At 67.8% G+C, this 43,500-nt stretch carries 38 protein-coding genes and 1 pseudogene; 18 read left to right on the top strand and 21 right to left on the bottom strand.

Going from position 1 to position 43,500, the window contains the following annotated elements:
* The coding region (locus tag G3N92_RS05620) for a LysR family transcriptional regulator (RefSeq protein WP_206126467.1) at positions 1-705 on the bottom strand (705 nt) is incomplete at its 3' end.
* 93 nt (positions 706-798) lie between these two features.
* On the opposite strand from G3N92_RS05620, the gene G3N92_RS05615 reads away from it, so the two are divergent.
* Positions 799-1,209 carry a tautomerase family protein gene (locus G3N92_RS05615; RefSeq protein WP_206126466.1) on the top strand — a complete coding sequence of 137 codons (411 nt, stop codon included), beginning with the start codon at positions 799-801 and terminating at the stop codon, positions 1,207-1,209.
* A 168-nt stretch (positions 1,210-1,377) separates the two neighbouring features.
* Here G3N92_RS05615 and G3N92_RS05610 read toward each other — a convergent pair whose 3' ends face one another.
* Complete coding sequence (locus G3N92_RS05610; protein WP_206126465.1) at positions 1,378-2,061, bottom strand: hypothetical protein; 684 nt, start codon at positions 2,059-2,061, stop codon at positions 1,378-1,380.
* A 342-nt stretch (positions 2,062-2,403) separates the two neighbouring features.
* Between G3N92_RS05610 and G3N92_RS05605 the strand changes: the two genes are divergently transcribed.
* The 8 genes from G3N92_RS05605 (at position 2,404) to G3N92_RS05570 (ending at position 13,713) form a co-directional block, all read left to right on the top strand.
* The gene (locus G3N92_RS05605) at positions 2,404-3,612 is read left to right on the top strand and encodes an efflux RND transporter periplasmic adaptor subunit (protein ID WP_206126464.1); all 1,209 of its coding nucleotides are present in this window, start codon (positions 2,404-2,406) and stop codon (positions 3,610-3,612) included.
* A gap of 10 nt (positions 3,613-3,622) precedes the next feature.
* Positions 3,623-6,766 (top strand): efflux RND transporter permease subunit, encoded by a 3,144-nt coding sequence (locus G3N92_RS05600; RefSeq protein ID WP_241014606.1) that lies wholly within the window; start codon positions 3,623-3,625, stop codon positions 6,764-6,766.
* A complete protein-coding gene (locus G3N92_RS05595; protein ID WP_241014605.1) occupies positions 6,763-8,274 on the top strand; it encodes an efflux transporter outer membrane subunit in 1,512 nt (503 codons plus the stop codon). The genes G3N92_RS05600 and G3N92_RS05595 overlap by 4 nt, the downstream gene beginning before the upstream one ends.
* A 130-nt stretch (positions 8,275-8,404) precedes the next feature.
* The gene (locus G3N92_RS05590; RefSeq protein WP_206126463.1) at positions 8,405-9,865 is read left to right on the top strand and encodes an ATP-binding protein; all 1,461 of its coding nucleotides are present in this window, start codon (positions 8,405-8,407) and stop codon (positions 9,863-9,865) included.
* Positions 9,858-10,538 carry a response regulator gene (locus G3N92_RS05585; RefSeq protein ID WP_206126462.1) on the top strand — a complete coding sequence of 227 codons (681 nt, stop codon included), beginning with the start codon at positions 9,858-9,860 and terminating at the stop codon, positions 10,536-10,538. The genes G3N92_RS05590 and G3N92_RS05585 overlap by 8 nt, the downstream gene beginning before the upstream one ends.
* 69 nt (positions 10,539-10,607) lie before the next feature.
* Positions 10,608-11,147 (top strand): YbaK/EbsC family protein, encoded by a 540-nt coding sequence (locus G3N92_RS05580; RefSeq protein ID WP_206126461.1) that lies wholly within the window; start codon positions 10,608-10,610, stop codon positions 11,145-11,147.
* Between the two features lie 75 nt (positions 11,148-11,222).
* Complete coding sequence (locus tag G3N92_RS05575) at positions 11,223-11,762, top strand: hypothetical protein (protein ID WP_206126460.1); 540 nt, start codon at positions 11,223-11,225, stop codon at positions 11,760-11,762.
* 160 nt (positions 11,763-11,922) lie between these two features.
* On the top strand, positions 11,923-13,713 hold the full coding sequence (locus G3N92_RS05570) for a hypothetical protein (RefSeq protein WP_206126459.1): 1,791 nt from the start codon (positions 11,923-11,925) through the stop codon (positions 13,711-13,713).
* Between the two features lie 43 nt (positions 13,714-13,756).
* Here G3N92_RS05570 and G3N92_RS05565 read toward each other — a convergent pair whose 3' ends face one another.
* Entirely contained in the window at positions 13,757-14,980 is a 1,224-nt protein-coding gene (locus G3N92_RS05565; RefSeq protein WP_206126458.1) for an MFS transporter, read from the bottom strand.
* A gap of 95 nt (positions 14,981-15,075) precedes the next feature.
* On the opposite strand from G3N92_RS05565, the gene G3N92_RS05560 reads away from it, so the two are divergent.
* Positions 15,076-15,414: a metalloregulator ArsR/SmtB family transcription factor gene (locus tag G3N92_RS05560; protein ID WP_206126457.1), complete on the top strand. Its 339-nt coding sequence runs from the start codon at positions 15,076-15,078 to the stop codon at positions 15,412-15,414.
* On the opposite strand, the gene G3N92_RS05555 is transcribed toward G3N92_RS05560, so the two are convergent.
* Positions 15,411-15,890 (bottom strand): GNAT family N-acetyltransferase, encoded by a 480-nt coding sequence (locus G3N92_RS05555; RefSeq protein WP_206126456.1) that lies wholly within the window; start codon positions 15,888-15,890, stop codon positions 15,411-15,413. The genes G3N92_RS05560 and G3N92_RS05555 overlap by 4 nt on opposite strands.
* A 100-nt stretch (positions 15,891-15,990) precedes the next feature.
* On the opposite strand from G3N92_RS05555, the gene G3N92_RS05550 reads away from it, so the two are divergent.
* Positions 15,991-16,914: a LysR family transcriptional regulator gene (locus G3N92_RS05550; RefSeq protein WP_241014604.1), complete on the top strand. Its 924-nt coding sequence runs from the start codon at positions 15,991-15,993 to the stop codon at positions 16,912-16,914.
* 250 nt (positions 16,915-17,164) lie between these two features.
* Positions 17,165-17,533 (top strand): hypothetical protein, encoded by a 369-nt coding sequence (locus G3N92_RS05545; protein ID WP_206126454.1) that lies wholly within the window; start codon positions 17,165-17,167, stop codon positions 17,531-17,533.
* An 87-nt stretch (positions 17,534-17,620) separates the two neighbouring features.
* Here G3N92_RS05545 and G3N92_RS05540 read toward each other — a convergent pair whose 3' ends face one another.
* The 6 genes from G3N92_RS05540 to G3N92_RS05515 form a co-directional block, all read right to left on the bottom strand.
* Positions 17,621-19,039 (bottom strand): cytosine permease, encoded by a 1,419-nt coding sequence (locus G3N92_RS05540; RefSeq protein WP_206126453.1) that lies wholly within the window; start codon positions 19,037-19,039, stop codon positions 17,621-17,623.
* Positions 19,040-19,162: 123 nt separating this feature from the next.
* A complete protein-coding gene (locus tag G3N92_RS05535) occupies positions 19,163-20,632 on the bottom strand; it encodes an aldehyde dehydrogenase (RefSeq protein ID WP_206126452.1) in 1,470 nt (489 codons plus the stop codon).
* A gap of 12 nt (positions 20,633-20,644) precedes the next feature.
* A complete protein-coding gene (locus tag G3N92_RS05530) occupies positions 20,645-21,682 on the bottom strand; it encodes an LLM class flavin-dependent oxidoreductase (protein ID WP_206126451.1) in 1,038 nt (345 codons plus the stop codon).
* Between the two features lie 11 nt (positions 21,683-21,693).
* The gene (locus G3N92_RS05525; protein WP_206126450.1) at positions 21,694-22,620 is read right to left on the bottom strand and encodes a flavin reductase; all 927 of its coding nucleotides are present in this window, start codon (positions 22,618-22,620) and stop codon (positions 21,694-21,696) included.
* Positions 22,621-22,644: 24 nt separating this feature from the next.
* On the bottom strand, positions 22,645-23,466 hold the full coding sequence (locus G3N92_RS05520) for an alpha/beta hydrolase (RefSeq protein WP_206126449.1): 822 nt from the start codon (positions 23,464-23,466) through the stop codon (positions 22,645-22,647).
* Complete coding sequence (locus G3N92_RS05515) at positions 23,435-24,037, bottom strand: amino acid synthesis family protein (protein ID WP_206126448.1); 603 nt, start codon at positions 24,035-24,037, stop codon at positions 23,435-23,437. The genes G3N92_RS05520 and G3N92_RS05515 overlap by 32 nt, the downstream gene beginning before the upstream one ends.
* Positions 24,038-24,379: 342 nt before the next feature.
* On the opposite strand from G3N92_RS05515, the gene G3N92_RS05510 reads away from it, so the two are divergent.
* Together G3N92_RS05510 and G3N92_RS05505 are read left to right on the top strand one after the other, a co-directional pair.
* Entirely contained in the window at positions 24,380-25,057 is a 678-nt protein-coding gene (locus tag G3N92_RS05510; RefSeq protein ID WP_206126447.1) for a GntR family transcriptional regulator, read from the top strand.
* The gene (locus tag G3N92_RS05505) at positions 25,054-25,350 is read left to right on the top strand and encodes a DUF1330 domain-containing protein (protein ID WP_206126446.1); all 297 of its coding nucleotides are present in this window, start codon (positions 25,054-25,056) and stop codon (positions 25,348-25,350) included. The genes G3N92_RS05510 and G3N92_RS05505 overlap by 4 nt, the downstream gene beginning before the upstream one ends.
* A gap of 138 nt (positions 25,351-25,488) precedes the next feature.
* Here the strand turns inward: G3N92_RS05505 and G3N92_RS05500 are convergent, their stop codons facing one another.
* On the bottom strand, positions 25,489-27,459 hold the full coding sequence (locus G3N92_RS05500; RefSeq protein ID WP_206126445.1) for a phosphatase PAP2 family protein: 1,971 nt from the start codon (positions 27,457-27,459) through the stop codon (positions 25,489-25,491).
* Between the two features lie 410 nt (positions 27,460-27,869).
* Here G3N92_RS05500 and aqpZ point away from each other — a divergent pair, with 410 nt between their 5' ends.
* A complete protein-coding gene (gene aqpZ, locus G3N92_RS05495; protein ID WP_206126444.1) occupies positions 27,870-28,574 on the top strand; it encodes an aquaporin Z in 705 nt (234 codons plus the stop codon).
* A 21-nt stretch (positions 28,575-28,595) separates the two neighbouring features.
* On the opposite strand, the gene G3N92_RS05490 is transcribed toward aqpZ, so the two are convergent.
* The 6 genes from G3N92_RS05490 to G3N92_RS05465 form a co-directional block, all read right to left on the bottom strand.
* Positions 28,596-29,426 carry an amidohydrolase family protein gene (locus G3N92_RS05490; protein WP_206126443.1) on the bottom strand — a complete coding sequence of 277 codons (831 nt, stop codon included), beginning with the start codon at positions 29,424-29,426 and terminating at the stop codon, positions 28,596-28,598.
* Entirely contained in the window at positions 29,423-30,457 is a 1,035-nt protein-coding gene (locus G3N92_RS05485; protein WP_206126442.1) for a hydroxyacid dehydrogenase, read from the bottom strand. The genes G3N92_RS05490 and G3N92_RS05485 overlap by 4 nt, the downstream gene beginning before the upstream one ends.
* Positions 30,458-30,472: 15 nt before the next feature.
* On the bottom strand, positions 30,473-31,516 hold the full coding sequence (locus tag G3N92_RS05480; RefSeq protein ID WP_206126441.1) for a LacI family DNA-binding transcriptional regulator: 1,044 nt from the start codon (positions 31,514-31,516) through the stop codon (positions 30,473-30,475).
* 19 nt (positions 31,517-31,535) lie between these two features.
* A complete protein-coding gene (locus G3N92_RS05475) occupies positions 31,536-33,455 on the bottom strand; it encodes a TRAP transporter large permease subunit (RefSeq protein WP_206126440.1) in 1,920 nt (639 codons plus the stop codon).
* Positions 33,456-33,459: 4 nt separating this feature from the next.
* Positions 33,460-34,491 (bottom strand): TRAP transporter substrate-binding protein, encoded by a 1,032-nt coding sequence (locus G3N92_RS05470; protein WP_206126439.1) that lies wholly within the window; start codon positions 34,489-34,491, stop codon positions 33,460-33,462.
* Between the two features lie 175 nt (positions 34,492-34,666).
* The gene (locus G3N92_RS05465) at positions 34,667-35,572 is read right to left on the bottom strand and encodes a LysR family transcriptional regulator (RefSeq protein WP_206126438.1); all 906 of its coding nucleotides are present in this window, start codon (positions 35,570-35,572) and stop codon (positions 34,667-34,669) included.
* Positions 35,573-35,699: 127 nt separating this feature from the next.
* On the opposite strand from G3N92_RS05465, the gene G3N92_RS05460 reads away from it, so the two are divergent.
* From G3N92_RS05460 to G3N92_RS05450, 3 genes are all read left to right on the top strand, one after another.
* Positions 35,700-36,563: an amidohydrolase family protein gene (locus tag G3N92_RS05460; protein ID WP_206126437.1), complete on the top strand. Its 864-nt coding sequence runs from the start codon at positions 35,700-35,702 to the stop codon at positions 36,561-36,563.
* Positions 36,564-36,720: 157 nt separating this feature from the next.
* Entirely contained in the window at positions 36,721-38,022 is a 1,302-nt protein-coding gene (locus G3N92_RS05455) for a dicarboxylate/amino acid:cation symporter (RefSeq protein ID WP_206126436.1), read from the top strand.
* 144 nt (positions 38,023-38,166) lie between these two features.
* Entirely contained in the window at positions 38,167-39,264 is a 1,098-nt protein-coding gene (locus tag G3N92_RS05450) for a porin (RefSeq protein WP_206126435.1), read from the top strand.
* 24 nt (positions 39,265-39,288) lie between these two features.
* On the opposite strand, the gene G3N92_RS05445 is transcribed toward G3N92_RS05450, so the two are convergent.
* The 4 genes and pseudogenes from G3N92_RS05445 to G3N92_RS05430 form a co-directional block, all read right to left on the bottom strand.
* Complete coding sequence (locus tag G3N92_RS05445; protein WP_241014603.1) at positions 39,289-40,212, bottom strand: LysR substrate-binding domain-containing protein; 924 nt, start codon at positions 40,210-40,212, stop codon at positions 39,289-39,291.
* A gap of 52 nt (positions 40,213-40,264) precedes the next feature.
* Positions 40,265-41,335, bottom strand: coding sequence for a LysR substrate-binding domain-containing protein (locus G3N92_RS05440; protein ID WP_206126434.1), 1,071 nt, complete (start codon positions 41,333-41,335; stop codon positions 40,265-40,267).
* Between the two features lie 233 nt (positions 41,336-41,568).
* A complete protein-coding gene (locus G3N92_RS05435) occupies positions 41,569-43,062 on the bottom strand; it encodes an aldehyde dehydrogenase (RefSeq protein WP_206126433.1) in 1,494 nt (497 codons plus the stop codon).
* A 31-nt stretch (positions 43,063-43,093) separates the two neighbouring features.
* Positions 43,094-43,339, bottom strand: a pseudogene (locus G3N92_RS05430) (FAD-dependent oxidoreductase); the annotation flags it as partial.
* Positions 43,340-43,500: the final 161 nt, after the last annotated feature.

The following is a 43,500-nucleotide window of genomic DNA, read 5'->3' as shown; positions in this document are numbered from 1 at the left end:
CGGCAGCCCGAAGCCGGGCGCGGTGCGGCAAGCAATGCCGATGCCGACTTCGCAGGCGGCGCGCAGGCCGTCGAGGCTCGGCGTGGTCAGCGCCACGCGCCAGGGCCGGCCCACCGCGTCGAGCACGCGCTGCGCCGCCAGCAGGAACGGGCACGGCGGCGCGATGCTGATCAGCGGCACCACTTCGTTATCCAACAGGTTCGCCTCGCCGAACCACCGCATCGGCAGGCGCGCCACCACGTCGCCGCCGAACGGCTCGCCCGCGCACAGCGCCGCGTCGATGCGGTCCTCGCTCATCGCCTGCAGCAATTCCGCGGTGCTGCCGATCACGATCGTGAACGCCGCCTCGGGCGTGAGCGCGCGCACCTCGGCCAGCGTCGGCCGCAGCACGCTCGCCACGAAATCCTGCACCACGCCGATCCGCACCGGCGCCACCGCGTCGGGCGCCAGCTCGGTGCGCGCCGCGTCGATGCGCCCGAGGATCGCGCGCGAATGCGACAACAGCAGCCCGCCGAAGGCGTTGAGCCGCAGCGCGCGGCCGTCGCGGTCGAACAGCGCCTGCCCGACGATGTCTTCCAGGCGCGAGATCTGCAGGCTGACCGCCGATTCGCTGCGGGCGATGCGCTTGGCCGCCGCCGCCAGCGAGCCGCAATCGACCACGGCCACGAAGGTGCGCAGCAAGGGGGAGGGAATATCGGGAATCATGAGAAAAACTCAAATCTGAGCCGGAACCAGACGCAAACAAGCTTGCGAATTCCTCAAATAATATGTCAACACCCACTTTCGAGGAGTAAGGACATGCCCTTTGCCCGACTGACGCTGTCGCACACCCCGTCCACCGACGACGCCCAATACCTGTCCACCGAGCTGACCCGGCTGATCGCCGACGAACTGGCGAAGCAGCACGACCTGACCTCGGTGCTGATCGAAACGCCGATCTCGAACCGCTGGACCATCGGCGCGAGCCTGCGGCACACGGCGGCGCACCTTGAAGTGTGCGTGACGGCCGGCACCAACACCGAGGCGCAGAAGCGCGCGTTCATCGCCGCCGCGATGGCCTTGCTGCGCGAAACCGTCGAACTGCTCGACCCCGCCACCTACGTGGTGATCAAGGAAGTGGCGGGCAGCGATTGGGGCTACGACGGCCGCACGCAGGCGGATCGCGCGCGGCAACGCGCGGAGGAAGCGGCGGCGGCTTCCGCAGGCTGAGGCCGGCTTGCTGGGTGAACCGAAGCGGACTTGCGCACGATTTCGATGTTCACGCATGGGATCGATGCCCGCGAGTCCGCCGCCTCGGGGCCGAACGGCATCCAATACAAGGATTCCGAACGGATCGATCCGGAATCCTAACGACCCTGCGGACGCGGGCCGATTGCTTCAGCGATTCAAATAATAGTAAAGATCGCTGGATCGGGCCCATCGCACCAGCTCGCGATGCTTTCCGATGTAGTCGATCTGCGTCCACTCGCCCTGGGTGATCTGGATGGCCACCGGATCCGATTCGATCAGATAGGCGCGGGTTTGCTTATCCGCCGACGGTTCGGAATACAGCGGGGCCTTGGCTGTGCCGATCTTGCCCACGATCTGCCAGGGGCGCGGATCGGCCAGCTTCACGACATCTCCGCTGACCATCGACGGAACGGCGCAATTGGGCAAATCCGCTGCGTGACCGCGCGGCCCGTCGACGGCGACCCGCCATGTTCCGTCGTGCTGTTTCGTCAGCGCGATCTGGGACGTGGGCGTACTGCTGTCGAACTCGGTGGCGACAAGATCCATGCGGTTCCCGGAGGTCATTTTTCCGGACAGAAAGAATCGGCATGTGTTGTCGACGTCCGCGTCGTCGGGCTGCGGATAGGGGTTGTCGAAAAATCCCGTGACATCGTCGCCGGTGAAGGCGAGGTAAAGCTTGCGATGCGCCAACATCTCGCCATACACCGAGCGTGGCTGAATGTCGTAGATGCCGGCCAATGCGCTGTAGGCCGACTCAGGCGTCGCCCCGTTCGACATGCCGGGCGTTGCGGCGGCAACGAGCATCAGAGAGAAAAGCGCCTTGCGTAGCATGGGTTCGAATCACGATTGTGGTTGTGCGAGCCGCATCGTAAACGACTCGCCCGTTTTATCAAAACCCGGTACGGATACTCGCCGTGCCGCTCGCAAGCTTCGCGATCCGAAGCTTGAATGGCGCTTGCAACTGGAAAACCGGCATGCCGATTCGTTGCGCCGCACGATGGCGTCTCACGCATCCGGAACGAGCCGGCTGCATCGCACCTGACGAATCCGCCAGTAACGCCGCGTAACGCGCGGCGCTCGCCCGCGCGCGCCATTCCTAATTTCTTGCGAATTTGCTGCCGATACTCGCCCTCATCGGGCGTGGACCGCGCCCTCGGCATTGGGGCTCTCATCATGCAAATTCGGCTTTCCGCACCGCGCCGCTCGGGCGTCCTGCTACTGGCCTGCGCGTTGGCGGCGTGCTCGCACGAGCAGAAGAGCACGCAAAAGAAGGTGCAAACGGTGAACGTGGAAACGGTCAAGACCGTTCCGTTCGCGCAATCCGTGTCCTTGCCGGGCCGCGCCACGTCGTACCTGACGTCGCCCGTCACGCCGCAAGTCACCGGCGTGATCCAGAAGCGCCTGTTCGCCGAAGGCGGCGTGGTGCGCGCAGGGCAGGTGCTGTACCAGATCGACCCGGCGCCGTACCAGGCAACCTACGACGCCGATCGGGCCGAACTCGAAAAGGCCCAGGCCGCGCTGCTGTCGGCCAAGCCGATCGCCGAGCGCGACCGCTCGCTGGCGGCCATCGACGCGATCAGCAAGGAGACGCTCGAAACGGCCGAAGCCACGCTCAAGCAGGACGAAGCCACCATCGACGCCGACAAGGCCGCGCTCGAAAGCGCGCGCATCAACCTCGGCTACACGCAGGTTCGCGCGCCGGTGACGGGCACGATCAGCGCGTCGGCCTACACGCCGGGCGCGCTCGTCACGGCCGATCAGACCACCGCGCTCGCCACCATCTACGCCTACGATCCGATGTACCTCGACGTCACGGAATCGAGCATGGACGTGCTCGCGCTGCGCAAGAAGCTGGCGAGCGGCGCGTTCAAAACCGATGCCGACGGCAACGCGAAGGTCAAGATCACGCTCGAGGACGGCACCACCTACGCGCACGACGGCACGCTGCAATTCGCGGGCGTGGGCGTGGATCAAACCACCGGCACCATCACGCTGCGCGTCATCGTGCCGAACCCGGAAAAGCTGCTGCTGCCCGGCGAATATCTGCATGCGGTCATCGATCAGGGCATCAACGAGACGGCGATCCTCGTGCCGCAGCAGGCGGTGGCGCACGATCAGCGCGGCGACGCCACGGCGCTGGTGGTCGATGCGCAGAACAAGATCGCGCAGCGCACGCTGACGCTCGGCGGCACGGCGAACGACAACCAGTGGGTCGTGACGGGCGGGTTGAGCGCGGGCGAGCGCATCGTGGTGGCCGGCTCGCAGTTCGTGAGCGTGGGTGACACGGTCAAGCCGGTCGAGGATCCGGCCGCGAGCCAGCAAGCCGCGGCAGATACGCAGGCCGCGTCATCGCAGGCGGCCACGTCGCCCTCGTCGAACTGAGGGCGGCTGCATGCGTATCGCACACTTCTTCATCGATCGTCCCGTCTTCGCGTGGGTGCTGGCGCTGCTGGTGTCGCTGTCCGGCGCGTTCGCCATCACGCAACTGCCGCTCGACCAATATCCCGACATCGCGCCGCCCACCATCCAGATCACGGCCACCTACAACGGCGCGTCGGCGCAAACCAATCAGGACGCCGTGGTACAGGTGATCGAGCAGCAGATGGTGGGCCTCGACAACCTGATGTACATGTCCTCGTCGGCGAATTCCGAGGGCAACATCTCGATCAAGCTGACGTTCGCGGCGGGCACGAACCCGAACACCGCGCAGGTGCAGGTGCAGGATCAGTTGCAGGCGGCCAACGCGCTGCTGCCGACCGAGGTGCAGCAAAGCGGCGTCACGGTGCGCAAGGCCTCGCCCGATACGTTCCTCGTGTTCAACCTGGTGTCGGAAGACGGCAAGATGAGCAAGGCGGCGATCGCCGACTATCTCTACAGCAATCTCGAGGAGCAGATCGAGCGCCTGCCCGGCGTGGGCCAGGCCCAGCAGTTCGGCTACGAATACGCGATGCGGATCTGGCTCGATCCGAACAAGCTGCAGAAATACGCGTTGATGCCGTCCGATGTCGTGACGGCGATCGATGCGCAGAACAACGACGTGGCCGCCGGCGAAGTGGGCGCCGCGCCCGCCGTGAAAGGCCAGGAACTCGACGCCACCATCACGGCGCGCAGCCGCCTGACCACCGCGCAGCAGTTCCGCGACATCGTGCTGAAGACGCAGACCAACGGCTCGCAGGTGCTGCTGGGCGACGTGGCGCGCGTCGATCTCGGCCCGCAGGCCTACACGGTCGAAACCAACTTCAACAACAAGCCGGCGTCGGGCCTCGGCCTGCAGCTCGCGCCGGGCGCGAACGAAGTGCAGGTCGACAAGGCCGTGCACGATTTCCTGAACAAGCGCGCGGCGAGCTTTCCGGCGGGCCTGAAGGTCGAGTATCCGTACGAGATGGTGCCGTTCATCAAGACCTCGATTTCGGAGGTGGTGAAGACGCTGATCGAGGCGATCGTGCTGGTGGTGGCGATCATGTTTCTGTTCCTGCAGAACCTGCGCACCACGCTGATTCCGGCGATCGCGGTGCCGGTGGTGCTGCTCGGCACGTTCGGCATCCTCGACGTGTTCGGCTACTCGATCAACATGCTGACGATGTTCGGCGTGGTGCTGGCGATCGGGCTGCTGGTGGACGACGCGATCGTGGTGGTGGAGAACGTCGAACGTTTGATGTCCGAAGAACATCTGTCGCCGCGCGAGGCCACCCGCAAATCGATGACCGAAATCAGCAGCGCGCTGGTGGCCATCGCGATGGTGCTGTCGGCGGTGCTGCTGCCGATGGCGTTCTTCGGCGGCTCGACCGGCATCATCTACCGGCAGTTCTCGGTATCGGTGGTGTCGGCGATGGCGCTGTCGGTGGTGGTGGCGCTGACGTTCACGCCGGCCTTGTGCGCGACGATCCTGCGCGACGACCACGAGAAGCCGAAGGGCCGCTTCTTCGGCGCGTTCAATCGCGGCTTCGACGCGTCCACCGGCAAATACCGGCGCGCCGTCGACAAGCTCCTCCATCACCGCAAGCCGGCGATTCTCCTCTACGTGGTGCTGGTGATCGGCGCGGGCTTCCTGTTCATGCGCCTGCCCACCTCGTTCCTGCCCATCGAGGATCAGGGCGTGCTGATGGTGACGGTCACCGCACCCGTCGGCGCCACGCGCGAGCGCACCGAGGCCACGATGGCGAAGGTCGAGAACTATCTGCTCAAGCAGCCGGCCGTGGCCGAGGTGTTCAACGTGGCGGGCTATGCGGTGGGCAGCAATGGCCAGAACGTCGGCATGATGTGGGTGAAGCTGAAGGACTGGAGCCAGCGCACCGCCGCCGCCGACACGGCGCAGGGCTTCGTCGTCAAGGCGTCGCGCGCGCTCGCGCAACAGGTTCGGGATGCGAAGGTGTTCGTGTTGCAGCCGCCCACCGTGCGCGGCCTCGGCATCAGCTCCGGCTTCGACATGCAGCTCGTGGACGAAGGCAACCTGGGCCACACGGCGCTGGCCGCCGCGCGCGACAAGCTGATCGCGATGGCGAACCGCAGCGGCGTCGTGCGCCAGGTGCGCTTCAACGGCTTGAGCGACACGCCGCAACTGTCGCTCGACATCGACGATCGCAAGGCGAGCGCGATGGGGCTGTCGCCCGGCGACGTCAACACCACCATCGAGGATGCGCTCGGCGGCGAATACGTCGACGAATTCCTCGACAACCAGCGCATCAAGAAGGTCTACGTGCAGGGCGACGCGCAGTTCCGCATGACGCCGGAATCGCTGGAGCAGTGGTACGTGCGCAATGCGTCGGGCACGATGGTGCCGTTCTCGGCGTTCGCCACCTCGCATTGGACGTACGGGCCGCCCGAGCTGGATCGCTACAACGCGCAATCGTCGTTCGAGATCGTTGGCGACCCCGCGCCGGGCGTCAGTTCGGGGCAGGCGATGGACACCATGGTGAAGCTGGTCGGCCAGTTGCCGAAGGGCATCAGCTACGCGTGGACGGGCCTGTCGTATCAGGAGCAATTGTCGGGCGGGCAGGCGCCGTACCTGTATGCGGTGTCGGTGCTGTTCGTGTTCATGTGCCTCGCGGCGCTCTATGAAAGCTGGTCGGTGCCGCTCGCGGTGCTGCTGATCGTGCCGCTCGGCGTGTTCGGCGCGGCGCTCGGAACGGGCCTGCGCGGCCTGTCGAACGACGTCTACTTTCAGGTGGGCCTGCTGGTCACGGTGGGCCTGTCGTCGAAGAACGCGATCCTGATCGTCGAGTTCGCCACCATGCTCGAAAAGCAGGGTGCCAGCACGCTGAAGGCGATCGAGCAGGCGGTGGCGTTGCGCATCCGGCCGATCGTCATGACGTCGTTGGCGTTCCTGCTCGGCGTCGCGCCGCTCGTGATCGCCAGCGGGGCCGGGGCGGCGGCGCGGCAATCGATCGGCACCGGCGTGTTCGGCGGCACGCTGGTGGGCACCGTGCTCGCGATCTTCTTCACGCCGCTGTCGTATTTCATGGTGCGCACGCTGAGCGGCAAGGGCCGCAAGCCTGACGATCCGAACGGTTCGCCGGAACAAGGAGATGCCGCATGAAGCGCGCGATTCACTGGATGCTGGCCGGTGCGGCGGCCACGGCGCTGAGCGCCTGCATCGATCTCTCGCCCACCTACCAGCGGCCCGCCGCGCCGGTGGCGGCCGCGTGGCCCGATGCGGCGTCGGGCACGACCGCCATGGCGCCGGATGCGCTGGCCGCCGACATCGGCTGGCGCACGTTCTTCGTCGATGCGCGATTGCAGAACACGATCGCGCTGGCGCTGTCGAGCAACCGCGATCTTCGTATCGCCATCCTGAACATCGAGAAGGCGCGCGCGGAATACCGCATTCAGCGCGCCTCGCTGCTGCCGGAAATCGACCTGGGCGGCAGCGAGGATGCCGAGCGCACGCCGGCCTCGGTGCGCAGCGCACAATCGGGATCGGCGTCGGCCGCCAATGGCCAGAGCGGCGAGATCTCGCACGTCTACAGCGCCAATCTGGGCTTCACGTCCTACGAGCTCGACCTGTTCGGGCGCGTGCGCAACCTGAGCAAGGCGGCGCTGGAAACCTATCTGTCGACGGTCGAGACGCGCCGCAGCACGCAAATCACCCTGGTGTCGGAGGTGGCGAGCGACTGGCTGACGCTGGCTTCGGACCGGCGTCTGCTGGCGATCGCGCAGGCGACCCAGGCCAGCGAGCAGCGCACGTTCGATATGGTGGACCGCGAACACGCGCTCGGCGCGGCCAGCGCGCTCGATGTCGCGCAGGCGCAAGCCAGCCTGCAGGCCGCGCGCAACAGCGCCGCGCAGGCGCAAACCACGGCGGAACAGGCCCGCAACGCGCTCGACCTGGTGGCCGGCGCGCGCGTGCCCGATGCCGATCTGCCCGACGCGCAGGTCGATCCCGTCTCCAGCATCGCGGCGATTCCGGCCGGGATTCCGTCGGCCGTGCTGCAACGCCGCCCCGACGTGCTCGCGGCCGAGCACACGCTGAAGGCCGACAACGCGAACATCGGCGCGGCGCGCGCGAACTTCTTTCCGACCATCAGCCTGACCGCCGCGCTCGGTTTCGAAAGCCCGGCGCTCGCGCATCTGTTCACCGGCGGCAACCGGAGCTGGTCGGTCGAACCGTCGGCTGTCCTGCCGATTTTCGACGCCGGCGCGAACCGCGCCACGCTCGACGCCTCGAAGGCGACGTTCAAGATCGACGTGGCGACCTACGAGAAAACCATTCAAACCGCGTTCGAGGAAGTGGCGAATGCGTTGGCGACGCGCGCCACGATCGGCGAGCAGCTCGACTCGCAAACGCGCACCGTGCAAGCCGATCAGCACGCCTACGATCTGACGATGGCGCTCTACAAGCAGGGCAGCGAGAGCCTACTCGACGCGCTGACCGAGCAACGCCTGCTGTACTCGGCGCAGCAATCGCTGGTGGCGACGCAGCTTTCGGCGCAGACGAGCCTGATCACGCTGTATGCGGCGCTCGGCGGCGGGATCGACGAGCACGATGCGACGGCCTCGGGATCGGTAGCGGTGGCGGCAGCGTCGGCCGCGGCGGCGAAACCCTGAGCATCGGTGCCGCGCGCGGGCCTGCGGGTATCATGATCCGCCGCCTGGGGGCCGGCACGGCGTCGGCCCCGCGCGGAAGTATTTTGAAAGGAATTGCGGTGAGCAAGGCCATGTGCCCGGAGTCGACCTCATGCCGGATCTGCTGACGCGCGCGATGCGCAGGCTGCGCCACGCGAGCCTGACCGTCAAGCTGTTCGCCGCGATGGTGGCGGTCAACGTGCTGGTGATCGGCGCGATGGGGATCGGCGCGCAGCTCAGTTTCGAGCGCGGCTTCCTCGGCTATCTCGAGCAGCAGGAAATCAAGCGGCTCGAATCGAGCATCACGCCGCTCGCGATGGCCTATCGTGATCACGGCAGCTGGGAATTCCTGCTGCAGAACCGCGGCCTCTGGCATCAGATCATGCGGCCCTACGCGCCGGCTTCGTACCCGGTGTCGGGCCACGCGCCGCTGCCGCGCCTGCCGGTGTCGTCGCTGATCGGCACCAATACGCGCTTCACGCTGCTCGATGCGAAGGGCGAATACGTGTTCGGCAATCCGACGTTCGCGCCCACCTCGCCGCGCCGGCCGATCGTGGTGGACGGCAAGACGGTCGGCTGGCTGCTGATGGTGCCGTTCGAGCGTGCCACCGAGGCCGGCGACCTGCGCTTCCAGCGCACGCAGCGCGCCTCGAGCTGGATCATCGCGGTGGCCGCCGCGCTGCTCGGCATCCTGACCACGCTGTGGATGGCCCGCACGCTCGCCTCGCCGCTGCGCCGGCTCGCCAGCGCCACCCACACGCTTGCGCGTGGCGATCTCGGCACGCGCGTGCCCGCCGTGTCGAGCGGCGACATCGGCCAGCTCGAGCACGATTTCAACCACCTCGCGCAAACGCTCGAAAGCACCGAAAAGATGCGCTCCGCGCTGGTGGCCGACATCTCGCACGAGCTGCGCACGCCGCTGGCCGTGATGAGCGGCGAGATCGAGGCGATCGAGGTAGGCGTGCGGCCCGTCAGTGTCGAGGCGGTCAGTTCGCTGGGCGGCGAGGTCAAGCGCCTGCGCCGGCTGGTCGACGACCTCTACGACCTGTCGCTGGCCGACGTCGGCGCGCTGCGCTATCACCACGAGCAGCTCGACATCGGCGAAACGCTGCGGGCCGCGTTGCGCGGCGCGAAGCGGCGGCTCGGCGACGCCGGCCTCGCGCTGCACGTCGACCTGCCCGCGCAGCCGCTGTGGGTGCTCGGCGACGAGCGGCGCCTGCATCAGGTGTTCGCCAACATCCTCGAGAACGTGCTGCGTTACGTCGATACCGGCGCGGCTGTGTTCGTGAGCGCCGGCGAGACCGACGACACCGTGCGCATCCATTTCGACGACAGCGGCACCGGCGTGCCCGATGCCGTGCTGTCGTCGCTGTTCCAGCGTTTCTATCGCGTCGAGGCCTCGCGCAGCCGCGCGACCGGCGGTGCGGGGCTCGGCCTGCCGATCTGCCGCAGCATCGTCGCGGCGCATCGCGGACGCATCGAGGCCGCGCGCGCGCCGCAAGGCGGACTGCGCATCGTCATCGACCTGCCGCGGTTCCGCGGCGGTACCGACTCTCTCAACGAGCATGAATAAAGATCACCCGTTCGACATCCTGATCGTCGAGGACGAACCGAAGCTGGCAAGCGTGATGGCCGACTTTCTGCAGGCGGCCGGCTACACCACGCGCTGCCTCGCCGACGGCAGCGCCGTGGCGGGCGAGGTGGCGCGGCAGATGCCGTCGCTGATCGTGCTCGACCTGATGCTGCCCGGCCGCGACGGGCGCGACGTGTGCCGAGACCTGCGCAGTTACAGCGACGTGCCGATCATCATGGTGACGGCGCAGGTGGAGGAGGTGGATCGCCTGATCGGCCTCGAGCTCGGCGCCGACGATTACATCTGCAAGCCGTTCAGCCTGCTGGAGCTGGTGGCGCGCGTGAAGGCGATCCTGCGCCGCGCGCGCGTGGAGCGCTTCGCGGAGAGCGAGCCGCTGACGTTCGACGACGACCGCCTGCAGGCCACGTTTCGCGGCGTACCGATCGATTTCACGGCGATCGAATTCCGCTTGCTGAAGACGCTGGCGCAGCGGCCGGGGCGGGTGTTTTCGCGCGATGCGCTGATGGAGCGCCTGTATCCCGATGGCCGCATCGTCGAGGATCGCACCATCGACAGCCACGTGAAGAAGATCCGCCGCAAGTTCGAGGCGGTGGAGCCGGACGAGGACGTGATCCAGTCGGTGTATGGCGCGGGGTTTCGGTTCGCCCTGTGAGCCGGGCTGAAGCAGCGGGCCGGCTGCGTTACCATGGCGCGGCCAACGATCGACAGGAACCCTGACCATATGAGCGAAGCCCTGCGCAATGTGAACGCCGTGCCGGAAGCCGACGTTGCCCGGCATCTGCCGGAGGCCGTCGCGGCGGCGCTGCACGGCAGCGGCGCGACCGTCTTTCTGGTCGACGACGATGCGTCCGACACGGCGCAATTCAGCGAGCGTTACGGCTTCGGCCTGGAAGATTGCGCCAATACGATCGTGCTGCGTTACCGCAAGGACGGCGCCGATCATCATGCGGCCGTCGTCACGCTCGGTTCGCGCCGGCTCGACGTGAACGGCGCCGTCAAGGCGGCATTGGGCGCGCAGCGCCTGTCGTTCGCCAAGCGTGAGGTGGCGGTCGAGCTGACGGGCATGGAATTCGGCGGCATCACCGCGTTCGGGCTGCCCGCGGATTGGCGCGTGCTGGTGGATGCGGCCGTCATGCGGCGCGAGCAGGTGGTGATGGGCGCGGGCGTGCGGGTAGCGAAGCTGTTGCTGGCGCCCGCCGGCCTGGCGCGGCTGGCGAACGTGACGGTGGCCGAGATCGCCGGCGATCTCGAGGCGAGCTGACGTCGACGACGAGCGCCCGATCGGGGAACCCGCACCATGCCAAACCTTCGCGACTTCTTTCACGACATCCGCCTCATGCTCGACGAGGCCGCGCCTCCGTCGTCGGGCGCCGCTGCATCGTCTGCGGCGGCGCCCGGGCCGAACGCCGAAATCGGCGCGTGGCGGGCCGCGCTGGGCGCGACGGATCTCGCGATCCCATGGACTGCCGAAGATCTGTACCTCTATGGAACCGGCAGCGGGTTCGACGACGTGCAGACCGGCTACCGCGTCGACCGTTCCGGCGCACGTTTCCCAGGCTGGCCGGAAGACTGGTTCGTGATCGGCACGCTGTTCGGCGATGCCGTCATAGGCCAGGCGATCGACGGGCGGTGCGCGGTGTCGTTCGCCCGTCATGGCGCGGGCTACTGGAAGGCGGATCGCGTGGCGAACGAACCGGCCGCGTTTGCCGAGGCGCTGCGCATCTGGTGCGAACTCTATGTCGCGAAGTACGGCCGGGACGTCTACGACGAAACCGATGCGCTTCGGCCGGATTTCCTGCTCGAACTGCGGCAGCGGGTGAGCGCGGTGCTGCCGGCGGACGGGCTCGAGACCTGGATGGACATGGTGAACGGCTGACCCGCGTGGCATGACGGAATGCGCATGTAATGCCGTGGAAAGCGCGTGGAATGCTGGCCGTCAGCCCGGTAAATTTGCGTAATCTGTAAGGCTCGGCCATGTAACGTTTGTGACATGCCCGGGGAAAAGAATGCCGGTTTTCAATCAAAAAAATACCGACATGTCTTCTCATCCCACCACCCGTGCCGTGCTCGGCCTGACGATCATCGCCGCGGCGTGCGCACTGGCCGCGTGCGGCGGTTCGGATTCGTCGTCGCCGGCTGCCTCGACGACGACCTCCACGCCCACGCCCGTCACCTCGACGTCCAGTGCAGCCTTCGCGGCCGGCAATCTGGTGGTGGCCCGCACCGTCTATGATCCCGCGTTCGTCGTGAGCGGCGCGCTGCCGTTCGACGCGACGCCGGAAGCGACGAACCCGCCGGTGTCGACCGTGAACGCCGTCACGCCCGGCACGTTCCCGAACGTGTTCACGAACGATACGAACGACGGCGCGTTCAGCGTCATGACCAACATGTATCTCGATCAGTGGCCGGCCGCTGCCGCCAGCGCCACGTCGAGCACTAACATCACGGCTGCCGCGGCCGCGCTGGCGACGCCCGAGATTTTCTCGGTGAGCTTCGCCTCGCAATCGGGGATGGGGCTGAACGTGTCGCCGGACGGCAAGACGCTGACGTTCATGGGCTACAACGCCGCGCCGAACAAGCTCGACATCACCAACACGAACACGCCGGGCGTGGTGGACGCCAGCAACACCGACATCCAGACCAGCACCTACCGCACCGTCGGCCAGATCAGCGTGGCCACCGGCCAGGTGGCGTTCACGCACACCAACGCCTACAGCGGCGACGACGCGCGCGCGGCCGTGCTCGTCAATGGTCAGTACTACATGGTAGGCGGCTCGGGCAACTCGGGCTCCAGCCCGAACCCGACGTACGGCGCGCTCGATTCGCTGTCGATGGATACGGGCCTGCAGAGCATCGCGCCGGGCAGCGCCTGCGCGTTCACGCAGGTGATCGGCGCGTTCCAGTCGGGCAACGGCAGCACCTACGCGCCGGCGGCAGCAGGCACCTGCGCGCTCGGCACGGTGACCGACGCGCTGTCGAGCCAGACCTACGCGAAGAAAACCAGCGTGGGCGGCAATCAGTTCGGCTTCTCGCTCGCCTCGCTGAGCGGCCAGACGTTCGACAAGACGAGCAAGGACGACAACTTCCGCAGCGTGTTCGTCGACGCGAACGGCACGATGTACGTGACCAAGGACAGCGGCAGCAACGGCGTGGATACGGTGTACCAGGTCGGCGCCGTGGGCGCGCTGGCCAGCGGCGCGACGTTGCCGCAGAACACGGCGATCACGATCGCGCCCGGCTTCCCGACCTCGACGTCGACGGCCGCGCAATCGGAATCGTCGTTCCCGAACCCGTGGACGCTCGCCAAGGGCGTCGGCTTCCCGTCCGACGTGTGGGTGCCGAAGAACAACACGAACCTGATGTTCGTGGCGGACGAGGGCGACTACGACGACAGCGGCACCGTGGCCTACGCGCCGAACGGCAGCGGCGGCCTGTGGGTCTATCAGAACCAGGGCGGCACCTGGGCCCCGATCGCGCACCTGACGGCCGGCCTGAACCTCGGCACGGCCTACACGGTGACCGACGCCGCCGGCACCTACGGCACGGCCGGCGCGAGCTACACCACCGCGCCGGACGGCCTGCGCCACGTCACGGGCCAGCTCAACGGCGACGGTTCGTACACGCTCTACGCGACCACCTCGACGGTCGGCAACAGCCTCGGTTCGGCGTTCGATCCGGGCGCCGATTCGAACCAACTGGTGAAGATCACGGTGACGGTCAACGGCTCGACCGTGACGGCGGCCGGCAGCGGCTTCTCCGTGATGCAGACGGCGCCGTTCGGCCAGTTGCTGCGCGGCGTGGTGGTGGTGCCGAGCGCCGCGTCCTGAGCGTTCGACAAGGGCCGGGCCGAATGACGGGGCGATCGGCCTGTCATTCGGCTTCCCGGCGTTCGCGGCCGAGCGCGAACGTCAGCGCCATGCCGGCGCATGCCAGCATGGCGGCACCGACGAACACGCTCTGCAGCGATCCCGATACGCGCGGCAAGTAGCCGCCGCCCAGATTGCCCGCCGTCGCCCCCACGCCCAGAAACACGTTCGCGATGGCGAACACCGTGGTGGCCGTGGCGGGATCGGCGGTCTTGCTGATATACGCGGGAATCAGGCCGTACACGGCATAGAACGACAAACCGAAACAGACGGCCGCCGCCTGCAATTGCCATGTGCCGGCGTGGAACGCGATCAGCAGCGCCGAGCCGGCAAGCAGGGCGTACGACAGCGCGAGGCTGATGCGCACGCCGGCCTTGTCGGCCGCCATGCCGGCCGCGAATCCGCTGACCAGCCCCAACATGCCGACGATCGACCACAGCTGCCCGATCGTCGCGAGCGACCGCCCCCGTTCGTCGGCCAGAAAGCTCGATAGATAGTTCTGCCAAGGGCCGCAGACCATGCCGCTCAATGCAAGCAGGGTCCAGACCGTCAGATTGCGGGCGGTGACGATGTCTCGCCATCCGTTGGCGGGGCGGGCGGCTTCGCTTGCCGGCTCAGGCGCGGCGGCGCGGCCGAACGCTTCGGGTGCAACGCGGCGCAGCATCAGGCAGCCGGCCAGCGCGATGACGAGCGACGCGGCGCCGGCCGCGATCCAGACCATCCGCCAGCCGTGGCCCGGCAACAGCCATGGCACGAGCATCCCGTTGGCGAACTGCCCGTAAGCCGTGCCGCTCGACACGAGCCCGTTGACGCGCGAGCGGTAGCGAAACGGGACGCTTCGCGAAATGACGCCGACGGTGGGGATCATCATGAACGCCGCGGTTGCGCCGAGGCCGGCCAGTATTGCGCCGACTTGCGCAACGGTTCGGACGCCTGCCATGAGGGCCAGCAGCAGGGCGGCAGCCGCTACGGCAGCCACGGCCACTTGCCCGCCGCCGAACCGGCCGACGAGCACCGGGCACGCGAACGCGGCGGCCAGATAGGCGATTTGCGCCGCGCCCGTCACGATGCCGATCGTGCCGTACGCAAACCCGAGGTTGTCGCGCATCACGGTGACGACCAGCGAGAACAGATAGATCCCGAAACCGAACACCACGGCCGTGTATAGCGTGAACACGGCCGCGATGCCGATCGTGCGTGCGAGGTCCTGCCTGCCGGACGCAGACATGATGCGAGTCGCCATGATGGTATCCTGTATCGAGAAAAATCTATATAGACGTATTTCTATATAGATGTGCCGAATCTGTCAAGGACACCTGAACCATGCCGAAACCGAACCCGGCCCGCGAGAGCCTGTTGCAGGACGCGCTGAACGCGCTGTCGAACCCGCATCGCCTGAGGGTATTGATCTGGCTGGCCGATCCGGAGCAGCACTTCCCGAAGCAGCAGGATGCCGATCTGGTGGCGGATGGCGTGTGCGTCAGCTTCATCACCGAGAAGCTCGGCTTGAGCCAGCCCACCGTCACCACGCACATGCAGGCGTTGGCGAAAGCGGGGCTGGTGACGTCGAAGAAAATCAAGAACTGGGTGTACTACCGGCCCGATGGCGCGGCGATCGACCGGTTGCTCGGCGATCTGAGGGACGTGTTGAAGCGGGCTTAGCCTTCCGCCAGCGCGCGGATTCCGTCGCCCTCGAGCCGATAGCGAACCCATTCGTCCTGCGGCTGCGCGCCGAGCGATTGGTAGAACGCGATGGCCGGCGCGTTCCAGTCGAGCACGCTCCATTCGAAGCGCCCGCAACCGTTTTCCAGGGCGACGCCCGCGAGATATTGCAGCAGGCGCTTGCCCGCGCCCACGCCGCGCGCGTCCGGCGAGACGTACAGATCCTCCAGGTACAAGCCGGATTTTGCCTGCCACGTCGAGTACGAGAAGAAGTACACCGCATAGCCGACGGGCCGGCCGTCGAGTTCGCAAATCAGCGCCTTGGCCGGCGATTGCGGGCCGAACAGCGACGCCCGGATGGTGTCGGCCGTGGCGGCGACCTGATCCTCGGCCTTCTCGTAGATGGCCAGTTCGATGATGAAACGCAGGATGAGCGGGGCGTCGTCGGCGGTGGCGGGCCGGATGGTCAGTGCCATGAGTGAGCGATTCCAGAGCGGTGAAGCGGTAACGGGATCACGATGGTAGCCGACCGGCGATATGCATATACTGCATTCTGTTCATCATGAATTGCATACCATGCATTACGATCTGCGCCGGCTCGACCTGAACCTGTTGCTGGTGTTCGATGCGCTGGTGCGCCACCGCTCGGTCACGCTGGCGGCGGACGAGCTGGCCATGAGCGCATCGGCGGTCAGCCACGCGCTCGCGCGGCTGCGCGATGCGCTGGCCGACGAGCTGTTCGTGCGCATCGGCAACGAGATGCGGCCGACCGCGGCGGCCGAACGCATCATGCGCCCGGTGGGCGACGCGCTCGACCTGCTGCACGCGGGGCTGGCGCCGGCCCGCCGCTTCGATCCGGCCAGCAGCGAACGCACCTTCACGTTTGCCGCGACCGATTACACGGCGTTCGCGATGCTGCCGGCGTTCATCGCGCGAATGCAGGACGTGGCGCCGTCGCTTCGGTTCAGGATCGTCGCGTCGCGCGGCCGCGAATCGGCGGACGAACTCGCGTCGGGCCGTATCGATTTCGCGCTCGGCTATGAAGAGGAGCCCTTGGCATTGCCGCCCGGCGTCGAAAGCGTCGATTGGTTCTCCGACGATTACGTGGTCATCGCGAGCCGCCGGCATCCGACGATCCGCCGCAAGCTCAGCATGGCGAACTATCTCGCCGCGCAGCACGTGGTGGTGACGCCGTGGGACGACGCGCGCGGCGCGATCGACCGCGTGCTCGACCGGATGGGCGTGGCGCGGGACGTGGCCGTGCAATTGCCGGCCGTGCTCGTCGCACCGTTCATCGTGGCGCGGTCGAACCTGCTGATGACGGTGCCGCGCCATGCGGCGCTGATCCTGCGCGATGCCGCGCCGGTGGCGATCTACCCCGCGCCGTTCGACGCGCCGCGCTACACGCTGAAGATCTATCAGCACACCCGGCATGCGGGCACGCCCGCGCATGTCTGGGTGCGCGATCAGTTGCTGCGCTCGGTGCCCGAGATCGGCTAGCCGCGCGCGGTCGTTGACAGGTTTCGCCGGCAGATGGCAGACTCCTTCCCCATGAACGCCGTCACGTCCCTCGCCATCGCGATCCACCACCATTGGCATCTCCATTCGGAACTGCCCATGGGGACGTGCCTACGCTAGACATTCGAGCGACACCCGCTTCGAAGCCCCGCCGGTAGCGACGGGGCTTTTTGTTTTGTGGTTCCCCATCGGCTGCCGGCTCAACGAACGATCAACGAGAGAGCCAGAACCGATGACTTCCGCATCGAAAACCTTTGCGACGCCCCTCGACCTGTACCGGGCGATTTCACGCGTGTGGGCGGCGGACACGTCCAGCCCCGCTCACGCCTGGTCGGCGTCGACGCCCGCGCTGAACCACTGCAGCGTCACGGCGCTGGTCGTGCAGGATTGTTTCGGCGGCGAGATTCTCTCGACGCGCACCTCGGGCGGCACGCACTTCTACAACACGATCGACGGCAGGCGCTGGGATTTGACCGTCAGTCAGTTTGCCGAACCGATTCCGTACGACGACACGCTGTCCACGCGAGAGACGGCGATGGCCGATACCTCGCGAGAAAAATACGCACTGCTGAAGGCGCGCTTGAACGCGCTCGGCGAATAGCGCACACGCAAAAAAGCCGGCTCGAAAGCCGGCTTTTCGGAATCCGCAGGGAAGGGCGCAACCCCATGCGCCGTTCCCGCGCATGTCTTACTTCGAAGCGTGCGCGCCCACCGCCGCGTTCTGCGCTGCATGCGCACCCTTGCGCTTCGAGGCGAGCACGTAGTACACCACGGCCGTCGCCACCAGCCCGACCATCCACGAGATGTCCGCGCCGCCCGCGATGCCGGCCCACGGGCCGTGGAAGAAGCTTTCCTCGAAGAACGGCACCTGCACCGCGATGCCCAGCAGGTAGATGCCCACGGCCTTGCCGTTGAACGCGCCGTACGTGCCGCCGTTGCTGCTGATGATTTCGTTGACCTGATAATGCTTGCCGCTGATCAGGTAGAAATCCACCAGGTTGATCGCCACCCACGGCGCCAGCACGATCCGCATCGCGAAGATCGCGGTCAGGAAGATGCCGATGAAGTTGGTCGACGCCCACAGGGCCGTGACGGTCGAGGCGATCAGCAGCACCGCCGACACCACCACGCGCACTTGCCGGCCCGGCACCCAGTTCGGGCGGAACGTCTGCGCGGCGGTGATCATCGACAGCACCGCGCCGTACAGGTTCATGCCGTTGTGGCCGATGATGTTGATCAGGAACAGCGCGATCAGCACGTAGCCGAACACGCCCGTCTCCGAACGCACCGCTTCCATCGCATCGGTGGCGCCGTGGCCGGCGCTGACGGCCAGCACGCCGAAGATGAACGCGAAGATGGTGCCGAGCGAGGTGCCGAAGAACGTGCAGGCGAAGGTCTTGCCGAAGCCTGCCGAGAGCGGCATGTATCGTGAGTAGTCCGAGGTATAGGGCGCAAAGCTGATCTGCCACACGGCGCACAGGCCGAACATCGCGAACCAGTTGCCGATCTCGAACTGCCCGCGGTGCAGCACGCTGGCGTCGAGGTTCGGCACGATCATCGCGATGCCCACCACCAGCGCCGCGCCCATGAACCAGGCGCCGATCTTGTTGAAGCGGTGAATGAAGTTGTAGCCGATCACGCCCACCAGCGTGGCCAGCGCCGCGCCGAGCACCGTGCCCACATGCACCGGGATCGACGGCTCGGCGGTGTGCAGCGTCTTGCCGGCCAGGATGATGTTGGAGACGAAGAAGCCCAGATAGATCAGCGTGGTGAAGCTCACCACGATCAGCGAACCGTAGCGGCCGAACTGCGCGCGGCTCTGGATCATCTGCGGCACGCCGACGAGCGGGCCCTGGGCCGATGTCAGCGCATGGAACAGCGCGCCGAAGAATTGCCCCGCGGCGATCGCGAGGATCGCGCTGACGAGATCGAGATGGAACACCAGCACCGAGGTGGCGCCCGAAATCACGGCCAGCGGCGCGACGTTGGTGCAGAACCACAGGGTGAAGAGGTCTCCGGGCTTGCCGTGCCGGTTCTCCGGCGCGACGTACTCGATCGAATTGCTTTCTATGGCAAGAACGCTGTTGTCGTTCTCCGAGTTTTTCATGGTGTCTCCATCTCCAGCTTTATGGGCAGGCAGCACCGTGCCGCGCGCGGGATGCGCGAGGCGAGGGGCCACCGGTACGGCGTACAGCGGTATATCGAGGTGGCGGCCCCTGGCCGCCCGCACTTATCGCATCACGAACGGGTCGCTGATCGGCTCGTCCGAGGTGCGCAACCAGACGGTGCGCGTCGTGGTGTATTCGAGCGCGGCGCTCAGCCCGCCTTCGCGGCCGTGGCCGGACAGGCCGAAGCCGCCGAACGGCGCGAGCGGCGACACCGCGCGATACGTGTTGATCCAGACGATGCCCGAGCGGATCCGCTTCGAGACGCGATGCGCGCGCGTCAGGTTGCTCGTGAAGATGCCGGCCGCAAGGCCATAGGCCGTGCTGTTGGCCTTCTCGATCGCTTCGGCTTCCGTATCGAACGTATCGACCGACAACACCGGCCCGAACAGCTCCTTCGTGATGCAGTCCGGACGATCGACGCCCGTGCAATCGAGGATGGTGGGCGCGTAGTAGTAGCCGTCGCGCTCGAGCGCGTGGCCGCCGGTCAGCACCTTCGCACCCTGGCGCACCGATTCGGCCACCACGGTTTCGATGTGGCGGCGCTGGCGCTCGGTGCAGAGCGGGCCGTATTCGGTCGTCATCTCGTTCGGCATGCCGACCTGGATCCGGCCGACGCGTTCGATCAGCATGGCGAGGAAGCGCTCCTTCACCGAGGCTTCCACCAGCAGGCGCGAGCCCGCCACGCAGCTCTGGCCGCTCGCCGCGAAGATCGCCGCCACCTGCGCGTTCACGGCGCTCTGGATATCGGTGTCGGCGAACACGACGAACGGCGATTTGCCGCCGAGTTCGAGCGACACCTTCGCGAGGTTGTTCGCGGTGTTCGCGACGATGTGCTTGGCCGTTTCCGGGCCGCCCGTGAAGGCCACCTTGGCCACCTTCGGGTGGCTGCTCAGCACCGCGCCGCATTCGGGGCCGAAGCCGGTGACCACGTTCACCACGCCGGCCGGGAAGCCGGCCTCGTGCACCAGCCGCGCGAATTCGAGCAGCGGGCCGGGCGCTTCCTCGGAAGCCTTCAGGACGACGGTGCAACCGGCGGCCAGCGCCGGGCCGACCTTCACCGCCGACAGGAACAGCTGGCTGTTCCAGGGCACGATCGCGGCCACCACGCCCACCGGCTGGCGTTCGAGCCACACCTGCATGTCGGGCTTGTCGACCGGGATGTGCGCGCCTTCGAGCTTGTCGGCCAGGCCCGCGTAGTAGCGGTAGTACTCCGCCACGTACGCGATCTGGCTGGAGGTTTCGCGGATGATCTTGCCGGTATCGTTGGTTTCGATTTCGGCCAGGCGCGGCGCGGCCTGCTCGACCAGATCGGCCAGCCGGTGCAGCAGCTTGCCGCGCGCCGAGGCCGTCAGCCCCGCCCACGCCGGATCCGACAGCGCGCGGCTGGCGGCTTCCACGGCGCGGTTGACCTGCTCGGTGCGGGCTTCGGGCATCTGCGCCCACACCTTGCCGGTGGCCGGGTTGACGCTGCCGAACGTTGCCGCGCCGGCTTCGAACTGCCCGTCGATATACAGCTGAAAATCACCGTTCATGGAATCAGGACCTCACTGAAAGGCGGGCATCACGTCGCGGATCATGCGCTCGAGCGACGCCTTCTTGCGCTCGAAGCTCATGCCGGTATCGATCCAGAAGGAGTACTCGTCGAAACCGAGCGCTTCGTACGCCTTCAGGCGCGCGATCACTTCTTCAGGCGTGCCGATCACGTTGTTCTTGCGCATCGCTTCGGGCGAGTAGAACGGGTGCGCCGCGATTTCTTCCGGGCTCAGCGTCTTGATCATGCCGCGGCTGATCGGGCGCTCGTTCTTGAACCACGCGCCGAAGTAGTTGTAGAACGTGTTGATCTCGTCGGCGGCCAGTTGCGCGTCGTCCTCGCCGCTCGCCACGTAGGTGTGGCGCAGCAGCATGATCTGCGGGCGCGGCACGTCGCTGAACTTCTCGCAGGCGGCGTTGAAGTGGCCCACCAGCTTCTCGACTTCCTCGTCGCCCATGTGCAGCGGCGTGACCTGCACGTTGCAGCCGTTGGACACCGCGAATTCGTGGCTGTTCGGATCGCGCGCGGCCACCCAGATCGGCGGATGCGGCTGTTGCAGCGGCAGCGGCGACGAGGTGGTGGCGGGGAACGACCAGTATTCGCCCTGGTGCGCGTAATCGCCTTCCCAGAGCTTCTTCACGGCCGGAATCAGCTCGCGCATCTTCTGGCCCGCGTTCCAGGCGTCGAGGCCCGGCGAGAGGCGCTCGTATTCGAACGCATAGGCGCCGCGCGCGATGCCGAGTTCGAGGCGGCCGTTGGTGATGATGTCGGTCATCGCCGCTTCGCCGGCCAGCTTGATCGGGTGCCAGAACGGCGCGACCACCGTGCCGGTGCCGAGCCGCACGTTCGGCAGCTTGTTGGCCAGATCGGCCAGGTTCACGAACGGGTTCGGCGCGATCGTGAAATCCATGCCGTGGTGCTCGCCGGTCCAGACGGCGTGCATGCCGCCGCGATCGGCGATCTTGCACAGCTCGACCATCTCGTCGTAAAGCTGCTTCTGGCTGGTGCCGTCGGAGACGCGCTCCATGTGAACGAAAAGCGAAAAACGCATGATGTTACCTTTCAAGAATGAAGCGGGCGGACGGTGCCGTTGCTATGGTCGCCGAAGTACATGCCGTAACTTTTCAATTGGCTTTCCTTGCGATAGCGCTCGAGCATGCTGGCCAGCGCACGGTCCTGAAAGTCGTCGGTGCCGATCTCGTCGAGGCTGACGAACTCGCCCGCTGCAGCCGTGTCTTCCGGCACGCTGCACAGAAACGAAATGTACTGATAGTGCGTCTCGGTGTTGTTGTACGCCGAGTAGATGAAGTTGGCCGAGGCGCCGGGCTGGTACTTGTCGAACAGATCGACGAGCGCCTTGTCGGCGCCTTCCTTGCCGATTTCCTTCGAAGGCAGTCCCCATTTGTTGTCTGCCGTCTTGGTCAGCAGCACCTTGTTTTCGCGGGCGATGATCGCGCTGACGATCACCTTCGGGCCCGCGATCACTTCGGTCGCCACCTTGGCCGGCGTGAAATAGCCGCCGCGATAGTAGCCGAGACCCGCGTAGCCTGCCGAGTGGAACGCCTCCACCTTGCCGACCAGCAGGGCGTGGTCGCCCGCGTCGATCACCGCGTGCATGGTGCAGTCGAACCAGGCGCTGACGTCGTCGAGCAGCGGGTTGCGATGCGCGCTCATCTGCCAGGCGACGTTGGCGAAGCGGTCCTCGCTGGGGCGCGCGAACGTGTTCGACAGATCCTTCTGGCCTTCCGCGAGGATGTTGATCGCGAAGTGCTTCACGCTCGAAAAGGTGGCGTAGTTGCTGGAGGTCTTGGCGATGCTGACCAGCAGCAGGGCCGGATCGAGCGACACCGACGAAAACGAGTTCGCGGTGAAGCCGAGCGGCTTGCCGTCTTCGTCGCGGGCGGTGGTGACGATCGTCACGCCCGTCATGAAGGCGCCGAACGCGTCGCGAAGCTCTCGCGTGTTGATCTTGGCTGTCTCTTGGCTCATGTCACACTTCCGATTTCTTGGGGGTTATGCCTGTGCCGCGGTCGGCACGCTGGCTTGCGTTGCGGTCTGCAGCCAGTCGCGCAGGGCGCGGTTGACGAGTTCGGGCGCCGTCAGGTTCACCATGTGACGCTCGTTCTCGATCACGACGGCCCGGCCATTCTGCGCCGCCTGGGCCATCTGTTCCGCCATCGTCGCGGTGGAGTTCGGATCGTCCGATCCGGTCAGCACCAGCGCCGGGCATGCAATCGCGGGCCAGCGGTCCGCATACACTTCGTCGCCGCGCGCGAAGGCCGTGTAGGCCGTGGCGTAGCCGGGCAGGCTGACCGACTTCAGCCACGATTCCACCTTGCCCGCGGCCACCTGCTGCGCTTCCTCGCTGTTGAACCAGCGGCGCAGCGGGGTTTCCACGTCGATCGTGCCGGAGCGCAATTCGGCGGCGCGTTGCAGCACCGCTTCGCGCGCCGCCTCGGTACGGCGGTACACACCGTTCAGGACTGCCACGCGCTTGATCAGATCGGGCCGCGTGGCGGCCACGCCGGCGGCGATCAGCGAGCCCATCGAGTGGCCGGCCAGATTGACCGGGCCGAGCGCGAGCGCCTCGATGAATTCGATCGCCCAGGCCACGAACTGCTGGAGCCCCGCGCCGGCGTCGAGCGGATCGCTCTGGCCGTGACCCGGCATGTCGACCGAGATCACATGGAACTCGGCCGACAGCGCGTCGATCTGCGGATACCACGCCTGCGCCTGCATGCCCACGCCGTGAATCAGGACCAGCGGCTCGCCGGCCCCTTGCTCGAGGTAGTGCGCGACGCGCTTACTTGACAGCTGCAGGGTTCTTGACGTCATTTCCGAGCTCTGCGAGGTCTTGATAGCGATCGCCAATGCGGTGATGCGGACGGCCGCCGGTCGCGCCGCCGATGGCGATGACCAGTTCGTCCGCGGCCGGTGCGTCCGGAATCGCGAATTGCAGCGTCAGGTAGTGCGAACGGCGGCCTTCGTCGTTCTTGTCCATCATCGGGATCAGCAGCGGGGCGTTCGCCGGGCCGCGCGTGTTGTTGAACGCGAGGTACGACTTCGCGCCGACCGCGTGGCGGTACGTGTTGCCGAAGTGCAGCGTGTGGATCAGGGCCGAGGCGTGCTCCAGCTCGCCGTCGAGGCCGACGATCGCGGCCTTGCCGAACGCTTCGATCGCTTCGCCCGAACCGGCTTCGTCGATGATCAGCTTCGTCAGGTGCGCGCTCAGTTGCGGCGCCAGCTCGCGGATTTCCGGCGAGAGGTTGTCGACATAACCGCGGCCTGCCCACGGGTTCTTGATCACGGCGACGGCGCCGATCATTTTCAGCGGTTTCGCGGCGGCTTTCGCGCCGTCCACGAACACGTTCTCGACATGCAGGATCGACTTGCGGATGAGGCTCATGGGCATTTCCTTTCGGGCATTGATAGCGTGATGCATTGTGGTATACCATCTTACGGCATGCCATAAGAGTTAACCCTGAACGGCGCTGGCTGGCGCGGTTTCGAGGGCATGGAGGCGGTGGCGGCGCGGCTCGCCGCGCGGCGTTGGGCAAGGCTTTGCGGCAGGTTGCGGCCCGCTGCTCGTCCGCGTCCAGGCCCGAATCGCGGCGCAAATCGTGGCCGTATAATGGCGGCCATCCGAGGGGCCGGATGCAGCAGCGGGGCGCCGTTCGCCGCCGGCCGATGCGCCGCCGCCATCCGCCGGAACGCACCCGTTCCCGCGACTGACCAACACTGAAGATCTATGAATCTGACTATCGAAAATCCACCGGTGACGCTGCGGGAGTTGTCGCTCGACAAGCTGCGCAACGCGATCATCAGCGGCTACTTTCCGGCCGGCACGCGGTTGGTCGAACGGACGTTGTGCGAAGAAATGGGCGTGAGCCGGTCGGTGGTGCGGGAGGTGATTCGCTACCTGGAGGCGGAAGGGCTGGTGGAGACCGTCACGGGCAAGGGCCCGACGGTCGCGACGCTGACCTGGAGCGTGGCCGCGCAGATCTACGAGATCCGCCTGCTGCTCGAGCAGAGCGCCGTGGCCGATTGCACCGCCAACCTCACGCCCGAAACTGCCGCCGAGATCGAAGCCGCGCTGGCCGATTTCAAGCGCGCGTTCGACGGCGACGACGTCAACCTGATCATCAGCGTGTCGTCGAAGCTCTACGAGAAGATCTTCTCGGTGGCGGGCCACAGCGTGGCGTGGGAAGTCGTGCAGCGCCTGAACGGCCGGATCAGCCGGCTGCGCGCGATGACGATGAAATCGACGGAACGCAGCCGCACCGGCTATCAGCGCATCGAGAAGATCTGCCTGGCGATCTTCAAGCAGCGCGATGCGGCGGTGGCGAAGCAGGCGGTGGCCGAACATATCCGCGAAGCGGCCGGCATCGCCCAGAAGGCTCTTGAAAACGAGAAGGTGAACAAATGAGTGCGTATTGGATTGCCCACGTCAACGTTCTGGATCCCGAACAATACAAGGGCTACACGGATCTGGCGCCCGAAGCGTTCAAGAAGTACGGCGCGGTGTTTCTCGCGCGCGGCGGCGAGGCGCAGGTGCTCGAAGGCACGGACTACAAGCGGCACGTGGTGATCCGTTTCGCCGACATGGCGACGGCGCTGGCGTGCTATCACTCGCCGGAGTATCAGGCGGCCAAGGCGCAGCGGGCGCGGGCCGGTGTGAGCGAGGCGCAGATCTCGATCGTCGAGGGCTTGCCGGCGTAAGTTTCCAGCGAAGGCCGCGTGGTTGTCGCGCGGCCTCGATACAAAAAAGCGCGAGCCGGTAGCGATACCGGCTCGCGCTTTTTTGCATGGCAGGGCGGGCATTCGCGATTCGCGACGCCCGTTCCCGCGGCTCGAGACTCAGCCGTCGATCCGCACCTGCACGCCGTTGTTCGCGTACAGCGGCGTGGCCTTGAACCCGTCCACCACCACCGAATCGAAGCGCCCCGCGAGCTGGCTGCAATCGATCAGCGCGACGGTATCGCCCACCTTCGGCGCGAACCCTTGCGCGAACGTCACGTGCAGCGTGCCGCCGACGATCGATACCGCGCCCGTCACCGCCACGCGGCCGGCGTCGCCGGCGCCGCGATCGATTTCGAGCGTGCCGCCCTTCAGTTGCGTGTACTTGCCCGCGATGCTGGCGCGCGCCGCCGCGGCGATCGCCACGGTGCCGCCGCTCACGTACACGTCGCCGTTGCCGAACGCGTTCGCCGAGCCGGCCGCGAGCGTGCCGCCCGTGACCTGCGTGCCGCCGCTGTAGCTGTTCTTGCCGGCCAGCGTCAGCTTGCCGGTGCCCGCGAAGCTCAGCCGGCCGGTGCCGCCGATGTCGTTGCGCCAGGTGTCGGCGGCCTGGAAGCCGCCCTGGCTCGCGTCCATCGCGATCGCCACGTTGCCGTTGAACTGGCCGTAGCCGTCGGCGGCGGAGAACAGGTTCAGGCGGCCCCAGCCTTCGGCGTCGTCGAGCACGGGGTAGCCGGACGCGAGCGCGGTGGTCTTCAGCACCACGCGGCGCTGGTCGGCGCTCAGGTAGGGCAGGCGCGTTTCGAGCAGCAACTCGGCGCCCTTGGGCACCACGGCCGTGCTCGCGGTGGAGGCGATCGGGCCGAAGCCGAACGTCAGGCGGCGCAGGTAGTTCGCCTTGTTGGTGGCGTAGTCGGCGAAGCGGTCGGTGGCGGTGGTGCCGGAGTGCGCGAGCGCCAGGAAGTTGGCCGACGTGGTGTTGGTGGCGGCGTACAGCGCGGTGTGCGCCTGCGTCACGGCGGTGGCCTTCAGCGTGGCGTTGGCGGTGTCGGCCAGGTTCGCGGCCACGGACGCCTCGCCGAGAATCCGGCCGCCGATCACGTCGAGCGGCGAATGCATGCCGGCCAGGATGCGGTTCTCGCCGAGCTCGAGGCCGCGGCTCAGCATTTCCTGGAAGCGTTCGGGCAGCACGTAGGCCATCGCCACGGCGTCGCGCATCGCCTCGGCGGAATGGCCGCTCGGGAAGCCGCCGTCGGTGGACGGCGTGGCGCTCTCGGCCGGCACGAGCGCGGGCACGACCGCCACGCTGCTGCTCCAGCGGAACGGCCGCGCGTACTTGTAGAAGCGCTTGGCCGGCTCGGTCGAGGCGTTGTTGCCCATCGTGTTGATGAAATCGACCACGCCGCCGAAGCCCGCGTTGGCGGTGCCGCCCACGCCGGTGTTGTTGCCGCCGTCGTTGTAGGCGACGGTGGTGGCGTCGGCCGGAATCGAGGTGATGGTGGTGGTCTGCTGCGCGGCGGTGCGCCACAGCGAGGTCAGCGGCCCCATGCCGTCGGTCACGCTGTAGCCCTTGCCGCGGCGGTCGTCGAAATACGCGGCGTCGGCCTGCGCGGCGGTGCGCGTGGTGGTGGCGGTCACCACGTATTGCACGTTGGCGTTGAGCACGCCGGCGTTCAGCGCGGTGCCGTTGGGCGTGCCGTCGTTCGGCAGGCCCGTCCAGGTGGAGGCGACCACGGCCGGGAAGCCGGTTACGGCCGGCGCGCTCACGCCGGCGTCGACGATGTCCGTCAGCGGTTGCCACAGGTCGCGGAAGCCGGCCAGCACGCGCACGCCGGCATTGGTGCTCATGGTGGCGTAGCGCGCGTCGCCGCGCTGGTTGGTGTAGGCGTTGTCGACGAACGCGGCCACCGAGGGCGCCGGCGCGCTGTCCGTAAAGCCTTGATCGGCCGGGGCGGCGGGCACTTGCGAGACGACGGCGGCCGGCTGGTTGCTGTCGGAATCGTCGCTGCCGCAGGCGGCGAGCAGGAACGACAGCGAGGCGGCGAGTGCGAAGGCGTGCGTGTGGGGGCGGCGGAAGAGCGAGACGGACACTGCGAAGCTCCGAGGTAGTGGCAAGGAGGGTGAACCATACGGTTAAATTGTTACAACTTACGCAGGCCGACAGCATTTCGTGGGGTAAATGAATGCTTAACCTAACCGGGGCGGGCGGCCCATCCGATTCAATCGGATTCGACTGAATGGGTGATTGGCGCGGGATTGAAATAAGTCAAATCAAGTTAAATTCGATCGATTTGATTTTTTATTGAATTAAGTTAAATCCGATAAAGCCGACTTGCATCGCCAACGATGCCTGATCCATCGCATATTCAAGGCTGAAAGCCCTGACAATCATTGACGATGTGTTATTCCCAGAACCCTATAATCCTGCCGAATTCGACAAAAACGGCACGGCAGGTCATTTGATTTTATTTAAAGATGTTTAATTCAATCAGGGGTTCTCGATGAAGCTTTCCAATCGACTGGCGGCCGAGGTATTCGGTTCGTTCTGGCTGGTGCTCGGCGGTTGCGGCAGCGCGGTGCTGGCCGCCGCGTTTCCGGGGCTCGGCATCGGCTTCGCGGGCGTTGCGCTCGCGTTCGGCCTGACGGTGCTGACGATGGCGTTCGCGGTCGGGCATGTGTCGGGCTGCCATCTGAATCCGGCGGTCAGCGTGGGCTTGACGGTGGCGGGGCGGTTCCCGGCGCGCGATCTGCTGCCCTACGTGATTGCGCAGGTGGTGGGCGCCACGCTCGGCGCGTTCGTGCTGTATTTGATCGCCACCGGCAAGCCCGGTTTCGACGTGGCGGCCAGCGGCTTCGCCACCAACGGCTACGGCGAGCGCTCGCCGGGCCACTACACGCTGGCGGCGGCGTTCGTCTGCGAAGCAGTGATGACGGGCGCGTTCCTGTTCGTGATCCTCGGCGCAACCGACCAGCGCGCGCCGGCCGGCTTCGCGCCGATCGCGATCGGCCTGTGCCTGACGCTGATCCACCTGATCTCGATCCCGGTCACCAACACCTCGGTCAACCCGGCACGCTCGACCGGCCCGGCGCTGTTCGTGGGCGGCGAGGCGGTCGGGCAGCTGTGGCTGTTCTGGGTCGCGCCGATCATTGGCGCGATCGTCGCGGGCGTGCTCTATCCGCTCGTGGCGGGCCGTCAGGACGACTGACGGCACCCGCTCGCGGCGGCGTCAGTCCGCCACGAATCCATACAGCGCCGCCGGGTTCTCGACGAGGATCCGGCGGCGCGTCGCATTGTCGGCCATGGCGGAGAGCGCCCAGTCGAGCAACCGCGCATTGTCGGGTGCGGGCTTCACGTTCGGATGCGGCCAGTTCGAGGCCCACAGGCAGCGCTCCGGGTAGCGCGCGGCCAGTTCGCGCGCGATCCACGCCACGTCGTCGTAAGCGGGCGGCCCGCTGCGCGAGCTTTCGTACGGCGCGGACAGTTTCACCCAGCAGCGCCCTGCGTCGAGCAGCCGGCACAGCGCGGCGAACGCTTCGCCGTCGTGCGCCACCGGGCCGAGAAACTTCCCCAGATGATCGATCACGAGCCGGGCCGGCAGGTTCGCGAGTTGCGCCTCGCGCTCGGGCAGCGTGCGGCCGTCGAGCTGCAGGTTGACGTGCCAGCCGAGCGGGGCGATGCGCGCCGCCAGCCCGTCGAGCACGTCCCAGCCCTGCAGGCCACCGGGCAGCATCATGAAGCGCACGCCGCGCATGCCGCCCGCGTGTAGCCGTTGCAGTTCCGCCGCGTCGACGTCGTGCGGCACCACGGCCACGCCGCGCGCGCCGCTGCCGAGCTGCGCGATCGCGTCGAGCGTGCAGCGGTTGTCGAAGCCGTAGCCGGTGGGCTGCACCACGATCGCGCGCGAGAAGCCGAGCGTGCGCTGCACCTCGCGGTAGGCCGAGGCGGGCGCGGGCGGCGGCGTGAACGTGGCGCTCGGCGCGAGCGGATAGCCGGCTTCGTACACGTGGATATGACAATCGCAGGCGCCGTCGAGGCGGCCCGCTGGCAGTGCGGTCATCGGGTTTGCTCCGGCAGGTCGAATCGGGCGGCGGATCGGGAAGCAACGCGCTGCGCGAAGCGGCGCGCGTGCGCGGCGTTCACGGCGCCGTCGGGCAGGCGGCCTTCGAACAGCGCCTGCGTCTGCGCCACGGTTTCGAGCGATTGATGTTCGATCGCGTCGGGCGTCAGGCCGCCCACGTGAGGCGTGGCGATCACGCGCGGATGCGCGGCGAGCGCCGCCGACGGCATCTGGTCGGCCGCGCGGCCCACGTCGAGCGCGCAGCCGGCCAGGTGGCCGCGCTCGAGCGCGGCGAGCAGCGCCGCGTCGTCCACCAGCTCGCCGCGCGCGGCGTTGACGAAGAACGCGCCGGGCTTCATCGCGGCGAACGCCTCGGCGTTCATGAAGTTCGCGGTGTCGGCGTTGGCCGGCGCGAGGCACACGACGAAATCGGCTTCGCCGAACAGCGTGTCGCGATCGACCTGATGCAGGCGCAGGTCGGTCACGTTCGCGAACGGATCGAACACGATCACGCGCATGCCGAACGCCAGCGCGAGGCCGCACAGGTAGCGCGAGATCTGCCCGTAGCCGATCACGCCGAGCGTGCTGCCGCGCAGCTCGCGGCCCATGCGCGGCACGGGCGATTCGCCGGCGCGATAGGCGAGCGCGTAGGCGCTGGTGTCGCGCGCGAGGTCGAGCATCGCGCCGATCACCCATTCGCTGACCGACGCCACGAACCCGGCGCTGGCCTGCGTGATCAGCACGCCGTGCTCGCTGGCGGCGGGCACGTCGATGGTGCGGATGTCCACGGCGCAGCGCAGGAACGCGACCAGCTCGGGCAGCGCCTCGAACAGCGCGCGCGGCGCGGGCGTCTGCCGGTAGCCGATGATCACGTCGGCGTCGCGCGCGGCGGCCGCGAGTTCGGCGGTGCTCAGCTCGCGATCCTCGTCGTTGAAGCGGACCTCCGCGATGGCGCGCAGCGCGGCGGTGGCGCGCGCGCCGAAGTAGTGATCGAGCATCCGGCGCGGATGGCTCACGAAAACCTTGTTCATGGGGCGTTCCTGAAATCAGCGGCGCGCCGGCGGCGCGACCGATTCGCGCTCGATCAGCGCGATGTCCGTGAAGAGCGCGGGCTCGACCGCGGCGGGCGCATCGCCCTGGCGCATCACGCGCTCGACCATCGCGGCGGCCATCGCGGGCACCGGCAACTGCACGGTGGTCAGCGCGGGGTTGGAGATCGCGCCGAGGAAATGGCCGTCCATGCCGACGATCGAGATGTCCTCCGGCACGCGCAGCCCCGATTCGCGCAGGCCGGCCATCAGCCCGAGCGCCATCAGGTCGTTCACGGCGACGATGCCGGTGGGGCGCTCCGCATCGCCGGCCAGCCGCTGCGCGAGCGCGCGGCCGTTCTGCGCGATCATCGAATCGCCGTATTCGTTGACGGTGCCGCTGTCGAGCACGCGCGCGCTGCCCGACAGGCCCGCTTCGGCGGCGGCGGCGAGGAAGCCGTCGATCTTGTCGCGGCGGCTCAGCGTCATGCCGGCCAGCGTGGCGTAGGCGAGCTGCGTGTGGCCGTGCGCGATCAGATGGCGGGTGGCCATGCGCGCCGCGCCGAAGTTGTCGGGCGTGACGTGATCGATGCGGGTGCGTTCGCCGTCGGTGGCGCGGCGGTCGTAGCTGACCACCACCATGCCGCGTTCGGCGGCGGTTTCGAGGTGGCGCTCGTCGGCCAGCGACGAGATCACGATCACGCGGCGCACGCCCTGCGAGAGCAGATCCTCGAAGAACGATGCCTCCTTGAGCGGATCGCGATAGGTGTTGCCGATCAGCACGCGGTGGCCGTAGCGCTCCTGCGCGAGCGTTTCCACTTCGCGCGCGATGTAGCCGTACATCGGGTTGGCGATGGACGGCACCAGCAGCCCGACCAGCGGCGTCTGGCCCGTCTTCAATTGCCGCGCGAGCGTGCTCGGGCGGTATTGCAGGGCGTCCATCGCGGCCTGCACGCGCGCCAGCGTGTCCTGGCGCATCTGGTCGGTGCGGCCGTTGAGCACGTTCGAGACGGTGCTGACGGACACGCCGGCGTGGCGGGCGACATCCTGAATGGTGCTCATGTCTGACAGTGAAATCCGGTTACAGGCCGAGCCGGGTCGGCAACCACAGGGAAAACGACGGCACCAGAATCAGTACCACGAGAGCCACGCACAATACCAGCAGATATTTGAGCATCGGCCGCGCCACCGCCTTGACGTCGGTGCCGGTGATCGCGCAGGTGGCGAACAGGCCCAGCCCCACCGGCGGCGCGAACAGGCCGAGGCCCATCGCCACCACGATCACGGTGCCGAAGTGCAGCGGGTTGATGCCGAGCTGCATCGCGATCGGCGTCAGCAGCGGGCCGAAGATGATCAGCGCGGGCGCGCCTTCGAGCACGGCGCCGAACACGATCATCAGCAGTACCGACAGCAGGATGAACATGGTCGGGCCGTACTGATGCGCGAACGCGATCATCGAATCGGACACCAGCGCGGGGATCTGCTCGATGGTCAGCGCGAACGACACGCTGGAGGCGGCCGCGACGATGAACAGGATGCTGCTCGCCATCGACGCCGAGCGCACGAACACGCGCGCGATCGAGCGCGGCGTCAGCTCGCGGAACGCCAGCCAGCCCACCAGCAGCGCATACACCACGGCGAACGCGGACACCTCGGTGGAGGTGGCGATGCCGGAGGTCACGCCCTTGCCGATCATCGCGATCATGATCAGCGCGACCAGCGCGCCGCCCAGCAGCGGCAGCCAGGTGCGCGGGTTCGGCAGCGCGGCGGCCAGATCGATGCGGCGGCCCGCGATCACGGCCACGGCGGCCAGCGCCACCGCCAGCACCGCGGCCGGCACCACGCCCGCCAGGAACAGCCCGGCGATCGAGATGTTGGCGACGAAGCCCATGATGATCATGTTCACGCACGGCGGAATCGTCTCGGCCATCACGGCGCTCGCGGCCAAGAGCGCGGCGGCCTCGTTCGGATCCTCTCGGCTCTGGCGCACGGCCGGCATGACCACGCCGCCCACCGCCGCGATGTCGGCCAGCTTCGAACCGGACACGCCCGAGAAGAACGCGGTGGCGATGATGGTGATCAGGCCGAGCCCGCCGCGCACGCGGCCGAACAGCCGCAGCAGCAGCTCGATCAGTCGCGACGACATGCCATTGCTCTCCATCAGCAGCCCGGCCAGCACGAAGAACGGAATCGCGAGCAGCACGAAGTGATCGGTGCCGGCCATCACCTGCTGCGCGTACACCAGCATCGGCAGCGACGGCTCGGCGAGGAAATACAGCAGCGCGCTGAACGCGAGCACGAAGCCGATCGGCACGCCGAGCAGCAGCCCGCCGAAGAAGCCGATCGCCAGCAGCGCGCCGGGCCGCAGCGCGTGCGCGGGCGCGAGCGCGTTCCAGGCCAGCACCGCCGCCACGCCCAGCACGCAGCCGGCCAGCGATTGCAGCACCGCGCGGCGCGGGCCGTTCAGCGCGTTGGCGAAACCGAACAGCGTCATGAACGCGCTGCCCGCCAGCAGCGGATAGACGTTGATCCAGGCGGGCAGGCCGCTCGGCGTCATCTGCCCGAACGAATCGATCAGCAGCAGATACGACGACACGCACAGGTTCGCCGCCACGCCCGCGATCACCCAGTGGCCGGCCTGCACCAGCACCGGCTGCCAGCGCGCGGGCAGCATGCCGCGGAACAGGTCGACGCCCACGTGCTGGCTGCGCGCCAGCACCGTGGCCGCGCCGCAGAACACCAGCACGATCATCAGCGCCCCGGCCACTTCCTCGGCCCAGTCCACCGGGTCGTGCAGGAAATAGCGGTAGACGACGGAGATGAACACCACGGCCACGTCGGCCGCCAGCACCGCCGCGCAGAACCATTCGATCGCGCGCAGCAGGCCGTCGAGGCCGCGCGCGAGCCGCGTCGAGGCCCGAGCGGCGGTGGCGTCGGCGATCTCGGCCGCTATGCCGGCCGCGGCGGCCGGCGCCGTGGAATCGGTGGACAGGGCGCGCATGAGCTCAGCTCCGGGCGGCCGCGATGGCCGGGAACAGCGGCGCGGTGGCCGGATATTGCTTGGCGAAGCTCGCGTACAGCTGGCTCTGCATCTCGCCGCGCACGGTGGCGCGGTCGGCCGGCGACATCGGCGCGAACTGCATGCCGCGCTGCTTGAGCGCGTCGGCGGCGCGCGCGGCCGTCTGGATCGCGGCCTGGCGCTGTTGCAGCGTCGCGCTGCGGGCCGCGGCCTGGAACGCGGGCAGCAGGTCGGCCGGCAGCTTGGCCAGCGCGCGGCGGCCCATCACGGCCACGATCGGGCTGAACACGTGCTGGGTTTCCCAGCACGACTTCACGACCTCGTCGAACTTGCTGGCCAGCACCGTCGCGCAATCGTGCTCGAAGCCGTCCACCACGCCCGTCTGCGCGGCCATGTACAGCTCGCCGACCGGAATCGGGGTGGGCACCGCGCCCATCAGCTTGAACGTTTCCATGAACGCCGGCGTGGGCAGCACGCGCAGCTTGAGGCCCTTGATGTCGGCCAGCGTGTGCACCGGCTTCTTGGTGAACACGTTGCGCCCGCCGAACGAATAGCCCCAGCCCACCACCGAGCAGCCGGCGCGCTGTTGCAGCAGCGTGTCGAACGACGCGCCCACCGAGCGGTCCATCGCGCGGCCCACATGGTCGAAGCCGTCGAACAGATAGCCGAGATCGAGCATGCCGAGCTCGGGCAGCACCGTCGCCCAGATCGACGAGCCGGACACCATCATGTCCACCGCGCCCACCTTGACCTGCTGCACCACGTCGCTTTCCTTGCCGAGCTGGTTGTTCGGGAAGAAATCGATGCGGATCCGGTCGCCCACGCTCGCCTTCAGGTTGGCCGCCAGGTGCTGATACCAGACGTAATGCGCGGCGTTGTCGTTGGCGGGCATCGACGACGACACGCGCAACGCGATCGGCGCCTGCGCGCGCACGATGGCCGGCAGGCCGATGCCGGCCGCGGCCAGCGAGGCCGCCGAGGCGGTTTGAAGAAAGCGTCTGCGGGAATTCGACTGCATGGTCATGTCTCCTGGGTGCCGCGCGCTGCGCGAGCCGGTTATGGGGTCGGCGCGACGGCCACGCGGCGACTGTATCGATTTAGTGTATCGATACAGTAAACACTCGAAGCAGGCTGCGGCATCGGTGTTTTCCCGGGTTCGCGGCGGTTCGGAGCGGGAACGGGGCAGGGCGCGCTCAGCGCCCGCGCGCGGCGCCGTAGAGCGGCAGCACCTGCGCTTCCAGCATCGCGATCGCCTGGCGCGCCAGTTGCGGCAGCGGATGGCGGCGGCTGGTGGCGATCGCGATGCGGCTGTACAGCGTCGGCTCGGTGATCCGCGTCAGGCGGAAGTGGCCGGGCGGCAGGTCGGCCGGAATCGCGTTCAGCGACAGCACCGCGTGGCCGATGCCCTCGCTGACCAGATCGAGGATCGAGGCCACGCCGTCCACCTCCAGTTCGATGTTCAGGCGGATGCCCTGCTCGGCGGCGGCGGCCTCCACCATGTGCCGGATCGCGTGCATGCGGCCCGGGATCACGAGCGGGTATCGCACGATCTCGCGCAGCGTGATCGATTCGACCGGCTCGGCGTGGCCCGGCCCGACCAGGAACAACTCCTCGGTGTGGATCGTGCGCTTGTCGATCGAGGGCGTGTCGAACGTGTCGTACAGCACGGCCACGTCGATGCGGCCCATCATCAGCCATTCGGTCAGATAGGTGGACAGCCCCTGCGCCACCGACAGCGTCGCGCCCGGAAACGTGCCGCGAAAGCGCCGCACCAGCTCGAGCGTGCCGACCCGCGCGAAGCTCGGCGTGATGCCGATGCCGAAGTGCCCGCCGAGCGTGCCGCGCAGCTCGTCGAGATCCTGCGAGGCGCGCTGCACCTGCTGCAACAGCCCCTTGGCGTGCGCCAGCATGCGCTGGCCGGCCGGCGTCAGCGTCACGCCGCGCCCGTTGCGTTCCAGCAGCGTGTGGCGCAGTTCCACTTCGAGTTGCCGCACCAGGCGGCTCAGCGCGGGCTGGTTGGTGTTCAGCGTATTGGCGGCGCGCGTGAAGCTGCCGAGTTCCGCCACATGCACGAAGGCGTCGAGTTGCCGGAGATCCATGATCAGGCTATGTGAAATGTGTATAACAGCTAGTTTGGTATGGCGATTGTAGCGAGGCGGCCGAGCCACCACAATGCATCCCATTCCCGAACGACAGCCGCCGCGAGCGGCCAGCCACGAGACATCGATGAAATCCTGCCTGCCCCCCGATCCCCATCCGGTCCGCCCCGCGCACGCGCTGCCCGCCGGCGCCTGGGACGCCCATTGCCATGTGTTCGGCCCGGCCGCCCAATTCCCGTACGCGCCGGACCGCAGCTACACGCCGCCCGACGCGCCGTTCGAGCGCCTGGTGGGGCTGCACGATTTCCTGGGCCTCGCGCGCGGCGTGATCGTGCAGGCGAGCTGCCATGGCACGGACAACTCCGCGATGCTCGACGCGATCGCCCGCAGCGAAGGCCGCTACATGGGCGTGGCGATTGTCGACGGCAGCGTGACCGACGACGAACTGGCCGCGCTCGACGCGGCCGGCGTGCGCGGCGTGCGCTTCAACTTCGTCGCGCACCTGGGCGGCGCGCCCGATCTCGACGTGTTCGACCGCGTGCTGGAGCGCATCCAGCATCTGGGCTGGCACGTCGTGCTGCACCTCGACGCGCAGGACATCGTCGCCTACGCCGATCGCATCGCGCGCATCCAGGTGCCGTTCGTGATCGACCACATGGGCCGCGTGCGCGCCGAGGCCGGCGTCGATCAGCCCGCGTTCGCGCAACTGCTCGACCTGATGCGCAACCCGCTCGCGTGGGTCAAGGTGTGCGGCGGCGAACGCGTCTCGGCCGGCACGCGGCCGTTCGACGATGCGATTCCGTTCGCGCAGGCGCTGATCGAGGCCGCGCCCGACCGCGTGCTGTGGGGCACCGACTGGCCGCATCCGAACATCACGCGCGACATGCCGAACGACGGCGGCCTGGTGGACCTGATGTTCCGCTTCTGCCCCGATCCCGAACTGCGCCGCAAGCTGTTGGTCGATAATCCGCTCCGGCTGTACGGCCGCTGAGCCGCGCTTTACCGTACGACCCCGTTTTAAGGAGATCCGCCGCGCCAGACGGCGGACGAGGCAAGGCCGGACGGCGCACGCGCGCCGCCGGCGCATCCATGAAGGAGACACGCATGATCCGCATCGACAATCCGACGTCCCGCCCGGGAGTGGCCGCATGAGCAAGAGCGCCACCCTGACCGCCGCCGCGCGGCAGCCCCGCAAGCCGTTCTACCGCGCGCTGTATTTCCAGGTGTTCGCGGCGATCGCGCTCGGCGTGTTGCTCGGCCATTTCGCGCCGTCGCTCGCCGTGCAGATGAAGCCGCTCGGCGACGCGTTCATCAAGCTGATCAAGATGGTGATCGGCCCGATCATCTTCTGCACCGTGGTGACGGGCATCGCCGGCATGGGCGACATGAAGAAGGTCGGCCGGGTGGGCGGCAAGGCGATGCTGTATTTCGAGGTGGTGTCCACGCTGTCGCTGGTGGTGGGCCTGATCGGCGGCCACCTGCTCAAGCCCGGCGCCGGCTTCGACCTGAACCCGGCCACGCTCGACACCAAGGCGCTGGCCGGCTACACCACGGCCGCGCATCATCAGAACGCCGTCGACTTCCTGATGCACATCATTCCGGATTCGATCATCGGCGCGTTCGTGACGGGCAACGTGCTGCAGGTGCTGCTGGTGTCCGTGCTGTTCGGCGCGGCGCTCGCCGCGCTCGGCGAACGCGGCCGCGGGCTCACGCAGCTGATCGACCAGGTCGCGCATTCGTTCTTCGGCATCGTCCACATCATCATGAAGGTGGCGGCGCTCGGCGCGTTCGGCTCGATGGCGTTCACCATCGGCACCTACGGTATCGGCGCGGTGCTGCCGCTGCTGAAGCTGATCGGCGCGTTCTACCTGACGCTCGCGGTGTTCATCGTGGTGGTGCTCGGCCTGATCTCGCGCGCGCTCGGCTTCAGCATCTTCCGCTTCATGGGCTATATCCGCGAGGAGATCCTGATCGTGCTCGGCACGAGCTCGTCCGAGGCGGCGCTGCCGCAGATGCTCGAGAAGCTCGAACGCCTCGGCTGCTCGAAATCGGTGGTGGGCCTCGTGATTCCGGCCGGCTACTCGTTCAACCTCGACGGCACCAACATCTACCTGACGATGGCCGTGCTGTTCATCGCGCAGGCGTTCAACGTCGAGCTGAGCCTGATCCAGCAGGTCACGCTGATCGGCGTGGCGATGCTGACCTCGAAGGGCGCGAGCGGGGTGGCCGGCGCGGCGTTCGTGATGCTGACCTCCACGCTGCTGGTGTTCCCGCTGATTCCCGTGTCGGGCATGGTGCTGATCCTCGGCATCCACCGCTTCATGGGCACCGGCCTCGCGATCGTCAACACGATCGGCAACGGCGTCGCGACGCTGGCCGTGGCGGCCTGGGAACGCGAGCTCGATCGCGACAAGCTCAACGCCGAAATGGCCCGCCGCCGCGCGGCCTGAGCCGCCGGTTCCTTCGCTGTCCTGATTCACCGGCCCGGGCGGAACGGCCCGGGCACCCCCTTGCCGGCATGACCCGCCCGCTTGCGCCGAACGCAGGTGGCGGCGCCGCTCGCCTCATAAAAAACCATATTGGAGACTTTCGTCATGAACGCACCCCTGGCCGCGGCTGCCCGCCGCGCGCGCCACGCCCGCCCGCACCTCGCCTGGTTCGGCATCCTGATCGCCGGCCTGAGCGGCGCGGCGCACGCCGAGGATTACAGCGCCGCGAAGGCCGCCGCGCTCGACACCGCGTCGGGCTCGGTGCAGATGTACGGCCTGATCGGCATGTACGTGGACACCTCGAAGCTGAGCACCTCGAAGGCCAGCACCGCGCAGGTGGGCGGCGGCGGCATGACCACCTCGTTCTGGGGGATTCGCGGCCGCGAGGAACTGGGCGGCGGCTACGCGGCGATCTTCTCGCTGGAGAGCTTCTTCCGGCCGAACACCGGGCAGATGGGGCGCAACACCACGGACGGCCTGTTCTCGCGCAACGCCTACGTGGGGCTGACCTCGGCGCGCTTCGGCACGGTCAAGATCGGCGAGCAGACCAACCCCACCTACATCAACCAGCAGCTCGTGAACCCGTTCGGCTCGTCGGTGGTGTTCTCGCCGCTGATCGTGCAGTCGTACACCAGCACCTACGACAACACCGAAATCGGCGACACCGTGTGGGACAACGCGGTGGAGTACGTTTCGCCGAACCTGGGCGGCCTGACCGCCACGGCGATCTACGGCGTGAGCAGCACCACCGGCCATCAGGGCAAGGACAACGTCGGCCTGCACCTGACCTACGCGAAGGGGCCGCTGACGGCCGTGTTCTCGGCGCAGCGCGTGCGCACGGCGGTGGTCGCGCCGAGCTCGGATCAATACCTGTATCTGGCCGGCGCGGCCTACGACACCAAGTACGTGAAGCTGTACGCCGCCGCGCAGACCACCAGCAACGTCAGCGCGCAAACCGGTTCGCATACCTACGAACTCGGCACCACGGTGCGGCTCACGCCCACCAACCTGATCCTCGCCGAATGGGCGCGCACGGCGCACAGCAAGCCGCTCGACAAGAGCGACGTGCGCAACACGGCGAGCCTGGCCTACGAATACGTGCTGTCGCGGCGCACGTTCGTGTACGCGGTGTATTCCTACGACAAGCTCAGCGGCAATCCCACCGGCAACACGCTCGGCGTGGGCATGCAGCACACGTTCTGAGCTTGCTCGCGGGCGGCGCGGCGCTCAGGCCGCGTCGGCCTGCAGCCACGCCACCACCTCGTCGAGCGAGAGCGGCACGTTGCGGCTGTTCGGGATCACGACGTAATAGGCGTCGGTCACGTCGAGCGTCGCGATCGGCAGCCGCACCAGGTCGCCGGCCGCGAGCGCCGCGCCGACCAGCCGGCCCCAGCCCAGCGCGATGCCCTGGCCGTAGCGGGCCGCGGCGATGGCATCGGTGTAGAGGCTGGTGCGCAGCGCGAAGCCGAGCTTCGGCGGGCGCGCGCCCACGCCGCGCAGCCAGGCGTCCCAGCCGATCCAGCCTTCCGAGGTGCTGTCCGATTCGATCAGCGGCGCGTGGACGAGGTCGGCCAGCGAGCCGGGCATCGCGTGCGCGGAGAGCCAGGCCGGCGAGCAGACCGGAAACACCTGCTCGGTGAACAGCAGTTGCGAGCGGCAGTCGGGCCACACGCCGTCGCCGAAGCGGATGCCGATGTCGGCGTCGGGGCTGCGCAGGTCGGCCGTGAACATCTGCGTGACGACGCGCACCTGCAGGTCGGGCCGCAGCTTCGCGAGCCCGGCGATGCGCGGGATCAGGCAGAAGTGCGAGAACGCCGAGGTGGCGGTGATCACCACCTCGCGCTGCGCGCCGCCGTGCGTGATGCGATCGAACACCGACGCGATCTTCTGCATCGATTCCGACACGCCGGCCTGCAGCAGCTCGCCGTCGGCGGTCAGGCGGATCGCGCGGTGCAGGCGCTCGAACAGTTGCGCGCCGAGCGTGTCTTCCAGCATGCGGATCTGGCGGCTGACGGCGGCCTGGGTCACGCCCAGCTCGCGCGCGGCCAGCGTGAAGCTGCCGAGCCGCGCCACGGCCTCGAATTCGACCAGCGCCGTCATCGACGGAATCAGGCGGCGGTAGCCCTTGTTGAGCGGCGAGGTGGCTTTCATGGGGGCGCCGGCGCCCGGGTCGGGCGCGGTGTGCTCGAGGCGGCGCATGCGGTCAGCGTCCCGTCACGGCGGCCACGCGGCTCGCTTCGCGGCCGGCCTCGGAACTGCCCGCCGAGGCCGACGCTGCCGATCCGGCCGGCGCGGTGTCACGCCAGTCGCCCATCATCGCGGCCACTTCCTCGTCGAGCCATTCGCGGAACTGGATGTATTCGGGCCGCAGCTTGGTGTTCTTGTGGGTGATCAGGTAGTGATGGCGATCGCGGAATTCGAGCGCGTCGCGCACCGGCCGCACGAGCCGCCCCTGTTCGACCTGGCGGTGCACGAGGTGATGCCAGCCGAGCAGGGTGCCTTCGCCGGCCTCGGCCTGCGCCACCAGCAGGCGGTAATCGTTGCTCTCGAAGCGATCGTTGTCGATCAGGCGCTCGGAGCCGTCGCCCTGCTGGAACCAGTTGCGCCAGACGCGCCAGTCGACGTGCTCGCACACCTGCGCGCGCCCGAGCAGCGACAGGTTCAGCGTCGGATATTCGAGCAGGTCGAGCGGCTTGAGCGCGCGGTGCGGCAGGCTGCGCTCGAGGAACGCCGGGCTGCAGACCGGATACACCACGTCGTGGAACAGCGGCGTGACCTCGTAGCCGGCCTCGCGCGGAGGGTTCTTGGTGATGATGACGTCCGGTTCGAGCAGGTCGTCGAGCTCCATGAAGTGCTCGGTGGCCATCACGTGCAGGCGCAACTGCGGATGACGGCGGCGCAGCGCGGGCAGCCGCGCCGACAGCCACAGCGCCGAGAACGTGTGCGACACGCAGATGGTGAGCGCATGCGAATCGGAGCGGCGCACCGCGTCGGCCGCCTCCGCGATGTTCATGATCGACAGGTAGGACGCGTTGTAGAGCACGCGCCCGGCGTCGGTCAGCGTGATGTAGCGGCCGCTGCGCTCGAACAGCGCGACGTCGAGCGAATCCTCCAGCTCCTTGATCTGCCGGCTGATCGCGCCCTGCGTCACGCACAGCACCTCGGCCGCGTGCGTGAAGCTCTCGTAGCGCGCGGCGGTGACGAAGCAGCGCAGCGCGCGCAGCGACGGCATCTGCGCCAGCAGCCGGTCGGCAAACAACGGTTTCTTCTGCATCGGCATGACCTTTCGGACCGAAATGCCGGTTCGCGCGCCGGCTCGCGGGCGGCCTCGCGGGCCGCGGAACGGACAGTGTGCGAGCGAAGCGCGGCGCTGGCAATCGGAATCAATTCGGAGGGCGGCGGCGCATGCGCGGCAAGCGCTTGCGGCCGGTTGACCGGCCCCCAAAGCGGGCCGCCCCGCGCCCGGAATCGGGGGCAGGGCGGGTTTCGTCCGGACGCGGGCCGATCTCAGCCGAGCTTCAGCCAGGTCGTTTTCAGTTCGCAGTACTGGTCGTGCGCGTAGATCGACTTGTCGCGCCCGCCGAAGCCGGACTGGCCGAAGCCGCCGAACGGCGTCGAGAGATCGCCCTCGCCGAAGCAGTTGACCGTCACGGTGCCGGCGCGCAGGCGTTGCGCGACGCGGTGCGCGTGGTTCACGTCGTCCGTCCACAGCGAGGCGGCCAGGCCGTAGCAGGTGTCGTTGGCGATCGCCACGGCCTCGTCGATGTCGGCGTATTCGATCACGCACACCACCGGCCCGAACACCTCGTCGCGCGCGATCGACATGGCCGGCGTGACCTGGTCGAACAGCGTCGGCTCGACGAACCAGCCGCCCGTTTCGGCCAGCACCGCGCCGCCGCCGAACACCACGCGCGCGCCTTCGGCCTTGGCCTGCTCGATATGGCCGATCACCTTGTCGAAATGCTTCTGCTCGATCAGCGCGCCGAGCTTGACGTCCGGGTCGAGCGGGTCGCCCGTCTTCCAGCCGCGCAGCACGTCCTGCATGCGCTCGATCAGTTCCGCCTTGCGCGAGGCCGGCACCAGGATGCGCGAGCCGGCGCTGCAGTTCTCGCCCATGTTCCAGAACGCGGCGGCCACGGCGTTTTCCGCCACCGGGCCGAGATCGGCCACGTCGGGCAGCACCACCTGCGGGTTCTTGCCGCCGCATTCGAGCACCACGCGCTTCAGATTGGTGTCGGCCGAGTAGTGCAGGAAGCGCTTGCCGGTGGCGGTGGAGCCGGTGAACGCGATCAGGTCGACGTCGTCGTGGCGGCCGAGCGCCTCGCCGGCCTCCGCGCCGAAACCCGTCACCACGCTGAGCACGCCCGCCGGCAGGCCGGCTTCGAGCGCCAGTTCGGCGATCCGCAGCGTGGCGAGCGAGGTCTGCTCGGCCGGCTTGACCACCACGCTGTTGCCCACCGACAGCGCCGGGCCGATCTTCCAGGCCAGCATCAGCGCCGGGAAATTCCACGGCAGCACCGCGCCCACCACGCCGATCGGCTCGCGCGTGATCATCGAGACGACGTCCGAGCCGGACGGCGACAGCGCGTCGTAGCGCTTGTCGGTCGCTTCGGCATGCCAACGGATGCAGGCGGCCGATTCGGGGATGTCGAGGCCCAGGCATTCGCCGATCGGCTTGCCGGCTTCGAGCGCCTCGAGCAGCGCCAGCTCGTCGGTGTGTTGCTCGATCAGCGCGGCCAGCGCGAGCAGCACGCGCTTGCGCTGGGCCGGCGCGGCCTTCGACCAGACGCCGTCGTCGAACGTGCGGCGCGCGGCGGCCACCGCGGCGTCCACGTCGGCCGCGCCGCAGCGCGCGATGTCGGCCAGCACCTTGCCGGTGGCCGGGTTCAGCGTGGCGAACGTGTCGCCCGATTGCGCGTCGCGGCGCGCGCCGTCGATCAGCGCGCGGCCGTCGAGTTCGAGCGCGGCGGCGCGGGCTTGCCATTCGTGGTGAGTGCTCATCGATGTGTCCTTGAAAAAACGTTTCGCAGGCCTAGCGTTCCTCGCCGGCCATCCATTCCTTGGCCCAGATCGTCGCCGAGACGGCGAGACCGGACAGCGCGGGCGCGGGCAGCGGGCGCGGCGCGGGCTGATCGAGCAGTTGGCGCGTCAGCTCGCCGGGCTGGCCGAGCGCGTATTCGGCGATCAGCTTGCCCGCCGACGAGCCGCGGCTCAGGCCCAGGCCGTTGCAGCCGATCACTTCGTACAGGCCGTCGGCGCGGCGGCCGAAGCGCGCGCCGCGCGGGCGCGGGCCGTTGGCGCGGGCGGGGCGTATCGAGCAGTTGGCGCGTCAGCTCGCCGGGCTGGCCGAGCGCGTATTCGGCGATCAGCTTGCCCGCCGACGAGCCGCGGCTCAGGCCCAGGCCGTTGCAGCCGATCACTTCGTACAGGCCGTCGGCG

This window comes from Burkholderia sp. Ac-20379, assembly GCF_017104645.1.
Classification (GTDB): Bacteria; Pseudomonadota; Gammaproteobacteria; order Burkholderiales; family Burkholderiaceae; genus Burkholderia.
The sequence above is the reverse complement of the archived record's forward strand: the minus strand, read 5'-3'. Positions and strand labels throughout refer to the sequence as shown.

Bases quoted from the DNA above. Each gene is read 5' to 3' on its own strand.
- G3N92_RS05615 (WP_206126466.1), top strand. From the start codon at position 799: ATGCCCTTTGCCCGACTGACGCTGTCGCACACCCCGTCCACCGACGAC.
- G3N92_RS05610 (WP_206126465.1), bottom strand. From the start codon at position 2,061: ATGCTACGCAAGGCGCTTTTCTCTCTGATGCTCGTTGCCGCCGCAACG.
- G3N92_RS05605 (WP_206126464.1), top strand. From the start codon at position 2,404: ATGCAAATTCGGCTTTCCGCACCGCGCCGCTCGGGCGTCCTGCTACTG.
- G3N92_RS05600 (WP_241014606.1), top strand. From the start codon at position 3,623: ATGCGTATCGCACACTTCTTCATCGATCGTCCCGTCTTCGCGTGGGTG.
- G3N92_RS05595 (WP_241014605.1), top strand. From the start codon at position 6,763: ATGAAGCGCGCGATTCACTGGATGCTGGCCGGTGCGGCGGCCACGGCG.
- G3N92_RS05590 (WP_206126463.1), top strand. From the start codon at position 8,405: ATGCCGGATCTGCTGACGCGCGCGATGCGCAGGCTGCGCCACGCGAGC.
- G3N92_RS05585 (WP_206126462.1), top strand. From the start codon at position 9,858: ATGAATAAAGATCACCCGTTCGACATCCTGATCGTCGAGGACGAACCG.
- G3N92_RS05580 (WP_206126461.1), top strand. From the start codon at position 10,608: ATGAGCGAAGCCCTGCGCAATGTGAACGCCGTGCCGGAAGCCGACGTT.
- G3N92_RS05575 (WP_206126460.1), top strand. From the start codon at position 11,223: ATGCTCGACGAGGCCGCGCCTCCGTCGTCGGGCGCCGCTGCATCGTCT.
- G3N92_RS05570 (WP_206126459.1), top strand. From the start codon at position 11,923: ATGTCTTCTCATCCCACCACCCGTGCCGTGCTCGGCCTGACGATCATC.
- G3N92_RS05565 (WP_206126458.1), bottom strand. From the start codon at position 14,980: ATGTCTGCGTCCGGCAGGCAGGACCTCGCACGCACGATCGGCATCGCG.
- G3N92_RS05560 (WP_206126457.1), top strand. From the start codon at position 15,076: ATGCCGAAACCGAACCCGGCCCGCGAGAGCCTGTTGCAGGACGCGCTG.
- G3N92_RS05555 (WP_206126456.1), bottom strand. From the start codon at position 15,890: ATGGCACTGACCATCCGGCCCGCCACCGCCGACGACGCCCCGCTCATC.
- G3N92_RS05550 (WP_241014604.1), top strand. From the start codon at position 15,991: ATGCATTACGATCTGCGCCGGCTCGACCTGAACCTGTTGCTGGTGTTC.
- G3N92_RS05545 (WP_206126454.1), top strand. From the start codon at position 17,165: ATGACTTCCGCATCGAAAACCTTTGCGACGCCCCTCGACCTGTACCGG.
- G3N92_RS05540 (WP_206126453.1), bottom strand. From the start codon at position 19,039: ATGAAAAACTCGGAGAACGACAACAGCGTTCTTGCCATAGAAAGCAAT.
- G3N92_RS05535 (WP_206126452.1), bottom strand. From the start codon at position 20,632: ATGAACGGTGATTTTCAGCTGTATATCGACGGGCAGTTCGAAGCCGGC.
- G3N92_RS05530 (WP_206126451.1), bottom strand. From the start codon at position 21,682: ATGCGTTTTTCGCTTTTCGTTCACATGGAGCGCGTCTCCGACGGCACC.
- G3N92_RS05525 (WP_206126450.1), bottom strand. From the start codon at position 22,620: ATGAGCCAAGAGACAGCCAAGATCAACACGCGAGAGCTTCGCGACGCG.
- G3N92_RS05520 (WP_206126449.1), bottom strand. From the start codon at position 23,466: ATGACGTCAAGAACCCTGCAGCTGTCAAGTAAGCGCGTCGCGCACTAC.
- G3N92_RS05515 (WP_206126448.1), bottom strand. From the start codon at position 24,037: ATGAGCCTCATCCGCAAGTCGATCCTGCATGTCGAGAACGTGTTCGTG.
- G3N92_RS05510 (WP_206126447.1), top strand. From the start codon at position 24,380: ATGAATCTGACTATCGAAAATCCACCGGTGACGCTGCGGGAGTTGTCG.
- G3N92_RS05505 (WP_206126446.1), top strand. From the start codon at position 25,054: ATGAGTGCGTATTGGATTGCCCACGTCAACGTTCTGGATCCCGAACAA.
- aqpZ (WP_206126444.1), top strand. From the start codon at position 27,870: ATGAAGCTTTCCAATCGACTGGCGGCCGAGGTATTCGGTTCGTTCTGG.
- G3N92_RS05490 (WP_206126443.1), bottom strand. From the start codon at position 29,426: ATGACCGCACTGCCAGCGGGCCGCCTCGACGGCGCCTGCGATTGTCAT.
- G3N92_RS05485 (WP_206126442.1), bottom strand. From the start codon at position 30,457: ATGAACAAGGTTTTCGTGAGCCATCCGCGCCGGATGCTCGATCACTAC.
- G3N92_RS05480 (WP_206126441.1), bottom strand. From the start codon at position 31,516: ATGAGCACCATTCAGGATGTCGCCCGCCACGCCGGCGTGTCCGTCAGC.
- G3N92_RS05475 (WP_206126440.1), bottom strand. From the start codon at position 33,455: ATGCGCGCCCTGTCCACCGATTCCACGGCGCCGGCCGCCGCGGCCGGC.
- G3N92_RS05470 (WP_206126439.1), bottom strand. From the start codon at position 34,491: ATGCAGTCGAATTCCCGCAGACGCTTTCTTCAAACCGCCTCGGCGGCC.
- G3N92_RS05465 (WP_206126438.1), bottom strand. From the start codon at position 35,572: ATGGATCTCCGGCAACTCGACGCCTTCGTGCATGTGGCGGAACTCGGC.
- G3N92_RS05460 (WP_206126437.1), top strand. From the start codon at position 35,700: ATGAAATCCTGCCTGCCCCCCGATCCCCATCCGGTCCGCCCCGCGCAC.
- G3N92_RS05455 (WP_206126436.1), top strand. From the start codon at position 36,721: ATGAGCAAGAGCGCCACCCTGACCGCCGCCGCGCGGCAGCCCCGCAAG.
- G3N92_RS05450 (WP_206126435.1), top strand. From the start codon at position 38,167: ATGAACGCACCCCTGGCCGCGGCTGCCCGCCGCGCGCGCCACGCCCGC.
- G3N92_RS05445 (WP_241014603.1), bottom strand. From the start codon at position 40,212: ATGAAAGCCACCTCGCCGCTCAACAAGGGCTACCGCCGCCTGATTCCG.
- G3N92_RS05440 (WP_206126434.1), bottom strand. From the start codon at position 41,335: ATGCAGAAGAAACCGTTGTTTGCCGACCGGCTGCTGGCGCAGATGCCG.
- G3N92_RS05435 (WP_206126433.1), bottom strand. From the start codon at position 43,062: ATGAGCACTCACCACGAATGGCAAGCCCGCGCCGCCGCGCTCGAACTC.